The sequence below is a fragment of the Formosa agariphila KMM 3901 genome (assembly GCF_000723205.1).
Taxonomy (GTDB): domain Bacteria; phylum Bacteroidota; class Bacteroidia; order Flavobacteriales; family Flavobacteriaceae; genus Formosa; species Formosa agariphila.
Genome location: NZ_HG315671.1, coordinates 2,571,492 through 2,629,162, shown reverse-complemented (window position 1 = coordinate 2,629,162; position 57,671 = coordinate 2,571,492). Strand labels below are relative to the sequence as shown.

The window sequence follows — 57,671 nt, the reverse complement described above, 5'->3', positions numbered from 1 at the left end:
TTAAAAGTTTATCAGGAAGAATTCGTAATCATTTGTTGCCAGATACAAAAATTATTCCTTCTGAAGCTGTCATTCAAAAACAGGAGATAATTAACCTCACAGCGCATCTCAATGACGCAGGTATTTTAGAGTGGAAAGTCCCTAAAGGCGAATGGGTGATTTTAAGATTAGGACATACGCCTACAGGTAAAAAAAATCATCCTGCACCAAAGGGCGGCCATGGATTGGAGGTTGATAAAATGAGTACAAAAGCGGTAGATGTGTATTGGGAAGGAGGCATTCAACCCATTCTCAATAAGTTGGGCGATTTAGTAGGTACAACAGTTAATAATTGCTTAATAGATAGTTATGAGGTTGGAACCGCTAATTGGACTGCTGGGTTTGATGCTGAATTTGAAACATTAAGAGGTTACAGTTTGGTCTCTTATTTGCCAACTTTAGCAGGCTATTATGTGGAAAGTGGCGAAATTACCGAGCGTTTTCTTTGGGATTTTCGAAGAACTATAGGCGATTTAATGGCCAAAAACTATTATGCCCATTTTCGGGATCTATGTCATAAAAACGGTTTAAAATTTTCGGTAGAACCCTATTGGGGTCCTTTCGATAATATGCAAGTAGGGGCTACAGGCGATATCGTCATGTGTGAATTTTGGAGTGGTGGTTATCCGTTTTTCGATTCGCCTAAATTTGTATCTTCCATAGCACATTTAAACGGAAGTTCTATTGTAGGGGCCGAATCCTTTACGGGTATTGGCGGCTGGGACGAGCATCCTGCGGAACTCAAATCCATTGGTGATAGAGCATGGGCCGAAGGTATTACCCGATTTATTTTTCACACCTATGTACACCAACCTTGGGATGTGGCTCCAGGCTTAGCTTTAAGTTATCACGGTACCGATTTTAATCGCCTTAATACCTGGTGGCGTCAAGGCAAAGCATTTATGGATTATATCGCTCGTTCCCAGTTCATGCTTCAACAAGGTAAAAATGTTGCCGATGTGCTTGTGTTCACAGGGGAATCTTCACCAAATACAGCTTTTTTATTGCCAGAAATAAAGCAATTAGGATATGATTACGATTTAATTGGTTCAAATAAATTGTCAGACTTATTTGTTAAAAACGGAAAAATTTGCACCCCTGTGGGTGGACAATACGACGTGTTAATGTTACCAGAATCAGATTGGATCAAACCAGAAACGCTTCATAAAATTGAAGATTTAGTAAAAGATGGTGCTAAAGTAATTGGCAGTAAACCCAAAAAATCGCCAAGTTTAGAACATTATTCCACTTGTGATGCCGAGGTAAAAAGACTGAGTGATTTCCTTTGGGGGAAGGGTTTGGTGAAGGAGATTTCGATAGTCGATTTTTTAAAGGGTAATAATCTGTTGGCTGATTTTAAAATTGAAAGCGATGATGTTTCCGATATCAGTTTTATCCACCGAAAAACAGATGAAGCCGATATTTATTTCATCGCCAATGCCCGAAAGGAAAGTCGGGAAATTAAAGTCCGTTTTAGAGTATCCAATAAGCAACCTGAAATATGGCAGGCAGAATCAGGCACCATTAAAAAGCCTGCTGTTTGGCAAAATCATGCAGATGGCACCACGAGTTTACCACTGCAATTGGGTATGGAAGAGGCCGTGTTTGTAGTTTTTAAGAATGCTTCCAAAGAAAAGTCACAGTTGGTGTCGGCTAAAATGGAACTTGAAAACCCAAAGTCAGAGCCGCTTTCAAATTTACAAATTATTAAAGCCGAGTATGGCACGTTTCTTCAAGAAGGCTTGGTAGATATTACAGATAAAGTTGCAGCCGAGGTAAAAGATAATCAATTGCATATTCAAGCTTCAAGGGCATTTTGTGATTGCGATCCAGCCATGGGGTATATAAAGGAGTTTAGAATGGAATACCAAATTGGCGAAGACATTAAAACGATATCTGCACAAGAAAAGGAGTATGTAAATATTAATGCGGGCGATAAAAAGTTAACCGTGTTAAAAGCAGTTTTCGGAAAATTTAAACCAGAAACCAAAGGAGTACCCAAACATTACCCCGTTCATGATGTTACCGAAAAAATTAAACAGGAAATAGCATCAGGTAATTTGGTAATTCCTGTAAACAATCAATTGATAGGAGGAAAGACTCCTGAAGGTGATAACACCACGATAAAAATAACATTTACCACCGATGGCGAAGAGCAGACACTTTTTGTTCCCAAAGGGAGACCCTTAAATCTTTCAAAAGATAGGAGCAAACCAGAAATTGTTTTGAACGATGGTGAAACACAGTGGATAACCCCATATCCTGGAACACTTAGCTATAAAAATCTATCTGGAAAAGTCATGGCAACCACAGTCAAATCAGTGCCGCAACCTATCATGCTTGCGGGAACTTGGGATGTTGAATTTCCGTCAGATTTAGTTACAATAAATAAAGTGAGGTTTGATGAATTAAAATCGTGGTCAGCTGTTGAAAATGAAGGCATTAAGTATTTTTCAGGAACAGCGAGTTATCATAAAACCTTTCAGGTATCCAAAAAACTACTTAAATCCAACAACAAATTAGAACTCGATTTGGGAAGCGTTGCTGTAATCGCAGAAGTGATTTTAAATGGTAAACCGGTAGGGACACTTTGGAAAGCACCTTTCAGATTGGATGTTACAAATGATGTGAAAACTGGCGAAAACAAACTTGAAGTTAAGGTCACCAACTTATGGCCAAACCGATTAATTGGTGATGAAAAATTGCCATTGGATTTTGAACGTAAAGGTCCTAAAATAAAAAGCGTACCAGATTGGTTGCTAAATAATACAAAACGTCCTAGTGAAAGAACCACATTCCCAGCTTGGAAACATTGGGATAAGGAGGACGAATTATTAAGTTCTGGATTGTTGGGGCCGGTTAAAATAAATGTGTTAGTAGAAAAATCGTTATAATCTCTATAAATGAAAACAAGATATTTTTTGTTATTAGGTATCTGCATGCTGTCATGTCGTACCGATGAAAAGAAGCAAGTCCAGAAGGAAGTAGATAAGCCAAATGTGTTATTTATAGCGGTAGACGATTTGAATAATATGATTAGCCCCATTGCTAATTTTTCTAATATTCAAACCCCAAACTTTGATAGGTTGGCGGCTATGGGCGTTACTTTTACAGATGCCCACTGTCCAGCGCCTTTATGCGGACCATCAAGATCGGCTATAATGACGGGTTTGCGCCCTTCAACAACAGGAATTTATGGCATGACGCCCGATAATAAAATTCGTAGAGATGATAATGAGGCTACTAAGGATATTATTTTTCTTCCCGAATATTTTAAGAAGAACGGTTATCATTCTATGGGAATAGGTAAACTTTTTCATAATTATGCACCTGATGGTATGTTTGATGAAGGAGGCGGTCGTGTAAAAGGTTTTGGTCCATTTCCTGAAAAGCGATTTGTTTGGGATGGTTTTGGAACTTCTAAATCACGAAAAGGGCAGTATGGCAGAACCAATACCGATTGGGGCGCATTTCCTGAAAGTGATACGCTAATGCCAGACCATCAAGCGGTGAATTGGGTTTTAGAACGCTTCAATAAAAATTACAAACAGCCTTTCTTTTTGGCCTTGGGGTTTCAAAGACCACATGTGCCATTATATGTGCCTCAAAAATGGTTCGATTTGTATCCGCTTGAGAGCATACAAACACCACCATATCAATCAGATGATTTAAATGATATTCCACCCGTAGGCTTAAAAATTAACGATTTACCTATGATGCCTTCAACAGAATGGGCTATAAATAGCGGAGAATGGAAAAAAATAATACAAGCATATTTGGCTTGTGTCAGTTTTGTGGATTACGAATTAGGTCGTGTTTTAGATGCTTTAAAAAATAGCCCATATGCCAAAAACACCATCATAGTTTTATGGTCCGACCACGGATACCGTTTAGGAGAAAAAGGAACCTTTGCAAAACATGCTTTATGGGAAAGCGCTACAAAAGCACCATTGTTTTTTGCTGGGCCAAATTTACCAAAAGGGAAAAAGATAGATGCCCCAGTAGAAATGTTATCGATTTATCCAACACTTTTAGAGTTAAGTGGCTTGCAAGCATATGCAAGAAATGAAGCTAAGAGTTTGGTGCGCATGATGCAAAAGAATGAAGGTTTAAAAGATACCTATGCCATTACTACCTATGGGAAGAACAACCATGCCGTTAAAGTTGATGGTTACCGATACATTCAATATGAAGATGGGACAGAAGAATTTTACGACAATGCTTCAGATCCGAATGAATGGATTAATGAAGCCAATAATTTTAAATTTAAAAGTAAAATAGAAGCCTTAAAAGCTTTGTTGCCGAAAACAAATGCGACATGGGATGCGGAGTCAAACTACACTTTTCAGCCTTATTTTGTAGAACAAAAAACACGTGGAAATGTAAATGCTGCTAAGGCAGTTAAAGTTATTGGCGCAGAACGGTGATATAGTAATAAAATTATTTCATAGACGCAGCATAAATAAAATTTAAATGACATCAGAAATGAAGAAATTTTCAAAAATCGTATTATTTGGTTTGCTAATTAGTCCTTTGTTAGCTAGCTCTCAGACCAAAAAAGACGCTAACCAAAAACCTAATATCATTTTAATTATGGCCGACGATTTAGGTTGGACAGATTTAAGTTCGCCTAACACCAGTTTAGGGTATGGGTCTAAGTATTACGAAAGTCCGAATATAGACAGATTAGCTCAGCAAGGGAAGTCTTTTGCCTATGCCTATACGCAGCAAAACTGTCAACCTACTCGAGCAGCACTGCTTAGCGGCCAATATGCTACGGGGGCTCAAAATGGTGTGTATAATGTGGGAAGTCTCAAAAGAGCTTCAAAAGGTGTTGTGACACCCATTATGCCACATAATCAAAATAATTATTTACAGGAAGATTGTGTTTCTATGTTCGAAACCTTAAAAACAGCGGGCTACCATACAGCTTGGTTTGGAAAATTTCATGCTATCAAACTAGGAAAGCAAGCGGAAAGCTATATGGGTGTAGATTATAATGTGGCTTTACATAAAGAAACTAGTGCTACTGTAAATGGCGTAAAAGTAAAAAATGAGTTTTTTGCCCAAAACGATGATGCTAAAGGTTGGATGTTTGAAATCGATAATTTAAAACCCTATGCACAGCCTTATGATGCTGCTTACCTTCAGAAGGTTTTAGAACCTATAAAAAACGGAAATAATCCTTGGCTTTTAGAAGGTACACCAAAACACCTTACCGATGCTTTGGGGGATGCCGTTGTAGGTTATATAAAAGATAGGTCTAAAGCCGACAGCCCGTTTTTTGCTTATATCCCATTTCATGCTGTACATGTTAGTATACTTCCACGTCTTGACTTGGAAGCTAAATATAAAGCGAAAAAGTCTCTAGATCCTCGCCATACGCAAGCCGACTATGCTGCTTTTGTAGAACTTTTAGACCAGACGGTTGGTCGTGTTTTAAATGCACTAGAAGATCCTAATGGAGATGGAAACAAAGCAGATGGCATCGCTGAAAATACTATGGTTATTTTCTATTCGGATAATGGTGGTTTTATGGGGCCTACCAATAATTCACCATTACGTTTAAGAAAAGGTACCTATTATGAAGGTGGTGTTCGTGTGCCCTTAATTTTTAAATATCCTGGTGTTATTACGCCTAATTCGGTGAATACCACTCAGGAAGTTCACACCATTGATTTTTATCCGACACTAGCGGAAATTGCAGGGGCTAAATTACCAAGTCCTAAAGTACAAGAAATGGATGGTAAATCGATAGCGTCGGTGTTACGAGAAGAATCTCAAGTCCGTGATGATAAAAATGAATTGTTTTGGCATTTCCCTGGTTATATGGATGTGCGTAACATGCCGCAATCGGTTATTCATTATAGACATTCCGATAATCAGCATTATAAATTATTCTATCGGTATGAAGATGAGTCCTTCGAGCTATATAACCTAAGTAATGATCTAGGAGAAACGACCAATCTTTTGGCTGAAAATCCAAGTCAACAAACACTAGATTTAGCTTTAAAAATGAATAATAAACTACGTGCATGGCTAATAAAAAATAATGCCCCTACGGGAATATGGGCGAAAAACTGCGAAAAAGTACCATACCCTAAAAAAGATGCCGTGAAAAAATATATAAAATAGTTGATTATGAATAGCAAAAAAACAGGCGTTATAATTCTTGGATGTATAGCTTTTTTACATATTGCTTGTTCCGGAGATAAAAAAACACAAGCGCAGGACACATCAGATTCTATGCTCGAAAAGTCATCAGCAATAAGCGAGAAACCTAATATTATTTTCTATCTCGCCGACGATCAAGACGTATATGATTATGGATGTTATGGCAATGAAAAAGTGCACACACCCGCTGTAGATGCTCTAGCAAAAGATGGTATCTTATTTACTAATGCGTTTACAGCACAGGCTATTTGCGCACCAAGTAGATCACAACTTTTTACGGGGAAATATCCGTTAAAGAATGGTTGTTTTGCCAATCATACAGGAACTAGATCCGATATAAAAAGCGTAACCACTCACATGAAAAAATTAGGCTACGAGGTTGTATTGGCAGGAAAAAGTCATGTAAAACCAGAGAATGTGTATCAATGGGATAGGGAATGGGAGCCTGTGCCTAAACAAGGCGTGCCTAGAGATTATATTCCTTTAGATAGTATAGCGGCTTATTTAAAAAATGCTAAAAAACCGTTTTGTATGTTCATTACTTCAAAATATCCGCATGGAAAATATTTTGATGTTGAACATCCAAAGGCATCGGATATCAAATTTTATCCCTTTAATGAAAATAAAAAAACGGATAAGACCTTTATAAAAACAAAAGCAGGGTATTATAGAAGTATTGAAGAAGATAATACACAACTTGAAGAAGTTTTAAAATTGGTAGATACTTATTTAACAGATAACACCCTTTTTATTTATAGTGCAGACCATGGGGTTTCAGGGAAATTTACCGTAAAAGACATCGGGTTAAAAGTTCCTTTTGTAGCCCGTTGGCCAAAAGTCATAAAGCCAGGTTCTACATCCAATCAATTGATTCACTATACCGATGTGTTGCCTACGTTTATGGAAATAGCAGGCGGCAAGTTTCCTGAAGATATGGATGGAAATAGTTTTTTACCGTTATTACAAGGTAAGGATGTTGAGGTAAACAACTATGTGTACGGGGTTAGAACCAATCAAAATATATTAAATTCTGAAATATTTCCGTCTCGTATGATTCGCGATAAGCGCTATAAATACATTAGAAACTTTAATTCAATAGAAGTTGTTGAGCAAAACTTAACAGGAAAACCCAATGTAAATTATTTTATAGAAAGAGGAGCAAAGGCTCATAAAAATGAACCTTTTGAAGAGTTGTATGATCTACAAAACGATCCTTTCGAACAGCATAATTTAGCGAGTAATCCAGACTATAAATCGATTAAAGAAAAGTTAATCAAAGACATGTTTAGCTGGATGAAAGCGCAAGGGGATATTTTAAGTGAAAATATGATTGGCATACCTATTATCACTCCAAAAGGAAACAGGGGTTTTAAATTAGATCAAGACACACCACGACGAAAAATTCCAGAGGCTAGAAAAAACACCCTTACAAAAGATGATTATATCGTAATTGAACATTGGTAAAAATACATACTATGAAAAGATTATTTATATACACGCTGGGTTTAGTTTTAACGGTATCGGCCTGTAAAGAAAAACAACAAAAAACAACCGTTACTCAAGAGCAAAAACCAATGAATGTTTTGTTTATTGCTGTAGATGATTTACGTCCAGAACTTAATTTTTATGGTGCTTCTCATATAAAATCACCTAACCTAGATAAGTTAGCGAGTCAGAGTTTAGTGTTTAATCGTTCGTATTGTAATGTTCCTGTTTGTGGGGCATCTAGAGCAAGTTTATTAACGGGAACCCGACCTACTCGGCATCGTTTTTTCGATTATAAAGCTCGAGCCGATACAGATGCTCCAGAGGCGGTTTCTTTACCTATGACATTTAAACAAAACGGCTATACAACCATATCAAACGGAAAAATATACCATAATATAGATGATGATAGCCTAGCCTGGAATACCATATGGTTTCCAAAAGGAAATATACGTAATTATCAATTAGAGAAAAATATTCTAAAAAATGCTGATGCCAATTTAGCCATGGGAGGTGCAAGTGCCTTTGAAAATGCAGATGTAAATGACGAAGCTTACTTTGATGGTGAAATTGCAAGAAAAGGCATAGCAGATTTGCAACATCTTAAAAAGTCTAAGCAACCTTTTTTCTTAGCTATGGGTTTTATGAAACCGCATTTACCATTTAATGCACCTAAAAAGTATTGGGATTTATATGATAGAGAACAAATAAAGTTACCAGAAACCTATGTGCAACCAGAATCTACACCCAAAAAAGCCTTTCCTAATTATGGCGAGTTACGCAATTATGGAAATATTCCTAAAAAAGGAGATTTACCAGAAGATTTAGCTAAAGAATTAATACATGGCTATTATGCCTGTGTGAGTTATGTTGATGCTCAAATTGGTCTAGTTCTAGATGCATTAGAAAAAACAGGCTTAGCAGACAATACAATTGTGGTGTTATGGGGCGACCACGGATGGAATTTAGGAGATCACAAATTATGGTGTAAACATGTAAATTTTGAAACGGCACTTAGCGCGCCTTTAGTGGTAAAAGTACCGGGAAAAACGAATGGAGAACGCAGTAATGCTATTACCGAATTTATAGATATATATCCAACATTATGCGAATTAACCGGCTTAGAAGTGCCAGATACGGCTGAAGGGGTCAGTTTTCTGCCGCTTATTAATGGTGAAAAGCAGATTAAAAACTGGGCGGTTAGTAAGTTTAAAGATGGGGTTACACTCGTTAAAGACGATTTGTTTTATACCGAATGGACCGATGATGATGGGGTGGCTTACGAACGCATGTTGTTCGACCATAAAACAGATTCGTTAGAATTAGATAATTTAGCTGAAAAACCAGAGTTTCAGGAACTAGTGAAGCAATTAGCATTAGAGTTAAGACAAAAATGGGGGAAGGATTTTTTAACTCAAAATACAAAATAGATGGGAACTAGTGTAAGAAGAATAAGTGTTGTGTTAATGATGCTGTTTGGGACAAATTTTTGTTGGTCTCAATCCATGCAGCATCCTGTTATCTGGGTAACTCAAGATGAAAAACAAGATATTTTAAATCTAATAGAAAAGTATGATTGGGCTAAAAAAATGGAACATGATTTACATGCTGTAGTAGATAAAAAAGTGGAAGCCCATCAAAAAAAGCCATCAGTAATATTATCCCATATTCCAGAAATACCTGCCGATAATTCGTTAACCGAATTTGAAGCGGTAACAGTAGGAGATCATGCAGCAGTACTTACAGATGCCTCTTATGCAGCTATGTTGTATTTTTTGACTGATGACGAAAAATACGCTCAGTTTTCGGCAGATGTATTATGGCATTACGTCACTGTTTTATCTGATAGAAGTCCTAAAAATACTACCATTTGTGGGAATCATTTTTACGATCCTCGAACATCTTACGCCCAATTTGCATTAGCATATGATTTTATTTATAATTTTTTAAACAAACCGACAACCAAAGTTTATAAGGCTTCTGCAAATAAGCAGCAAACGTTCGATAGAGACCTGTTTCAAAAAGTTCTCTTAAATATGGTTGGTAGTAGTTTGCAAGAATATGGTCGCCCGGATACACATGGTAAATTTATTTCAAATCATCCTATTTTAACTGCTCCCGGGGTGCTTTATGGTATTCTATGTATTGAAGATGATAAAGAACGGGAGCGCTTGTTCGACGTTTTTTGGGAGAAAGGAACTGCACATCAAAATTCTTTTAAAAACACTATTTTACCAATGTTTGGTAAGCAAGGGATTTGGCCAGAATCAACAAGTTATAGTTTTATGCCAGCCGTCACTCTAGTTTTAAATATCATAGATCGGGTTTATCCTGAAATGCAGGTTACTCAGAATTATAAAAACATTTATAAAGGAAATTTTTTGTTCGATAATTTAAGAATGCCAGATGGTAGATTTGTAAGGTATGGTGATTCTAAAAGAAATCACGATGGTACCGAACAGTTATATAGGTACACACTAAACTTAGCACAACGCCGAGGATATTCAAATTTAGAAAATCAGGCCAAAATAGCCCTTAGTCAAGCCTATCAGAGACAGGGTGGCTACCAATCAAAAATTTCTCCTGCTACTTTTAACAGTTCAGAGCCTTTAAAATTATTCTGGGGAACACCAATCCCAAAAGGTATAGATTCTAAAATAGATTTTAAAAAACCTACAGTATTGGTTGAGCATGCTGGTATTGCCTTACAGCGAAACTATGTTGAAACAGATAACGAACTATATGGCTTATGTGGTATTATTGGTGGTGCCCATTATGTGCATTCTCATGTTACCGGAATAACTATGGAACTTTATGGTGCAGGCTATGTTATGGCTCCAAATGGTGGCTTGCCTAAAACAGTAAAAGAACGAAGAATTCCATTGCACGAAAATTATTTTAGATTATATGCCGGTAATAATACTGTAATTGTTAACGGAACTTCGCATGGTATTCAACCCGGATCTTGGAAAGATGGCGCCTATGTGTGGCAAAATACGGTAGTTAATATTGCCGCAGAACCCAAACATTTAGAAGATCCTATTAGTGAGCATTTTAATTTTGCAACACAATTTTTAAAAGACACCATTAATAATTGTGATCAGGAACGCACATTAAGCACTATTCGTACTAGTGAAAAAACAGGGTACTATTTAGATGTATTTCGTTCTAAATCATTAACTGAAAATAAGTTTCAAGATTATATTTACCATAATATAGGAGATGCTACTTTGTTAGAAACAGAAAATGGTGAAACCTTAAGAACAGAACCGACAACGCGATATAAAACAGATATTGGAGATCCGGTACAGTCTCCAGGTTGGCGCTATTTTGAAGACACCAAATCAACGAAACCTATTCATAAAGGGGTGCATGCAACGTTTAAAATAGATTATGATGAACGTTTTATGCATATGTTTGTCCCCCAAGGTGTGAATCGATCCTACACCACCGCATTGGCACCACCTACACGAGAAGCTAAAAATGGTTATGAAGAAAAACCAACTCAAGTATTGGCAATTAGACAAGACGGAGAAGCTTGGGAAAAACCTTTTATAGCTGTTTTCGAACCATCAGTCAAAGCAAGTTCAAGCGTCCAAACAGTGACGCCTTTACAAGATGCCGATAAAGTTGTAGGCGTTACAGTGATTTCAAAAGTAAATGGAAAATTAATTACAGATTATATTATTTCTTTGGATAGTAAAGATGGCGTGTATGAGAATAAGATATTAAAGATAAAGTTTGAAGGTCGTTTTGGAATTATTAGAGTTGAAGGTGAGCAAAAAACCATAAGTCTTTATATTGGGGAAGGAAAAACATTAAAGTACAATAATTATACACTAGATTCAGAAACTGCAACCACAGCATACAAGGTATTTTAAATGTGTTGTAAAGAATTAAAAAATTAAATCGGATTTAAATGATTAAAAGAGGCCTTATTATTGGTATAATATTTTTATGCAACTTTCAAATGGTACAAGGACAGGAGAGAACATTATTGTTTGTAGGTAGTTTTACAGATAAGAAACCCGGTACTGGTATTCATGTATTCGATTTTAATACAAAATCAGGGGAAGCACAATTACTGTCGGAGGTTGACAGTATCATTAATTCTTCGTTTTTAAAACTTTCCCCAAACGGAAAGTATTTATATTCGGTAATTGAAAGTCAGTTGCAAACCCATGGCAAAATAGCGGCTTTTAAAATCGATTCTAATGCAGGCGACTTAAAACTGATAAATATGCAAGATTGTGGCGGTAGAAATCCAGCGCATATAGAAATAGATAAATCCGGGAAGTTTCTTGCCGTCTCCAATTATACCGACCCGAGCTTGAGTTTTTTTGAAGTAGATGAAACAGGAAAAATTAAAAAAATTGATGAATTTTTTACGTTTACTGGAAGTGGTATTGTAAAAGGTAATCAAGACACAGCTCACATTCATTCTTCCAATTTTTCGCTAGAAAATGATTATTTGTTTTTACAGGATTTAGGTTCGGATTGCATACATAAGTTTAAAGTAAACTTAGATGCCAATCAAAACATGTCACTTCAAAAAGCAGACGCTATAAAAGTAAAGCCGGGTAGCGGACCAAGGCATTTTGTGTTTCATCAAAACGGGAAATATGGTTATGGTATAAATGAATTAAGTGGTAAAGTCTCGGCGTATGCATTATTGAACGGGAATTTAAAGTTTTTAGCCGATTATAACGCTTATAGTAAAAAGCAGGATAGTTATAGATCTGCTGATATTCATATATCACCAGATGGTAAATTCTTGTACGCCTCCAATCGAGGCCCCAATGAAGATAGTATTGTTATTTTTTCTATTAATAAAAGTAATGGAGCTTTAAAGCTAATTGGACATGAGCCAACTTATGGCGAACATCCACGAAATTTTGCCATAGATCCTTCAGGGCAATTTTTATTGGTGGCTAATCAATTTTCAAATAATATCGTAATTTTTAGAAGAGATGTTGAAACTGGTAAACTTCAAAAATTACCCCAAGAACTTGTGGTAAATGGTTCATCGAGCTTGCAAATGTTTACTTACAGCCACTAGAGGTTAAAAATGTTTTATGGGACCATCAAAGAAAGTAACTAGTTATTATAATTAGATGGTTAAGAATCTTTTGTACGATTACATCCCCATTTTTGGACTTCTATTCTAGGAGCAAATGGTAGTTTTATACTTCGTAAATAACTATAAAATTTAATGGGTTTTTGTATGAAAGATAGTAAACAATATTATAAATCTTCAATAGGTAAAAGTTTAAAAAGAAGTAATGGTTACCTAAAGTTGGTCCTTGTGTTGTATTTAATAATGGTATCCTGGAGCGGCTATTCTAAGGAAGTTTTTAATAGTAGAACTAAAGAAAATATTAATGCTAATTGGCTGTATTTAGAAAAGAATATTAAAGACATAAATTTAGCCTTAAATGATGCTAATTGGGAATCTATAAACTTACCCCACACTTGGAATGCTTTAGATGCTACCGATTTAAACCCAGGTTACAGACGTTCAGGAAGTTGGTATAAAAAAGAACTTGCAATCTCGAATATAGAAAACAATAAATTATATCAGCTTTATTTTGAAGGTGTGAATATAAATAGCGAAGTGTATGTGAACGGACAAAAAGCGGGAGGACATATTGGTGGTTATATAGGCTTTACAATTGATATCACCGAGTTTATAAAATCAGGTAAAAATGATATTGTTATACGTGTGGATAACAGTTACGACCCCGAAGTTATCCCGTCTCAAAAGAGTGATTTTTTTATATTTGGCGGTATAACAAGAGATGTTTGGTTAGAAACTATCCCAAAACAACACCTTTCAGAATTAAAAATTACAACCCCCAAAGTTTCTGAAAATGAAGCTGAGCTTTTAGCCACAGTAGCAATTAATAACTTAAATAATTCCAATTTAAAAGTACAGGCCAATTTATTAGATGCTCAAGGAGTAACTGTAGTTTCCTCAGTGTTCAAAATCAAAAATAATACAGCCAAAATTCATTTCAGGAATATTAAAAATCCGAAGTTGTGGGACACCGAACATCCTAATCTATATACCTTAAAAGTAGCCTTGTTAGAAAAGGGTGACGTTATAGATAGCGTGCAAAATAGGGTAGGTTTTAGATGGTTTGAATTTAAAGATCACGGCGCTTTTTACCTTAATGGTAAGCGTGTACTATTAAGAGGAACCCATAGGCACGAAGAACATGCTGGAGTAGGGGCAGCAATGAGTAACATGCAGCATAGAAAGGATATGGAACTAATTAAAGATATGGGGGCAAATTTTGTGCGTTTGGCTCATTATCCGCAAGATCCAGAAGTCTATAAAGCTTGCGACGAATTAGGGTTATTGATTTGGGATGAATTGCCTTGGTGCCGTGGAGGCTTAGGAAATGAAACTTGGAAGACTAATACCAAGAATATGTTAACAGAAATTATTAATCAAAATTATAACCATCCAAGTATCATTATTTGGTCTTTAGGGAATGAAATGTATTGGTTGCCAGATTTTGAAAATGGCGATGATACTGATAAAATGAATTCATTTTTAACTGAATTAAACGATTTAGCGCATCAGCTAGATCCATCGAGAAAAACAGCGATTCGAAAATATTATGAAGGATCGCATATTGTAGATGTGTTTTCGCCTTCTATTTGGTCTGGTTGGTATTCAGGAAGTTATAAAAGCTACCAAAAGGCAATAGATACCTATAAAAAGGAATACCCGCATTTTTTACATGCAGAGTATGGTGGTTCTAGTCATGTTGGACGTCATACCGAAAATCCTGTCACTGGAGAAGGAAAAATTCAATCTGATGGATGGGAAGAAGAAATTGTGCAAACCGATGTAGCTAATATAGCTCAGATTGGGGATTGGAGTGAAAACTATATTGTTGATTTATTTGATTGGCACTTGCGAATTAGTGAAAATGATGAAAATTTCGTAGGGAATGTGCAATGGGCTTTTAAAGATTTTGGTACCCCCTTACGTCCCGAAAATGCGATTCCTTATATGAATCAAAAAGGCTTAGTAGATCGTGCGGGAAATCCAAAAGACGCCTTTTATGTGTTTAAAAGTTATTGGAGTAAAGAACCTTTTACATATATAGAATCTCATACTTGGACTGAGAGACAAGGACCAAAAGATTTAGCTCGAGATATTAGTGTTTATAGTAATTGTCCAGAGGTAGAACTGTTTTTAAACGGTAAAAGTTTGGGTGTTAAGAAACGTGACCTTAAAGTGTTTCCTGCAGCTGGTTTGAATTGGAATTTAAATTTTAAGGAAGGAAAGAATACCTTAGTAGCTGTAGGAAAAACCAAAGAAAATAAGACAGTTAAAGATGAATTGGCAATCAATTATAGGTTTACTAAAAACGGAAAGGCCGTTGGATTAAAATTAGAGTCTGAACTTTTAGAAAATGGAAATTATTTGGTAACAGCAATTGCCTACGATAAAAATGGCTTAAGGTGTTTAGATTATGAAGATCAGGTGTATTTTCAGTGCCTTTCGGGAGGTGAAACCTTAAAAAGTCAAGGTACTCCAACAGGAAGTGAATCGATTGCAATGGCCAACGGAAAAGCAGCTATAGAGGTTAAAAGAGATGGAAAAAATATTCCGGTAGTAATGATGGTATTGAATCAAAATTTTAAAGGTACCTATTTAACCATAGAATAGGAGATTAGTTTTTTTTATTTGTTTGTATTGGTAAATCGGGTTTACAGCATAGTGTAAACTCGATTTTTTTTTAATCTTGTCGGTAGTGTGAACAAAAAGACTGTCTTAAAAGTTGTTGCAAGTCAATCTGAATTTATTTCAGATTCTCTTATGCTTTGAAAATAATGTAATGAGAATCTGTATAGCGTATAGACAGACAACTGTTTAAACGATTAAGACAGTCTTAAATTATGTGCTAGTGTGCTGTTATTCTAAAGTTATTGAATACTAACTTCTAACGGAGTATTTAATTTCTCCGAAAATTCTTGAATATACTTTTCCCAAGAGGCTTTCGTTGGATACTGCTTAGATTCCTTCCAAGCAAATCCGGCGTAATATACCACTTTATTATTATCTACATTAAGTTGAGCATATAAATTACTTCTATCTTTCATACTAGTAACATAATACTCTGAAGCTGTCATAACACCTTTAGGCGCTACGATTGCCGTTCCTAACTCCGAGTCAAAATATTCAGATTCCCAATAAGCAATCCATCCTTGATCTACATTCTGAGTTATCTCGCCCTTATTATCGTGTAATGTTAATCCCACCGATAATTCATCTGTACCGTCAACATGAATTTCAAACCTAGAAAAGTTATTGCCGTAATCTAGAGAAATATGCTTTTCTTCTGATATTGTTTTCTCATTGGCATCCCAATCGGCATACTTTAAAATAAAACTTGTTCGTATTGGGCCAGTAGTTATGGTTTTATAATCTGTAAAGTTTTTAGAGATGTAATAAGAGGTATCCACTTTTACAGCAGAACCACCAACACCACGACTAGAACCTACATGAAAATTATCTAACCCTTCACCGTGGTCTATATGATAGTATCCTGGATCTTTATCATTTTTTGCATACCAATTATCAATAATAGAATATTCAACTTTTTTTAACCAAGCGTCTATTCCGCTAGATAGGGTGCCGCCTGGCAATGAATCTTCTACCATCTTTTGGGCAACAGGTCCATAAGTTCTAAAGGCTACTTTGTTGTTTTCCCAAGTATAATCATCGGTGCGTTCGGGTACAAATCGTGAATAACAATACACCGTACTGTCTACTTCAACGCCACCATCAACCTTAACCAATTCAAATTGTTTTTCTGAATTAGGATTTAATTCGGGTTGAAATAGTAGTACATCGGCAGTACCATCTTGATCCTCATCTACAAATTGAGACGTTAAAATTGCTTTTGTTGCCACATCCTGAATACTAAAATCTTCAAAACGTTCTCCTGTATGTAATTGGATATCGGATTTTGAGATTTCGATAGTTTCAAATGCTCGTGGTAAATCTAAACTGTTTTTTACCGTTATCAATCTATGTTCTGAATCTTGCTTAGCGCAGCTGCTAAACAACGTTGCTGCGGCTATAAAATATAGCATGATTACATGTTTCATATTACTCTTCGTTTGAAGGCTTACCTATGGTTGCTAAAATACCACCATCGACGTATACCACATGACCGTTTACAAAATCGCTAGCTTTAGAGCTTAAAAAAATCGCTGCTCCTGCTAAATCATTTGGGTCTCCCCATTTAGCTGCCGGTGTTCTGTTAATAATAAAATCGTTAAACGGATGGCCGTCTACTCGAATAGGTGCTGTTTGCGAGGTTGCAAAGTAGCCTGGACCAATACCATTAACCTGAATGTTATATTTTGCCCATTCTGTAGCCATGTTTTGAGTTAACATTTTTAATCCACCTTTGGCCGCGGCATACGCCCCAACACTATTTCTGCCCAACTCGCTCATCATCGAGCAAATATTAATTACTTTTCCGGCTTTTCGTTCTACCATGTTTTTAACCACATGTTTAGACACTATAAACGGACTCACCAAATCGATATCTACTACCTCTTTAAAATCGGCTACTTCCATTTCTAAAAGCGGCGTACGCTTAATGATTCCGGCGTTATTAATTAGAATGTCTATAGGACCGACTTCTGCTTCAATTTTAGAAACAGCTGCTTGTACTTCGTCTTCTTTAGCTACATTAAATTTGTAACCTACAGCTTTTATACCTTCCTTTTCGTATTCTGCAATAGCGCTGTCTATTTTGTCTTGAGAAGAATTTCCATTTACAACAATAGTGGCTCCTGCCAATCCTAATCCTTTTGCCATGGCCATTCCTAATCCATGCGTACTTCCTGTTACTAAGGCTATTTTACCTTTTACATCAAATAAATCTACACTCATGGTCTTATCTTAATTCTGTTATTTTTGCAACATCCATATCGTTATAATCTAAATTTTCTCCTGCCATTCCCCAAACAAAGGTATAGTTTGAAGTTCCCGAACCAGAGTGTATAGACCAAGGTGGAGAAATAACTGCTTGATTATTTTGCATCCAAATATGACGTGTTTCTTGAGGTTCTCCCATAAAATGACATACAGCTTGATCTTGAGGAATATCTATATATAAATACACTTCCATTCTACGGTTGTGAACATGGGCCGGCATAGTGTTCCAAACACTTCCTGTCTTTAGTTCTGTCATTCCCATTTGTAATTGACATGTTGTAACAATACCACCAATTATCATTTGGTTTACCGTACGGTGATTGGCTGTTTCTAAAGTTCCTAATTCAATTTTATTGGCTTCTGCCTTACTAACTTTTTTAGTCGGATAATTAGTATGTGCCGGAGCCGAGTTTAAATAAAATTGTGCTGGGTTACTAGCATCATCACTAGCAAACACAACGTCTTTATTACCCATACCTACATATAATGCATCTTTTAAACCTAATTCGTACACTGTACCATCAACGGTAACACTTCCTGTCCCGCCAACGTTAATAATACCTAATTCTCTACGTTCTAAAAAATACTCTGATTTTAAAGGATCGATAGTCTCTAAAGTTAAAGGACTAGAGGTTGGTACCGCAGATCCTGCTATGTATCTGTCGTAATGCGTGTAGGTTAAATTAATGGTGTCATTTTGCATCAAGTTGTCAATTAAAAACTCGTTGCGTAATTCTTGGGTGTCGTATTGCTTAACTGTTTGCGGGCTTGAGGCATAACGACTCTCATACTTTGTGCTCATGTTTGTTATGTTTTCTATTATATTAATATTGAGTTTATAGTTTAAATAATTATTAGTTATAAACTTAGTTGAAAATCATGAGATCGCTTAGTATTATTGAGATATAATACTTTAAATGTACTTTTGGAACCCTATTTTTGTACGAAAAAGAACTATATACATTGTAAAATCAGTAATTTTAATCGGTTTATATTATGGGGTTAATCTTACATTCAAATAGCTATAATATTATTGTAATTTAAATAGGTTTAGTTGTTTTAATATAGATGCAAAATTTCTGTAAACAAGGCATATCTATTAAAAGGCAATAAGTCTTTTTTATGTGGTTCTAGCTTATGTTCAAATCTGGTTTTATGAATAATTATTAATATGGTGTTTAAATTTTATACATGCGTAACATTGGTGTCTTTAGTGTAATTTTATTTAGTTTTTTGGCTATAAGCTTAAAAGCTCAAAACAGTAATTTCGTTTTTAAATCGTTTACACCTATTGATGGCTTGTCACAAAGTTCAGTAATAGATATAGAACAAGATAAAATAGGTCAATTATGGGTTGGTACTAGAGATGGATTAAATAAATTTGACGGACATACTTTTAAAATTTACAGAAATAACCCAGAAGATTCTACCTCTATAAGCAATAGTGATATTTTATCGATAGCAGAAGATCGTTCAGGAATGTTATGGGTTGGCACATATAATGGTTTAAATAAATATAATCCAGAAACCAATCGCTTTCAGCGCTATTTTCATTCAAATGAGTCAACATCTTTACCGTCAAATACCATTTGGAAATTAAAGGAAATTAAGAATGAAATTTGGATTGGAACTTTAAACGGATTAGCTATATATAATAAAAAAACAGAAGGTTTCACTTCTGTATTATCAGATGAAAAAAATAAATCTAGTCTTCCTGGCCTATTTGTAACAAGCATTTTTGAATCAACAAATGGCGATATCTGGGTGGGAACAGATAATGGGCTTTGTAAATTGATATCCCGAAATGCAGAGCAAATTTCTTTTCAAACTATAAATTATAAAAAAAATAAGGACATCAGACCTTATAAATTACATGTTAAAGATATTATAGAAGATAAAAACCACAATTTATGGGTGGCTACAAAAAACAGTGGTTTATACATGATTAAAGCCAACACTACTACCTTAATATCTTATCAAAATACACCAGATTTTAAAGATGTAAATCTAGATATTAGGGCAATTAATTTTGATAAGCATAATAATTTATGGATTGGAACTTACAGTGGTATATTTATATTGAAATCTGATGGAGACGTACAACATATAGGTAAAAAATCTTCAGATTATAGTGGCTTGAATAAAATTAAAACCATATTTACAGATAAGCATGGTTCTGTTTGGGCGGGTAGTTACTATGGCGGTTTACATCTTTGGGATGAATCAAATTCTAATTTTATCAATTTCAATCAAAATTCAAAATCTTTAAGATTAAGTTACAATGTTGTTGGGTCTATTGCAGCAAGTAAAGATAGTCTCGTATTCTTTGGTACTGAAGGCGGAGGAATAACGCAATATAATTTCAAAAGTGATGAAAGTATCTATATTAATTCAGAGAATACTAAAGGATTTTTAAGTGATAATATAAAATCATTAAAAATAGTTGATGATGCGCTTTGGGTTGGTAGTTTTAATACGTTGCCATTTTTATACGATTATAACACGAAAACAGTTAGAACTAATAATTTTCCAGACGAATTAAAAAATATTTTCATAGAATCGAGTGTATATTTTACTGAAAAAGAAAACGACTCAATTATTTGGTTTGGAACTTTTGGTTCAGGCGCAATTAGATACAATACCGAAACCAAAAATTATATACAACTCACTACAGAACCTGAGGGCTTATACTCCTTAACAAATAACAGGGTGCGTACTCTGTTTATAGACTCAAAACAAAGGGTTTGGTTGGGTACGCAAAGTGGATTAAATGTAATGGCCTTGTCTAATATAGATAAAGAAAAAATACCAATAAAACAGTTTTTTTTCGATTCTGAACTGATTTCTGGAGTGGACATATTAACTGTATTTGAAGATAGTAATCGCAATATTTGGGTAGGTACTAAAGCCAGTGGATTTTATGTTTACAAAGGAGAAACTTTCGAAAAAGTAGATATTCAACACAATGGAGTAAAAGTTAATTCGGTACATTCGGTATTAGAAGATGCCTATAAGAACCTTTGGTTAAGTTCAAATCAAGGATTGGTAAAGTATAATTTAAATACCAAAAATATTACCATTTACGATCAAACCGATGGGTTAATCAGTAATGAATATAACGATAACTCCAGTTTAAATTTTAATAATGATACATTCTATTTTGGGGGTCCAGCGGGAGTGGTGTCTTTTCAACCAGACCAGATTAGTCTTAACAACTATAACCCTCAAGTAATCTTAACCGATTTCAGAATAAAAAACGAATCAGTTCCCATTGGAGGTGACCAAGCTATTCTAACAAAGGATATTGCATTTACAAAAGCTATAGACTTAGATTATAATAATGCTAATTTCTCCATTCGGTTTGCCATTCCTAATTTTATTAACGGTTCTAATAATCAGTACGCCTATAGAATGCTGGGATTGGAAGAAGCCTGGAATGTAACTAGTAACACCGAAGCAAATTATATAATCCAGCAGGCAGGTAATTATACGTTTGAAGTTAAAGGTGCAAATAATGATGATGTTTGGAATGAGCAGCCTACTATTTTAAATATAACAGTTCATCCAGCACCTTGGCGCAGTTGGTGGGCATTCTGCTTATACGCCTTGTGTATAGGGACTGCTTTAATAGCGTTAATTTCCTTTTTAAAATCGAAAGCAAAACTAAAACATAAGCTCGCCTTAGAGTCAATAGAAAAGCAAAGAAATGAAGAAATAAATCAGGCTAAACTCCAATTTTTTACTAATATTTCTCATGAATTCCGAACGCCCTTAACTTTAATTTTAGGGCCTTTACAACAAGTATTATTAGATTATAAAGGTAGTAATAAAGTCTATAAAAAATTGTTGGTTATAGAGAATAGTGCAAACCATTTATTGCAACTAATCAATAGATTAATGGATTTTAGAAAATTGGAAAACAGCCAATTTAATTTACAGGCAGCCGAGGGAAATATTGTAAAATTTTTAAAAGAAATTTATTTTTCTTTCAGTGAATACGCTAAAAACGGAAATTATACATACACATTTGAATCTGAAAGTGATGTTATTAATGTGTACTATGATCGTTCCAAATTAGAACGCGTTTTTTATAATCTTATCTCTAATGCTTTTCGCTATACGCCTGAAGGCGGAAATATAACTCTAAAAATCACTACAGATTCTAAATATATTTATATAGATATTAATGATTCTGGAGTAGGTATTTCAGACGAATTTAAGACCAAGATTTTCAATCGTTTCTTTGAAGTTCCTATACATAATCAGCCTCAAAAAAATTATAACAAAGGTTCGGGTATTGGTCTCTCTATAGCTAAAAATATTGCAGAATTACATAAAGGAACAATTCGTTTAGTGCATAAAGAGAGGCCCGGAACAATATTTAGAGTGAGTTTGCCTTTAGGAAGAGGGCATTTACAAGATTCAGAAATTATATCCGATTTTAAATTAAGTGATGATATTAGCCAATATGAAATTCAATTAGAAACTTTACCTGTTCTTGATGAAGACAGTATTGAAGATTTAATAACAGAAAAAGAGAAATCTACTATCTTAATAGTTGAAGATCATAAACCATTACGCGTTTTTATAAAAAATCTCTTAAAGCACGATTATAACATTTTAGAAGCCGAAAACGGCAAAATTGCCTTGAAATTAGCGCAGCAAAATTTACCGAGTCTTATTATTAGCGATGTAATCATGCCAGAAATGGTAGGTACGGAATTGTGTTCAAAAATTAAAGAAGATATTAAAACAAGTCATATTCCTGTAGTATTATTAACTTCTAGAAGTTCATTAATCTATAAATTTGAAGGATTAGAGAGTGGTGCCGATGAGTACATTAGTAAGCCTTTTAATGTTAAAGAATTTCGATTACGCATTAAAAATATTTTAGAAAACAGAATGCGTTTAAAAGCTAAGTTTTCAAATGCTAAACATATTACACCAAGCGAAATAACAATCTCTTCAATAGATGAACAACTCCTTAAAAAAGCTTTTAAAATTGTAGAAGATAATATGGCAAACGAACAGTTTGATGTTTTAGCTTTTAGTCAAGAATTAGGCGTTAGTAGAACTACTTTGTTTAATAAAATAAAAGCTTGGACAAATTTTACTCCTAATGAATTTATTCAAGAAATTAGACTAAAACGTGCTGCACAACTTTTAGAAACTAATAAAATTAATATCTCTCAAATCAGTTATCAGGTTGGATTTAAAAGTCCAAAATATTTCAGTAAATGTTTTCAGAAAAAGTTTAATGAAACGCCATCCCAATACCAAAATAGATATTCAGAACAATTTTAAGTAAACTAAGATTTTTATATAAAATAAGGGGTTAGAATGTGCTTTTTGAACTTTTAACCCCCTTTTTTTGAATTTTTAGGCTGTTTTAGTCCATTATATTTGGTTCATGAAATTTAAGAATTCTAAAATAGATATCGTTGAACTCGCTTTAATTATTGTAATTATCGTTCTGAGTTTAGTCGTAATCTATTTTAGTTAACTAATGAAAACCAAAGTTTATGACTACAAAAAACAACAAACAACTAAAGAGCGTTTTATTTATGTTCCTCTTATTAATAGGAGCATATGTTAAAGCGCAAGAAAAAAATGTATCGGGAACAGTAACCTCTAGCGAAGATGGTATGATGTTGCCAGGTGTAAACATTATTGTAAAAGGTACGGCAAGTGGTACAACCTCAGATTTTGATGGTAACTATAATATAGAAGTACCAGATAGTAATGCCATTTTACAATTTAACTATTTAGGTTTTGTAACTCAGGAAATAAAAGTAGGAGCTCAAACAAATATTTCTGTGGTTTTACAAGTAGACCAAAATGAATTAGAAGAAATAGTAGTAATTGGATATGGTACTGTAAAGAAAAGTGATGTGTCTGGATCTGTTTCTTCTGTAAAATCAGCCGAACTTACAGCTTATCCTACCGTTAGCGCAGAGCAAGCTCTGCAAGGTCGTGCTGCTGGTGTTCAAGTACAATCCAATAATGGAGGAGAACCAGGAGCCCCTATAAAAGTTCGTATTCGTGGAGGAACTTCCATTAATGCTAGTAGTGATGCCTTGATAGTTGTAGATGGATTTGTAGGTGCTAGTATGCCGGCCCCACAAGACATCGCATCTATGGAAGTCTTAAAAGATGCATCGGCAACTGCTATTTATGGATCTAGAGGAGCTAATGGTGTAATTATGGTAACTACTAAAAAAGGTACAAGTTCTAAACCTACTTTAGAGTTAAATACTTCGTATTCTTTGCAACATGTTAATAATACTATAGATCTTTTAGATGCAGATGAATTTGCTACTTATAGACAAGCATATTCAGAAAATTATGTGCAAGGGCCGGCAAATACCGATTGGCAAGATGAAATTTATACTACCGGAAGTATTTCTAACACCCAATTAGCATTTTCAGGAGGTTCAGACAATTCTAAATATTATATTTCAGGAAATTATTTTGCTCAAGATGGCGTAGTAATCAATAGTAATTTAGAACGGTTTACCATTCTGAGTAATGTAGATGTCGATATTACCAAACGTTTTAAAGTAGGCTTAAATGTTTTTGGTGGCCGTTCTACTAAAGATGGTGTTAGTACTCAAGCACAAACTGGAGGTACTGGTGGAGGTGACGTTATTTCTTCGGCCTATCGTTTTGCACCGGATTTAGGAATTTATAATGCAGATGGTACCTATACAATTAATTCGTTAGGAGACGATATCGATAACCCTTATGCTTTAGCTACCGAAAGTGTAGATGAGCGTAAAGCCGACACCTACAGAGCAAATTTTTATGCGGCTTACGAATTTATTGATGGATTAGAGTTTAAAACGACCTTTGGATTTAGTTCTGAAAATACTCAAATAGGAAAATTTAAACCAACTACCATTTTAGCAGGAGCCGGAGTAGGCGGAGAAGCCACTTTCGAATATAGAAATACCACAAATACGCTTTCTGAAAATTACTTGACTTATAACAAATCTTTTGGAGCGCATAATCTATCGCTTTTAGGTGGTTACTCCTATCAAAAAGTACAAAATGAGGGCGCTTTTGCTGGTGCGAGAAGTTTTGTAACGAACGAAGTGTCTTATAGAAATCTTGAAGGAGGAGCAGTAACCATGCAACCAAGTTCTTATTTAAATGAAACCGAATTGGTTTCTGTTTTCGGGCGTGTAAATTATGAATATGCAAGTAAATACATTTTTACATTTACGGCTAGACGAGATGGTTCGTCCAACTTTAGTAAAAATAACAAATATGCTTTTTTCCCTTCAGGAGCAATTGCTTGGAATATGGCAAAAGAAAATTTCCTGAAAGATAGTAATACTATAACTACTTGGAAATGGCGTGCTAGTTACGGGGCAACAGGAAATCCTTCTATTTCGCCTTACGAAACTTTAGCAAAATTTTCGTCCGTATATGCAGTGGTTGGCGATCAACAAGTAAATGGAGTTGTGTTAACCGATTTTGCAAACGACAATTTAAAATGGGAAACGTCTAAACAATTAGATTTAGGTTTAGATGTAGCTTTATTTGATAATAGACTCGAGTTGTCGTTCGATTATTATACCATAAAAACTGAAGACTTACTGTTTCCACGACCACTGCCAGAATATTCTGGAGTGTCTTCGCAAATTCAAAACATAGGAGAATTGGAAAATAAAGGTTATGAGTTTTCTATAAATTCAAGAAACATTACTAACCAAGATTTTACATGGTCTACTGCTTTTAATTTTTCAAGAAATAAAAATAAAATGGTGAAACTACCAGATGGAGACGATTTATTTATTGATTCAGCACCAGGACACTTTTTACAAAGACAAACTCAAATCTTACGAGAAGGTGAAGCTATTGGTTCTTTTTATGGCTATGAATATAAAGGTGTATATCAAGGTGGAAACTTTCCGGAAGGCACAGCGACCTTGTCTGGCGATTCAGACCCAGGAGGAGAATTGTTTGCAGATTTAGATGGAAATGGGGAAATCTCTACTGCCGATAGAAAGATTATAGGAGATCCTACTCCAGATTTTACCATGGGGTTTAATAATGATCTTAGATATAAAAATTTCGATATGAACTTGTTTTTTCAAGCCTCTGTGGGTGGTGAAATACTAAATTATACTTTATTAGAATTAGGGTCTGGTGCTGCCAATTCTACAGCCGATATGGTTAATGCATGGTCTCCAACTAATACAAATACAGATGTTCCTAGGCCAGCGGTACGAGAAAAAAGAATAACGTCTCGTTACGTTTACGATGGAAGCTATGTGCGATTAAAAAACCTTTCGTTTGGATATAATCTTCCAGAAAGCTTTTTAGGCAAAACGGGGCTACAAACGGTAAGACTTTATGTAAGCGGTCAGAATTTATTAACGTTTACAGATTACCCTGGCGCAGATCCAGAAGCAAACTACAGAAACGACAACAACCAAAGAAGTAATACCAATATAGGTTTAGATTATGGTAGCTACCCTAACGTTAGAACCTTTACTATGGGGTTAAATATGAAATTTTAAATAGAAAAACATGAAAAAATATAAAATAACATTTATTGTACTGCTACTTACATTAGTAGGTTGCTCAGATTTGGAAGAAAATCCTGTAGGAATTTTAGCCCCAGAGTCATTTTTTAAAACTACGGCCGATTTACAAGCTGCCATTAATGGTAGTTATGCAAGTATGTCTACTGAAAGTTTTTGGGGCAGAAAGTTAACATTAACTCTACTCTTAAGAGGGGATTTAGCCGATATTGGAGACCAAGGAACATCAGGACGAAGAAAAGAAGTGAATAATTTTACCATGGGAGACGATAATGGTATGGTAAGTGCTTTTTGGCCACAGGCATATGCAATAATAGGTACAGCAAACCAAGCAATTTCGAATGCAGGTTTAATTAATGACGATGAGAATAAAGTGAATGCAGTAGCTGCACAAGCGTATTTTTGTAGAGCATTTACGTACTATCATTTAGTGCGTTTGTTTGGAGATATACCGTATATTGATTTTGCCGTGTCTGATGCTTCCGAGATAGATGCGATTTCTAAAACCCCAGAAAACGAAGTGTACGAAGGTATTATTGCAGATCTTCAATATGCTAAAGAATGGTTGCCAGACACGCAATTTTCAAGAGCATTACCTTCTAAAGCTACAGCTGCAGCGTATTTAGCTTCTGTATATTTAACTCGAGGCGATTTCCAAAAAGCAGCAGAAGAAGCGCAATTCGTTATTAATAATGAAGCCCGATTTGATTTAAGGTTGGAGCCTGATTTCCAAAATTTATTTGATGCTAATCAAACAGCTGGGTTAAAGGAGCCTTTATTTACTATTGATTATATGGGCCAAATTAGTTCTAGTGGATACGGACAGGATTATGTGGCTTCTGTAACGGGTATTAGAGGTGATGCGACGCATGAATATGGAGAAGGTTGGAGTGTAGCTGTTCCTAGCCTAAAGGTATATCAAGATTGGGATGCAAAAGATTACAGACGCGCTGTAAGTCTGGATACTACAGCTACCAGCAAATCTGGAGAGGTGTATCCATATACTCAATTTGAAGAATATTCAGACCTAGCGGTTAATCGTCCACATATTGCAAAATATTATCGGTATGCAGGTCTTGCAGGTAATAATGGAAGAGAATCTAGCACCAACTATATTCCTATGCGCTATGCTGAAGTATTGTTAATTGCGGCTGAAGCATTAAATGAAATTAGTGCAGGATCCTCAGAAGCAGTTTCGTATGTTAATAGACTACGTGAACGCGCTCGATTAGGTTCAGGGTCTATGCACCCATTGAATATTTCGGAAGGTTTATTGCAAGATGAATTAAGAAATATAATAATAGAAGAACGAAAAATAGAACTTGCTTTCGAGTTTAAACGTTGGTATGATATTAAAAGACTTAAGTTAGGAAACGAAGTATTTGGTCCTAATGGATTAGAGCCACAACCTAATTTTGATGCTAATCGCGATTATCTGTTGCCGTTACCGGGTCCAGAATTAGTAAGAAACTCTAATTTGATGCCAAATAATCCAGGATATTAATTTAAAATAGACTTATGAGAAAATTAGTTTATTTGGTTTTAGTTCTAGGGCTTACATTTCTAAATGTGAGATGTAAGTCTGAAACTAAACAGAATAAAAAAGAAGAACAGAATATAGGTAAACAGTATTCGTCCTTAGAGAATAGATTTCAAAAATTAGTAAATTATCCTGTAGGAGCCAATAATTTTCCTAGAAGTATGTCGCTTGCTCCAGAGGTGGTGCATAAGGTGCCATCTAAAGATTGGACAAGCGGATTTTTTCCAGGAAACCTTTGGTTAATCCACGAGCTAACTGGAGATAGCATCTATAAAGTGAAAGCTCAGGAATGGACGGTTTTAATGGAAGATCAGAAAGAGAACGACAGAACTCACGATATGGGTTTTAAAGTATATTGCAGTTTTGGAGAAGGTTTAAAACAAGATCCCGATAATCAATATTATAAAGATGTTATTATAGAAAGTGCAAAAACCTTAATTACGCGCTATAATGATACTGTAAAATCTATTCGTTCATGGGATTTTAATAAAGATGTTTGGGATTTTCCTGTGATTATTGATAATATGATGAATTTAGAATTGTTATTTGAAGCCACAAAAATTTCAGGCGATAATATATATCACAACATTGCGGTGCAACATGCAAATACCACTTTAAAACACCAGTTTAGACCAGATTATAGTGTGTTTCATGTCATTAATTACGATACCATTTCTGGAGTTGTAAAAACCAAAGACACGCATCAAGGTTTCGATAGAAACTCTACATGGGCACGTGGTCAAGCTTGGGCAATTTACGGTTATACTATGAGTTATAGATATACTAACAATCCGAAATATTTGGCGCAAGCAGAAGCTACAACTCAATTTTATATGGAACATGAAAATCTTCCTAAAGATGGAGTACCGTATTGGGATTTTAACGATCCTGAAATTTCAGATGCACCACGAGATGCTTCGGCAGCGGCTATAGTAACATCGGCATTATTTGAATTATATACCTATACAAACAATAAAACCTATCTGGATTTTGCAACACAGGTTTTAAATACTTTAAATTCTGAAGCTTATCTTTTAAAAGATACGGTTAACGGACCATTTATCTTAAATCATAGTACAGGAAATTGGCCTAAAAATGATGAAATAGATGAGCCCATAGTGTATGGAGATTATTACTTTTTAGAAGCATTAAAAAGAAAACAAAATCTAATTTTAAAATAAAATCGAGTCTCTAATCTATAGGAGAATTATTTTAAAAAATCAAATAACTTGAGGTATGAAAACCAAAGGTTGTTTGATTTTTTTTTGGTTAAATTTATTATTAGTGTAAAGAAATTTAACAAATAGTAGGTCGTTTTTTTACTTATACAGTGTAATACAGGATAGATTTCATTTCAATCGTTTTTAGATTTACAAAACAATTAATTATTAAAATAAGAATATGGATAATCTTGTTAAACAATTTAAGCATGTAAATTACCTATGGGATGAAAATAAAGTCGAGGAAATAGGAGACGACCAAGTCGCCTTATTTTTATACCGGTCAAATATTTTAGGAGCAGATTTAAGGATTACTAATTATGGCGGCGGAAATACGAGTTGTAAAACTATAGAAAAAGACCCTTTAACAGGAGATAATGTAGAAGTAATGTGGGTAAAAGGATCTGGAGGAGATATCGGAACCTTAACACGTGCAGGAATTGCAGGTTTATATACAGATCGCTTACGTGATTTAAAAAATGTTTATGGCGGATTAGAAGATGAAGATCGTATGGTTGGACTTTTTAACCATTGTATTTACGATTTAAACAGTAAAGCACCATCTATAGATACCCCTTTACACGGTTTATTACCATTTGCACATATAGATCACTTACATCCAGATGCTTTAATAGCCGTTGCAGCAGCAGAGGATAGTGAAAAGGTGACTAAAGAAATTTGGGGCGATACTATGGGGTGGGTGCCTTGGCAGCGCCCAGGTTTCGATTTGGGTTTACAATTAGAAAAATGTTTAGCAGATAATCCTGGAATTCGAGGTATAGTATTAGGAAGCCACGGATTATTTACTTGGGGCGATACATCTTACGAATGTTATATAAATAGTTTAGAAGTTATTGAAATGGCTTCCAAGTACATCGAAAATAAGATTGCTGAAAAAGGATCGGTTTTTGGTGGACAAAAAATAGAGTCTCTACCTCAAGCAGAGCGTTTAGAAAAAGCCGCACAATTAATGCCTTTATTAAGAGGATTATGTTCTTCGGAAAACAGAATGATTGGTCATTTTTCTGATACCGATGTGGTTTTGGAATATATCAATAGTAATGATTTAGAACGTTTAGCACCAATGGGAACCTCATGCCCAGATCATTTCTTAAGAACAAAAATTCAACCTTTAGTATTGACTTTAGATAAAGATGAAGATTTATCCGATTCAGAAGCTGTTCTTAAAAAATTAGAACCAGCTTTTGAAGCTTACAGACAAGAGTATGCAAATTATTATAACACTTGTAAAAAGGATAATAGCCCGGCTATGCGTGATGCAAATCCTGTAATTATTATTTATCCAGGTGTGGGTATGTTCAGTTTTGCAAAAAATAAACAAACTACGCGTGTTGCTAGCGAATTCTATATTAACGCTATTAACGTAATGCGTGGAGCAGAAGCGATTTCGTCGTACACTTCATTACCAAGACAAGAAGCTTTTGATATAGAATATTGGTTATTAGAAGAAGCCAAATTACAACGTATGCCAAAAGAACAACCGCTGTCTCGTAAAGTAGCGTTTGTAACGGGTGCTGGCGGTGGAATAGGAAAAGCTATTGCCGATAAGTTAGCTGCTGAAGGTGCGAATGTTGTACTAACAGATATAAATGAAGAGAGTTTAGAAGAGGCTCAAGCAACCTATAAAAGAGATATTGCAACAACTGCAATTTGCGATGTAACCAATACAGATTCTATCGCTTCAGCGTACAAAAAAGCATGCTTAGAATTTGGAGGAATAGATATTGTTGTACACAGTGCAGGCTTAGCTATATCAAAAGCATTAGAAGATACAACAGATAAAGATTGGGATATTTTACAAAATATTTTAGTTAAAGGACAATTCAATCTTGCAAAGCTTTCTACAACAATTATGAGAAAGCAAAACTTAGGAGGAGATTTCATTTCTATAGCTAGTAAAAATGGTTTGGTTGCAGGTCCTAATAATGTAGCTTACGGTACAGCAAAAGCGTCGCAACAACATATGGCACGTCTTTTAGCTGCAGAATTAGCTAAAGATAAAATTAGAGTAAATACAGTAAACCCAGATGGTGTAATAGTAGGTAGTAAAATTTGGGAAGGAGCTTGGGCAGAAGGACGTGCAAAAGCAAACGGAATTACTGTAGAAGAATTACCTGCATTTTATGCTAAAAGAAATTTATTAAACGAAATTATTACCCCTGTAGATATTGCTAATGGCGTATTTGCATTAGTGGGTGTGTTAGATAAATCTACCGGTAATATAATCAATGTTGATGGCGGAATGGCTAATGCATTTGTTAGGTAAGTTTGTGTAAGACAGTGTATAGTAATTAGTTTGTTTTTTAGTTTGTTTGTTAAAAAAAACCTTTCTTAGGTTGAAATATATCAATAGAAAGGTTTATTAAAAAAATCAATTAAGATGAAATTATCAGAATCCAATATTTCAGAAATAAATAAAAAATCTAATAAAGAGCATCAAAACCAATTTGAGTTTTTAGCCAATACATTAGATAAAAAAAGTATTAAAGTAGAACAAATTATTAAAAGTCTTGCCGAATTTCAAGTCGCTATTCCTAGTTGGGCTTTAGGAGCAGGAGGCACGCGTTTTGGACGTTTTTCTTATTATGGAGAACCTTCAAATTTAACACAAAAGTTAGACGATGTGGGGCTTTTACATAGTTTAACTCAAACAGCAGGAGCGGTGTCTTTACACATTCCTTGGGATATTCCAGAGGATTATAGCGCGATTAAAGAACAAGCAAAAAGTTTGAATTTAAAATTCGATGCTGTAAATTCTAATACGTTTCAAGATCAAAAAGGTGCTAAAGAAAGTTATAAATATGGTTCGTTAAGTAACGCAAGTCAAGTTGTACGTGAACAAGCTATAGCACATAATCAAGAAGTTATAAAAATAGGAGAACAATTAGGATCTAAAAGCTTAACCGTTTGGTTGGCAGATGGTTCTAATTTTCCTGGTCAGAATAATTTTCAAACCGCACTCTCTAATACAGAAGATAGTTTAAAAGCTATTTACAATACACTTCCAGACGATTGGAAACTTTTTATAGAATACAAACCTTATGAGCCTAACTTTTATAGTACCGTAATTCAAGATTGGGGAACATCTTTTATGCTTGCTAATGCTTGCGGAGATAAAGCTTATACACTTGTAGATCTAGGACATCATTTACCAAATACAAACATCGAGCAAATTGTTTCAACATTAATGTTAAAAGGTAAATTAGGTGGATTTCATTTTAACGATAGTAAATATGGCGATGACGACGTAACTGTTGGAAGTGTAAAACCTTATGCTTTATTTTTAATTTTTAACGAATTGGTTTATGGTATGCAAAACAATCCGCAGAATCCAGATTTATCTTGGATGATAGATGCGAGTCATAATATAAAAGATCCGTTAGAAGATTTAATGCAATCGCTAGAAGCAATTCAAGAAGCATATGCTAAAGCTCTACTTGTCAATCAAACCGAATTACGTGTAGCTCAACAAGAGCATGATGTCGTTAAATGTCAAGAAATTTTACAAAATGCATATCGAACAGATGTACGTCCGTTGTTAGCACAAGCAAGACTGCAATCTGGAGGAGCTTTAAATCCGTTAGGGGTGTACCGAGAATTAAAAATTAGAGAGGCTTTAATTCAAGAGCGAGGAAAACACAGTATTGCTTCTGGATTATAATTAACTTTTGGATTGATGAATAAAAAAGTAACAGCCGTATTTGATATAGGTAAGACTAACAAGAAATTTTTCTTATTCGATAAGGATTTTAAGGAAGTACATAAAGAGTATATTTCTTTTGATGAAATAGAAGATGAAGACGGACATCCTACAGAGAACCTTCCTGCCTTACAATCTTGGCTAAAAAACGTATTTAACCGCATTCTTAAAGCTGAGGAATTTGAAGTTAAAGCCATTAATTTCTCAACCTATGGTGCAAGTTTAGTTCATATAGACGAAAACGGTAATCCGCTAACACCACTTTATAATTATACAAAGCCGTTACCGCAACAAATTGTAAATTCTTTTTTCGAAACTTACGGACCAAGAGAAGATTTTCTTAAAACTACAGGATGTTCAGATTTAAGTATGTTAAACTCAGGTTTACAGTTGTATTGGTTAAAAAAAGAGCACCCGGAGGTATATAAAAAAATAAAATACAGCTTGCATTTACCGCAATATCTTAGTTATATTTTTACAGGTATTCCATTAAGCGAATATACAAGTATTGGTTGCCATACTGCACTTTGGGATTATGTAAAAAAAGATTATCACAGTTGGGTGTACCAAGAAGGATTTAATAAAATTTTACCCCCAATAGTGTCTACAGAGACTAGTGTTAACATGAATTATAACGGCACTCGAATTAAGATAGGTGTTGGTATTCATGATAGCTCTGCCGCACTTCTACCTTATGTAAGAAGTATAAAAAAGAAATTTGTATTAGTGTCTACAGGAACGTGGAGCATAGTTTTTAATCCGTTTACAGAGCAACCTATTGCGACCGAAGTAGATGGAAACGAGGCTATTAATTACATGCGAATAAATGGGAAGCCCGTAAAAGCAACACGTTTATTCTTAGGTAATGAATACAAATTGCAAGTAAAGAAATTAGATGAAGCTTTTGGGGTTGCCGATGATTATCACCGCCATGTTAAGTTTGATTACGACTTGTATTCAAAAATTACAGACAACTTTAAACATACTTTTAAATGGGAAAGTATTGAAGCAGAAACCATGCCTTTGGAAACAATTATGAACTTTGAAAATTACCAACATGCTTATCATCAGTTAATGACAGAGTTGGTTTTACTTCAAATAGAAAGCATTAAAAAAGCAATAGGAAGCGATGCCATTTCTGGAATTTATGTCGATGGTGGTTTCAGCGATAACGATGTTTATATAAAGTTGTTAGCTCATCATTTTAGAGATAAAAAATTAAGAACTACAGATTCTTCGTTAGGATCTGCATTAGGGGCAGCAATTGCTATTTCAGACGCTAAACTGAACTCTAAATTTCTTAAAAAAAATTACGCCCTTAAAAAGCATGTGCCTTTTATAGTGAGTTAAATCATAGAGTATTTCTAATTTTCAATCAAAAAAAATAATGACTAGAAAAATAAAACTAATTCATCCAAGAGACCAAATTACTACAATAATTAGTAGAATTTATAAACGTGGAATGACCACGACTTCTGGTGGTAACATATCAGTTATAGACCAGAATGGAGATATTTGGGTTACCCCATCAGCTATTGATAAAGGTTCTTTAAGAGCGTCAGATATTATTTGTGTAAAAAAAGATGGTACAATAATAGGTAAACATAAACCATCTTCAGAATTTCCTTTTCATAAAGCCATTTATGAAGCTCGTCCAGATATAAAATCGGTTATTCATGCGCATCCTCCAGCCTTAGTTTCATTTAGTATTGTACGAAAAATTCCTAATACTAATGTTATCTCACAAGCTAAACATGTGTGTGGTCCAATAGGCTATGCAGAGTATAGACTTCCTGGAAGCGAAGATTTGGGAGAAGTCATAGCTGCCGAATTTAAAAAGGGATATAAAGCTGTAATTATGGAAAATCACGGTACCGTTTTAGGTGGAAGTGACTTAACAGATGCTTTTGAACGTTTTGAAGCTTTAGAATTTTGTGCGCGCACCATACTGTATGGTTCTCAAATAGGAACACCAAGATACTTAACAAATGAACAATTAGATGATTTTCAGGCTCAAGCTACAGGAGTTTTACCAGAAATGGAAACCACATCGTATCTTTCAGACGAAGTTGAAAAACGACTAGAAATCTGTCAAATAGTGCAACGTTCTTGTCAACAAGGATTGATGATTAGCTCTTATGGGACAGTTTCTATGCGATGGAATGAAAACGATTTTCTTATAACCCCTACAGGAATTAATAGATGGGATATAGATTTAGATGATATTGTTCAAGTAAAAGAAGGTAAACGCGAGGCCGGAAAAAAACCGAGTAGAGCAGCTTGGATTCATCAAGAAATATACAATCGTAACCCCGAGGTGAATTCAATAATCATGACACAATCTCCATATTTAATGGCTTTTGGTGTAACAGGAAGTTATTTAAATGTACGTACTATTCCAGAAAGTTGGATTTTTTTACAGGATATAAAAACTTTAAAATACGGTGCTCATTTCAGAAAAAACAACAATTCAGATCTTGTAGATAATTGTGCTACAGCATTAATTATAGAAAACGATTCGGTAATTATTACTGGCGACAAATTACTTCAAACTTTCGATTATTTAGAGGTTGCAGAATTTAGTGCTAAATCTATAGTCTTAGGAAATTCACTTGGAGAAATGGTCCCAATTAATGACAATCAAGTAGAAGATTTAAGAAAAAAGTTTTTATCGTAAAAAAAATAACATGGCTATAAAATTTGATTCACGCTATCCATCAATAGATGATTTAAGAACTAAAGCGCAAAAAAAAATACCAAAGTTTGCTTTTGAATATTTAGATGGAGGATGTAATGAGGATGTAAATTTATTAAGAAATACCTCAGAATTAAGAGATGTACAATTAAAGCCAAATTATTTAAGGGCACATGTAGGGTCTTCCTTAAAAACTAAATTATTTGGAATAGAATATGATGCCCCTTTTGGGATTGCACCTGTGGGCTTACAAGGATTAATGTGGCCTAACTCTCCAGAAATTTTAGCCAAAGCTGCTTTCGAGCATAATATTCCATTCATACTAAGCACTGTAACGACGACGAGTATTGAGCGAGCAAGTGAATTAACAGAAGGAAAAGCTTGGTTTCAATTGTATCATCCTACAGAAAATAGATTAAGAGACGATATTATTCATCGAGCCGCAGCTGCAGAATGTCCTGTGCTGGTAATTCTTTGCGATGTACCCACCTTTGGTTTTAGACCACGAGATATACGTAATGGATTAGCAATGCCTCCAAAGATGTCTATCCAAAATATTTTACAAGTTTTAGGTAAACCACATTGGGCTTTAGAAACTTTAAGATATGGTCAACCTAATTTTGAAAACTTAAAGCCTTATATGCCAAAAGGTTTAGATTTAAAACAGTTAGGGAAATTTATGGATCAAACTTTTTCTGGTCGATTAAATGCAGAAAAAATAAAACCGATTCGTGATATGTGGAAAGGAAAGTTAGTATTAAAGGGTGTAGCCTCTGAATATGATGCAGAGGAAGCTATTAGATTAGGGATAGACGGAATTATAGTCTCTAATCATGGTGGGCGGCAATTAGACGCAGGTGAATCTACCATAAAACCACTAACCACAATTGCAGAAAAATATGGTAATCAGATAGAAGTGATGATGGATAGTGGAATTCGTTCAGGACCTGATGTAGCTCGAGCATTGGCAAGTGGGGCAAAATTTACATTTATGGGACGCTCGTTTATGTACGGTGTTTCTGCACTTGGAAAAGAAGGTGGTAATCATACTATTTCATTATTGAAGACAGAATTACAGCAAGTTATGAATCAATTATGTTGTGCCACGACAAGTGATTTTCCATATCACTTAATTAAACAAACCAATAAATAATAGCAAAATAATTTTTTTAAAATGAAACATTATAAGCAATATATCAATGGACAATTTGTAGACTCTAAAGCTACAGAGGTCATTGAAATTTTAAATCCCTGTACAGAAGAAGTGTTAAGTACAATTTCTACAGGTACTGTTGAAGACGCTAACAACGCATTAGAAGCTGCTCAAGCAGCCCAGCCAGTGTGGGAAGCATTACCAGCTATACAAAGAGCCGCTTTTTTACATAAAATGGCTGATGTTATTAGAGAAAATAGAGTGTTTTTAGCAGAAACTTTGTCGAAAGAACAAGCCAAAGTTATCGGGTTAGCACAAGTAGAAATTGACGTCACAGCAGATTATTTCGATTATAACGCCGGATGGGCTAGACGTATTGAAGGCGAAATTATACAAAGTGATCGTGCTAAAGAACACATTTACCTTCATAAAGTACCAATTGGTGTAGCTGTAGGTATTTGTCCTTGGAATTTCCCATTTTTTGTAATGGCAAGAAAAGTTGCAGCGTCTTTAATTACAGGAAATACCTGTGTTATAAAACCAAGTTCTGAAGCACCAAATACTATTATGGAATTTGCCGATTTTATTCAGAATATTGATTTACCTAAAGGTGTATTAAATTTTGTATGTGGATCGGGTAGAACAGTTGGTAACGCGCTTTCAAAAAGTCCAATTACGGGGATAATTAGTTTAACAGGAAGTGTTGGTGCAGGACAAAAAATTATTGAAGCTGCAGCTGAAAATATTACCAAAGTCTCTTTAGAATTAGGAGGGAAAGCACCTGCTATTGTTTGTGCTGATGCCAATTTAGAATTAGCAGTTAATGCTGTAGTGTCTTCAAAAGTGATTTTTAGCGGTCAAGTTTGTAACTGTGCAGAACGTGTGTATGTTGAAGACAGTATTTACGATGAATTTGTCGAAAAATTGACCAAAAAGATGAGTGAAGTTACGGTTGAAGATGCTTTAACCGGAGTGAATGCCGATATGAGTAGTTTAGTTTCTAAATCACAAATCGATAAAATTTCTGAAATGGTCGAATTTGCTAAAAAGGAAGGAGCCGAAGTTCTAGTAGGAGGAAAGCGCCCGGAAAAATTTAGTAAAGGGTATTTTTATGAGCCTACTTTGTTGACCAATTGTACACAGAATATGCAGGTGGTTCAGGAAGAGGTGTTTGGCCCAGTGTTACCTGTAATGAAGTTTACTACATTAGATGAAGCCATAGCCTTGGCTAACGATTGTCAGTATGGTTTAACCTCATCTATATTTTCAGAAAATTATAATAACATCATGCATGCTACTAATAGTTTGCAATTTGGAGAAACCTATGTAAATAGAGAGCATTTTGAAGCCATACAAGGTTTTCACGCCGGATGGAAAAAGTCAGGTGTTGGTGGTGCAGATGGCAAACATGGTATGGAAGAATATTTGCACACCCGAGTGGTTTATGCCAAATATTACTAACAAATAAATGAAAGAAAACTCAGTTACTAATGTGGCTGAGTTTTTTGTTAAATATACATTACGGTACAGTACAGGATAGATAATTTATTGGTAGCATTTATTTTCGTAAGTATAATAGTCAAATAGAATTTTAAGTTAATTTATTTACAACATTGTGGTTAACCAGCACATTTGATAAAATTCAATTTTTGACTTATTAAAAACGAATAATAAGAGAATTTTAATTAAAACAAACTACAACTAAGAATGTCAGAATATAGTCAAGAACAAGATGCTATAGAACAAATAGCAGGAGGGGAATTTGAAAGAACTCCAGTACCACAATCTAAACTTAAAAGTTGGAAAAGTTTTATTGGTATGTATGCTGGAGAACATGCGGCAGGAACTGAGTTTATGATAGGTCCCTTATTTCTAACAGCAGGAGTGAGTGCCTTCGATTTAATAATAGGCTTGCTTATAGGTAATATTTTGGCTGTTTTAAGTTGGCGTTTCTTAACAGCAGAAATAGCTGTAAAAAATAGATTGACTTTATATTTTCAATTAGAGAAAATTTGTGGTAAAAAATTAGTCACAGGTTATAATTTGGCTAATGGTATTTTATTTTGTTTTTTGGCAGGATCAATGATAACGGTTTCTGCTACAGCAGTTGGTATACCTTTCGATATGCCTATGCCAAAATTAACAGATACCATGCCTAATGGTTTAACTTGGATTGTAATTGTTATACTAATAGGTGCTGTTATTTCAATAATAGCGGCTCGAGGTTACGATACAGTTACTAAAGCAGCCAATTGGATGTCTCCAGTAATTGTAGTTGCATTTATAGCTTGTGGAATTGTTGCGCTTAATCAATTAGGTGTTAGTAGTTTTTCAGACTTCTGGAATATTTGGGGAGAAGGTTCTGAGCCATTCCCTGGACAAATAAAATTTACATTTTGGCATGTAGTTATTTGGTCATGGTTCGCTAATGGGGCGATGCACATTGGTATGTCTGATTTGTCTGTATTTAGATTCGCAAAAGAAGCTAAAGCGGGATGGGCAACTGCAGCAGGGATGTACGTTGGACATTATATGGCTTGGATTGCTGCAGCCTTGTTATACGCCGTTTATTTAAAATCGCCAGAAGCTCAGGCCTTTTTAAGTAACGGAGAAGCTCCTCCTGTAGCACCAGGACCTTTAGCAAACAATGCTATTGGAATCCTAGGAATTATTGCAGTTGTTTTAGCGGGATGGACTACAGCTAACCCTACCATATACCGAGCAGGATTAGCATTTCAAGCTATTTTACCAAAATTGTCTACAGCTAAAGTAACAATATTAGCAGGAACAGTAGCAACCGTAGCAGGATTGTTTCCGGCCTTTGCCATGAAATTATTAGGTTTTGTAGCGCTCTACGGATTTATTTTAGCACCATTTGGAGCGGTAATCGTCTTTGAACATTTCTTCCATAAACGAGCAGGAATTGTAAAAAATTATGCAGAAGTAGCTCAACTTTCTTTTAATAAATCTGTGTTTTTTGCATGGGCTATAAGCTTTGGCGTGTTTTACTTTATATCGCTTCAATTTGATGTATTCTTGTCTTTTGTAACTTTACCTGCGTGGTTGTTATGTGGTGTGTTATTTTTAGTCTTTAGTAAAATGTATCAGAAGAAGATTTAAACTTTATTACTACATAATTATAATAGTTTTAGCTCCTTTTCGGGGCTGAAATTATTAATACAATTAGTTGTTTTAGTATTAGGCTAAGAATTATTTCGTTTTTATTAAATCCTTAGAAAAGTGTAAACCTAAATAAATAAGGTTAATGAAATTTAAATTATTTGCAATTTAATTCTTTTAATTAGTCCTTTAAAAATCAGTAGTAGTCCTCTTTAAAGTGGTAAAATATACATATAAGGCCTTTATTAATGATTTAACTAAGCATAACAACTGGCAAAAAAAGCTTATTCTAGAGTGCGAAAAATTATGTGTATGTAGACCTACTGATTTCAAACTTAGTATTTACATTTAGCAAGATTAAAAACCAATTTAAATTTATAGAAAGTGAATTTGGTAAACTCAAGTTTAAAGCTGATTTATAATTTTTATTTTCTGAATTGGTTAGTCTAATTGATATTAGGAAACGTTTTCTTACTACCCTCAGCCCATTCCCGCTACATGCCGCGAAAAGCTCCATTTCGGGAAAAGCACTTCCTTAAAAAAGTCTTGAACACAACGTTAAGGCTTCCGTCTTCCATTTCACTTGCTTGCTAATTCCCGAGAAAAACGGGAAGCAATCAAACTCCATTACAACCTACAGCATTAACGTCACGTTCGCTTGGCATCCTACTACAGGAAAAAGATTTGTTTTCATAACCCGGTTAGCACATTTCCACTTCATTTCACGAAAAAGTTACATTTCGGAAAAAGAGCTTACCTGCACAAGTCTTGAACACAATCCCCAATTTTAGCTTTCCATTGCGTTTAACCTTCCTGCTGCGCCAGGAAGAACACTTCATTACAGAGCGAAAATCGTGAATAGCGTTCGATAAATCAGAATTCTATTATGCATTTGGTAGCGCTTCCAATGTATTTGTATTTCACAAAAGACTTTAGACTTACACCCAGACCCTCACAATTACTTCCCGTTTTTCGATAGCAAAATACCAACATTTAGAAGTTGAACGGACTGCATAACCGGTCGTACCTCCCTTTTATAAGTCCTTATCAATTCGAAATATTGAAACTGTATAAGCAACAAAAAAAGGTAACAGTGAGGGCACTATGGGAAGTAAATCTAAAATGAATCTTATGAAATCAGACAAAAACATACAAAAGGAAGCGGCACCAAAAAAAACAAAAAAGGAAAACGCTCAGGATATAATAAGTAAATAATTTAAAAAAAAATATAGACACAAGCCGTCTGAATGGTTCGGATGGTAATTTAATTAATCTTTAAATCTTTTATTATGAGTAGTATCAAAAATCACGTACAGTTAATTGGAAACATTGGACAAGAACCAACAATCACCATTCTTGAAAACGGTAAAAAAGTAGCCCGATTTTCATTAGCCACGAATGAGCATTTTAAAAATGCTAAAGGCGAAAAGCAAACTGAAACTAATTGGCATTCTATAGTTGCTTGGGGAAGTACAGCCGAAATTATTGAAAAATTCACTTCTAAAGGTAAGGAAGTTGGTGTAACTGGAAAGCTTAAAACTAGAAGTTATACGTCTAAAGACGAGCAAACGCATTACATCACAGAGGTAGTTGCAAATGACATTTTATTATTGGGTTCTAAGCCTGATAAAGCCTAAAATTTGAAATCAAAAAAAAGAGGGTGAACCTTCCACAGTAAAACCCTCTTTTAATTTTTTAACCTTTAAAATACTTTGAAAATGAGCACTAAAGTTAACATATTAGAAGAAGGATTACAACAATTTCACGGATCGATGGAATGTTTTAAAATCCCATTGATTAATACCCGGTATACAGAAGGTATTCAATATTTAGCCGAACATGGGCAATGTCATTGGTTAATCACAGACGCATCAATTATAGGAAAACAATTGATGAAAAAATCCTATTTTATAACCATCGATTTTAAACGTTTATCTGGAGCCGATCAAAAGCAAAAAGGGTATGAAGCAGAAATTATTTACACAGATGGAAATGATACTGTTTTAGATATGCAGACCTATCGCGTTACAGATTTTCCACTTCAAAAAATACGGTTATATTTTATAGATAACATGTTAATGTTGCCTGTAGAATATTAAAATTTGTAGCCATTAATTTTATGATTTAAAAGGAACACCTCTAAAAATTTGAAGGTGTTTTTCTATGTGATTAATTTTCAATTGATAAAAAAAGTGTATCTTTAAAATGCTGAATTTCAGAACTAAATTTAGTATACGGTTATCTCAATTCTACTTTCGCCGAGAACCGTTTCATCAAAAATATTAACCTATTGGAAATTTATTTCCCTAAAAGGGCAATTGGCTTTTTTTAAGCAAATTGTAAGGAATTTTGTTCGCTTGGGGCGAACGAAAAGGAGTAGCAAGAGGGTAACACGCAGAGCGATGTTATGGACTCCTTTTCTGTTTTAAAACACTGACAATCAGTTGTTTGAAAATATTGTAATTTCTTGACTTTCAGCAATTTGCGACAAATGGCTTGCGAACGCCTAGTTTTAGGGAAGAATTTGCGACAAATCGGCGAATTATGGACTCATTTATTGGTGTTAGATTCAAAAAGGAAACAGCTAAACGTTTTCAAGAATTTTCAAGAACGCATTTCAAATCGCACACAGAGGCGATGTCTTCTATGCTTGATTTTTTCTTCTATAATGAAATCTCTCCAAAAGAAACATTTGGACCTACAGGGCGTACCATTGAAGCTTCTCTGAAGAAACGTATTAATGCGGTAATCGCCATTATGCGTGATATGGAAAAGACACAAACCAAACCTACAGTTGCGATGATGGAGTTGCTATTTCAAAACGAGGATCTTACTCAGAATCCATCGCATTCAAGTATGAATTTTAAAGAAGAAAAGAAGGAAGTACGCTTTAAAGAAAAGCTTAATCTAAACAATGAACTCTAAAACTTGAAGCTATGTATATAACCATTATACCTCAGAAATTAGGAGGAACGTATTCACAAAGTTCAGCAGATTTTGTAGGCTATTTAGAAAAAGAAAATCAAGGTTTGGAGCAAGAAGACTTGGAACATTTTTTTAATCAGTATGGAGATGAAATTTCAGTCAAGGACTAATTTGTTTTTTCAATTTTTTTTTTGACTTAGATAAAATAATGTCATAGTTTTTTATAATAATGGCGTCTTTATCGTACATTTTGAAGTCGTCACCAAAAAGTAATTTTCTTTTAGCATCCAGGTAAATCAGAATCTTATCAAAATCGTAGATTACGCTTTTGCCATCAAATCTTCCACGGGTTGTCCATAGTTCTTATTTTTAGTGGTTCGTAAGTTGTCCTTGATTTGGGACACTTGTTTTTTTGTTTGGATTGTTTCCTAGGTCGAATATCGCTGTTCTATCCATCCCGTTTATGACTTTGGCTCGCCAATCACGAATGTCGTTTCCACCACTAGTTTTCCAGTCTCGATTTTTATAATACTCGAAGAATTTTTTTCCTTCATCAGCATTAAATTTTTTTTTCAATAAAAATAATTTTACTTCCTGACAGCCCTTTGGCTGTTTTATATTGTTTACTTGTTTGTTATTGTTTATAGTAGATACCAGTGCTTGTCCACAGGTGGGACGGTACTGGTATATAGCTTGTTCTAGTATTGGACGGTTGTGATCCAGAAGCGGTACAAATTTGGGACGGTACTGTCCCGCAAGCTGTCCTAATTTGGGAATGAACTGTTCCGAAACAGTGTTATCATTTGTACCAAAAATGGGCATCTTAATTTTACTTCCTTTGTATGGATTATTGGAAGGGAAATAAGAAAGGTAATTCCATGTATTTAATTCTGTAACGCATCTATGATATGTAGATTTTGAGACTATTTTTGAAGCAAACATCAAATCCTTTTGATTTACGTAAAATTCAATTGCGAAACGACTGCTATTCCAACCCTGGAATAGTGATATTCCTACACTAACTTGTAGTAATTCCATAACTTCTGAAGATCTGAGATATCTTTTTAATTCCCCTTTAGATTGTTTTATTGATAGTTTTTTAGTGTCATCGAGTAATTCCATTTTGAACTCTCGAAGATCGTCGGTTGTAATAATACTTTTTGCCATACTAGAGCATTTTTTTTAAAAGGGACTATTGTATCTTTAAAAAAAAAATTGATAGTCCCCTAACGTGATTTGACTTTCGTTATACAAATTTGATTCGTTTTAATGGATATTTATCCATATGACGACCCTATAGGGATATATTGAAATGGGTTAATAATGCTGTTTATTATGATAGTTTTGTGTGATATTTCTTATAAAAATTATCCTTTTTTGGTTAAATTCTTTAGAAAATTAGATGAAAATAAAATCCCCTATAGGGAGGTTATAGGGATGTTTAAACAATTAAAAATTAAGGTACAGATTTTTCTTTTTTTTAATCCGTTTTATAAGCAGTTTTAATAATATCGATTAATCGTCTCTGATTAGTTTGGTTAGAGAGGGAACTAATCCATTAAGGAAGGTGTTTATAATTCGATTTAACATCGAAATAAAAGTCTATAATATTGACTTTAAATAATACAAATTATATATTTGCATTATCAGATAGTAAAGCATTTTACTTCGAGTTCATTTATAATATCGTCAACAATTCGGCTAACAGTTAAGTTTTTAATCTTGTAAATAGCTGATACGTATATGTTTGTGTGGAAAGGTTGTAATCCTGCCACCCCGACAATAGTCAATTGTAAATTGATTCAAAACCTTGTAGATCTTGTGATTTACGAGGTTTTATTGTTTTAGGACATTCATTTAAATTGATATCGTATCAATCTAATCGGTTCACAATTCGGTTAACAGTTTTTAAATCTTAAAAACGTGAACCGATTAACTTTAAAATACGTGTAAAGTAATAGTTGATTTGACTTTCGTCTTATCTCAAGTTTAACTTAAAGGATAACTATGCAAACACATTCCATGTTTTGTGTTTGTTTTGGGTAAATGCTTTCCCAAAAATATACATTCTTTTCTTGCTATATAATAGAATAATATAGCAGCGCAGACGTGATGTTCAAAATTTTATTAAGTAGTTTTTATAGTTAAAAATCTGAGAAATATATTTAGTATTTCTAATAACCCTTGATTTTAATAGATAAGTTAACGGACTAGTTTGTAAGAAAATTCACAGAACTTCATACAAATTATATTGTAGTGAATTTAGACGACAATCCCCTTTCTTTTAAAATTATAAACACTGTAATAGCCACATAGAACCATGATAATTATGTTTATGTTTTTAAGACATTTATATGTGTTGTAAAAGCAGTCTTCTTTTTTTCTTTAAACTTCACGCTTCAAACTTATTAAATTATCATTTTAAAAGTAAAGTACGTTTTTTTGTTTTCAAGTTGCATGTATTTGTTATATGAAAATGAAATAACATGAGTTGTTAGCGGAGTTATTAACTCTTCAATAAGTGGGAGAAAAAACTGCAAATCGTTAAAGTCTTCATTCAATTCTAATGAATAAGACTCACAAAGATTACTCACGGATTAATAAGTAGACTAATTCAATAGATTACATTCAGACTATTTTTTTATTATTTAAAAGAATTACTAATAAAACTTCTGTTCTATTCTATTCTGATAAAAATTGTGAGTAATTGTATTTGTTTTAATGGGTTTTAGACGTTTGTTGTTAGTGTGTTGAATTGGTTTGTTGATTGTTATAACAAATAATTGTTAATCATATGTTATAGCAATTAAGACATTTGATTCCTAATAAATCTAGAAAACAAACTTGATTTGTATCACTAACATTATTAGGCATTTGATGAATGCTTATACGAATCAATTTAATCTTTTAAACTTTATTACTAATGAAAAATGATCAATCTAAGTTATTAAAGAAAAGTGGTAGTTTATGGCTGCTTTTCATGGTGCTTTCCATATCGTCGATGTATGCGCAACAGGTGGTTACTGGGGTCGTTCTTGATGAGAACGGTTTAGGAATACCAGGTGCAAATGTAATAATACGTGGTACATCAAATGGATCTTCAACAGATTTTGACGGAAATTTTAGTCTAACTGCCACAAGCGAGGACGTTTTAGTATTTTCCTTTTTAGGTTATGTTACCAAGGAAATAACTGTAGGAAATCAAACAAACATGCAGGTAAATTTAGAGTCTGATGTTCAAAGTTTAGATGCCGTAGTTATTGTTGGATATGGTACACAAAAGAAATCAGATTTAACAGGTTCTGTAGGTGTAGTAGATGGAGATGATATTGATAAATATACTTATAATGATGCATCACAAGCATTACAAGGTCGTATGGCTGGGGTAAATGTACAATCTACTGGAGGTGCACCTGGTTCTGGTTCTATAGTAACTATTCGTGGTTCAGGTACATTATCAGATGCAGGTCCATTATATGTTATTGATGGAATGTTAACAGGTAGTATGAGTTCTATTAATCCTGCAGATATTGAAACTATATCTGTTTTAAAAGATGCTTCTGCTAGTGCAATTTATGGATCACGAGCAGCTAATGGGGTTGTAATTATTACTACTAAAAAAGGAAAAAAAGGTAGCTTAGGTATAGATACAGATTATAGCTATGGTGTACAAAAAGTAATTAACACATTAGATTGGGCCTCTGCCAGTGAGTATGCTGAAATTGTAAATAGAGCTAGAGATAATGATGGGAATCCAAGGTTTCCGGCAAACGATACAGAGTTTAATCCAAATTATACTAGTGATATTCAAAACGAATCTTTGCGTGTAGCTCCAGTTACAAACGCAAACGTTCGTTTTTATGGTGGTGGAGAAAACTCTGCGTTTAATCTTTCACTAAATCATTATGATCAAGAAGGAGTAGTTAAAGAGTCTGGTTTTGAGCGAACAACGATTCGTTCTAACGCAACATTAACCAAAGGGAAGTTTCGATTAGAAAATACCATTGGATTAACCAGAACTGTAAATAATCCGAACAATTATTTTAATAAAGAAAGAGATTTAATTCCAACGATAAGAACAAGAGATGATGATGGGAATTTTAGTGGTTCTGATATTCCTTCAGGTCCAGGTTCACCATCTTTTAGCGGATACTATGGTGTGGGTAGCGCTATTAACTCTTTAGGTTTAGCTGCTATCGAGGATAGAACTGTAACCAGAAATACCGTATTGGGAAATATTGGAGCAACTTTTGAAATTATTGATGGTTTATCCTATAAATTAAATTTAGGTTTAGAATATTATGCTGATAATAATTATAGATTTACTCCAGAATATGAGTTCAACCCTGCATCTCTTGGAAACTCACCATATGGAGAACTTAACGAGACAAACACCAATTTCTTATCTACATTAATAGAAAACACATTAAACTATAAAAAAGTTTTTAATAAACATAGTTTAGATGTGCTTTTAGGGTATACTGATCAATTAAGCAATTCAAGATCATTAGGAGCTGTGGCAAGGAATTTCCCATCGAATGATATACATGTAGCATCTGCAGCTCAAGATAGAGTACAGATGCCTTCACAGGATTTAACCAAAGGAATTCAATCCTATTTTGGAAGATTAAGCTATACTTTTGATAGCAGATATTTGTTAACTGCAACTATTCGTAGAGATGGTTCATCGTTGTTTAAAGAAGATTTACGTTGGGGAACTTTTCCATCTATCGCTTTAGGATGGAATGTTAGCAATGAAAAATTTATGGAAGATGTAGATCTTATTTCTAATTTAAAACTCCGTGTTAGTTATGGTGAAATTGGTTCTGATAACGTTTCTATCTATGCTATTGATCCTGAGTTAAATTTGAATAGTGAATATATCTTAGGAACTAATCAAGGTAGAGTGCCTGGTTATTCTATAACCAAAGGTGTTAATAGTAATATTTTTTGGGAAACTACAAAAACCACAGATATAGGTGTTGAATTTGGAGCACTAAATAACCGCTTAAACTTTACTTTAGATTATTATATTAAAAATTCAGAAGATGTTTTAGTTAGTTTACAATTACCATTATATACCGGTTTTTCAAATGCAGTACCTTTTAATACCGCGAGTATTAAAAACAAAGGTTTTGAATTCTTAACAAGTTATAATGATCAATGGGGTGATTTTAAATTTAATGCTTCTGCAAACTTCTCTGTTTTAAGTAATGAAGTGACAGCATTAGGCGATGCCACACCAATTATTGGTGGTTCATTTACTTCAAACACAATTAATAGTACCAAAACAGATGTTGGGCAACCTATATCGTCATTCTTCGGTTATGTTACGGATGGAATTTACCAAACGGATGCTGAAGCTCAAGCTGCTAATGATTCTAATAATCCACAAGCAGGAGATATCAAGTTTAAAGACTTAGACGGTGATGGTGATATTGATGATATGGATAGAAAATATTTAGGTAATCCAAACCCAGACTTTGTTTACGGAATTAATTTATCTGGAGAATATAAGAATTTTGATTTAAACTTATTCTTTAACGGGGTAACAGGGAATAAAATTTTAAACGGCTCAAAATATAGAGGTTATTTTGATACTGAAGCAAACTATTTTAAGGATGCTTTAAACGCTTGGACACCTACAAACACAAATACAAGTATTCCAAGAAATACACAAACAGACCCTGGATTTAACAGAAGAATGTCTGACTTTTATTTAGAAGATGGAGCTTATTTTAGATTACGTAATATTCAGTTAGGTTATTCTATGCCAAATGATGTTTTAGAAAAAATTAAAGTCAGTAAGATTCGTTTTTACGTATCTGCAACCAACTTATTTACCATTACAGATTATACTGGTTATTATCCAGAAGTTGGAAGAAATAATAGAGGAAATAGTGTACAAATTTTTAATTCAGGTGTCGATGAAGGTACATATCCAACACCAAGAACTTTTCAATTTGGTATTCAAGCTTCGTTTTAATTATAAAAACACATACAATGAGAAATTTAAAAATAACAACAAGATTAATTTTGACAGTGCTTGGTATTTTTGTACTAACAGTTAGCTGTAGAGATGATATTTTAGATCAAACCAATCCGAATGCAGTGACACCAGAATCGTTTTGGCAAACAGAAGAAGATGCCACTAAAGCAATTATAGGAGCTTATAGTCCATTTACCAATATTTGGTATTATTCTCGATTTGAGATTTTTACATCAGATTATAGAGACGATGTAGTGAATGGTTTTGGAACTTCAGAACGTACAAATATTGGATCTTTTAATGGTACCTCAGACAGTAATGGTACATTTTGGGTTTGGAGTGCTATGTTTCAAGGAGTTACCAGAGCTAACGAAGTTATAGCTAATGTGCCAATTATAGATATGGATCAAACTGTAAGAGATAATATTGTTGGGGAAGCTTATTTTATAAGAGCTTATAATTATTTTGGACTGGTAAACAATTGGTTAAACGTTCCGCTAATTACAACACCAATTAGTGAAATAGAAAATCCTAAATTGATTCCGCAAGCCAACCCTGAAGATGTTTGGGAACAAATTGAATCCGATTTAAAAATGGCACAACAAATGTTACCAACAACGTGGCCATCAGAGCAAATAGGTAGAGCAACATCTGGAGCAGCGACAGGTCTTTTAGGAAAAGTTTTTTTATATAGAAAAAAGTATGACGAAGCAGTAACCGAATTTGAGAAAGTGATGGATGGTAGATACCATTTAATGGATGATTACGCAGCAAATTTTACAGAAGAATATGAAAACAATGCCGAGTCTTTGTTTGAAATTCAATTAATTGCAGATGGAAATCAAGGTTGGGGAGGTGATAACCCAGGTTTAGGAAAAGGAGCCGCCTATCATCCAGATTTAGCTCCTAGAGGCTATACAGGTCAAGATGGGATGCGTATTAATAATTGGGTTCTAGATTTATTTTTAGACGAAAAAACCGTAAATGGTGAAATAGATCCTAGAGCTTATACAACACTGTTTTTTAACAGTAATGAAACAACCACTTATGAAGGTAAATTGTTATCTTCAAAAACATATGAAGGTAAAAGCTATCAAGAAGTATATGGTAACGATAGTAATTTAGTTTGGGCAAATAAATTTTTAGATATAGAGTATGGTGGTTATGTTAGCTCCCAAAAAGATGGATGGCATCAATCTGGAAATAATTTAAGAATTTTAAGATATGCAGATATTCTTTTAATGTATGCAGAGGCTCAATTTATGTTAGGTGGTTCTTCAGCTCCAGCTTTAGATGCTATTAATCAAGTGAGAGCAAGAGTTGACATGCCACCCTTAAATTCTATTACTATGCAGGATATAAGCGATGAAAGAGTAAAAGAGTTAAGTTTAGAGCGTACTAGATATTTTGATTTATTACGTTGGGATAAAGTTGTAGAAAGAATTGTAAATAATCCAGAATTTAAATCGGAAAGTGCAGGTACAAGTGCTTACAAGCCAGGAAGAGAGTATATTGATATTCCACAAAATGAAATTGATTCAAATCCAAATTTCGAGCATAATCCTGGTTATTAATGATTTGTAATTCAAAGAGTAAGTAAACTATATTTAAAAGGAATCATAATTACATGGTTCCTTTTTTTCTAATTTTGAATAAAAAGCAGTATGAATCGTATCTTTATTTTACTATCGATTGTCTTATTATCTTCATGTGTGTCAAAAAAAGATGATACTAGAAAAACCAATTTTGTAAATGTAAAACCAGATCGAACAGGCGTAGCTTTTGCAAATAATATAATAGAAAATGATACCCTGAATTATTTTCAATTTCCATTTCTGTATATGGGAGGTGGGGTGTCTATTGGTGATATTAATAATGATGGATTATCAGATATCTATTTTACTGGTAATATGACATCTAATAAGTTGTATCTCAATAAAGGTAACATGCAATTTGAAGATATTACAGAAAAAGCAAATGTTATGGGAGATAATCGTTGGTATACTGGTACAACGATGGTAGATATTAATAATGATGGATGGTTAGATATTTATGTTTCTGTTTCTGCCAAATTCGGGAATACAGAGAATCAACTTTTTATTAATAATGGAGATAATACATTTACTGAAAAAGCAGAATCTTATGGTATTGCCGATAAAACAGCTTCTATTCAGTCTACTTTTTTCGATTATGATAATGATGGTCTTCTAGATTTATTCGTTGGAAACTACCCTTTGGTTCCTGTGAGTCAGGGTAATGAATTCTATCATGAGAAGATGGAAATAAACACATTAGAAGATTCAGGACATTTATATAAAAATAATGGTGACAATACCTTTACAGATGTAACAGAGGTTTCTGGAGTGAAAAATTTTGGCTTAACACTAGGTGTTGTAGCTGCAGATTTTAACCAAGATGACTGGCAAGATTTATATGTTTCTAATGATTTTAATGTACCAGACTATTTATACTTAAATAATGGAGATGGAACTTTTAAAGAGGTTGTTAAACAAGCCACTAATAATATTTCTATGTTTGGAATGGGTGCTGATGTTGCCGATTTTAATAATGATGGGTTACTAGATATCATGCAAGTTGATATGACTCCTAATGACTATAAACGCTCTAAAACAAATATGGCAAGTATGAATCCTACATCTTTTTATCAGGCTGTAGATTTAGGTTTACACTATCAATATATGCAGAATAGTTTACAGCTCAATAATGGTGTTTATAACAAAATGCCAGTTTTTAGCAATATCGCAAGAAGGGCAGGAGTAGCGACAACAGATTGGAGTTGGGGTACATTATTTGCCGACTTTGATAATGACGGATTTAAGGATATTATCATTACAAATGGGATGAAGAGAGATGTAAACAATAATGATGTGAACATGCAATACCAAAATGAAACATTCTTTGGAGAAACAAAAAACTTAGATTATAAAAAATATCCAAGTCACCCTATCGATAATTTTGTGTTTAAAAATAATAAAGATTATACGTTCTCAAAAGTCAATGAAGATTGGGGTATAAGTTATGAAGGTTTTTCTAATGGACTTTCCTATGCTGATTTGGATAATGATGGTGATTTAGATATTGTTATGAATAACTTAGATGATGTTGCTTCTGTTTTTGAAAATAAGACAAATAATAGCAATTACATCAATGTTACTTTAAAAGGAGATTCTACAAATACGCTTGGCTTAGGAACTAAAATAAAAATCACTACAAAGCAAGGAGAACAATTACAAGAATTAACCCTTACACGAGGATTTCAGTCTAGTGTTGCACCAAATTTACATTTTGGATTAGGAGACGAAACCACTATTCAAAAGATGGAAGTGATTTGGCCAGATAATAAACAACAAATTTTAGAGGATATAAAAGCAAATCAAATTTTAGAAGTTTCTTATGCAGATGCAAGTAAAATGGAAAATCCAATTTCTGAAACACAACACATGTTAGATATCACCAAGCAATCTCAAGTTGATTTTAAACACATAGAAAATTCATATAATGATTTTGATGACGAACCTCTGTTGCCTCATAAAAACTCACAATTTGGTGCTGGTGTTGCAGTTGGAGATGTAAATGGTGATGGGCTAGAGGATTTCTTTGTTGGAAATGCTACAAGCAGTTCTGCTGTAATGTACATTCAAAATACGGATGGAAAATTTGATGTATTGGATGGACCTTGGCAAAAAGATGCACTTTATGAAGATATGGAATCGTTACTATTTGATGCAGATGGAGATGGCGATTTAGATTTATATGTTGTAAATGGTGGTAATGATAAAAATCGGAACGAAGATTTTTACCAAGATAGAATTTATATAAATACACCGAACGGATTTGTAAAGGGTGAAAAGGTCTTGCCAAAAATTACAAGTAGTGGTTTGACTGTAAAAGCAGGAGATTATAATCAAGATGGTAAACCAGACCTTTTTGTTGGAGGCAGAATTATACCAGGTAAGTATCCTTTTGCTGCAAAAAGTTATATCATAAAGAATAATGGTGGTATAGATACAGATTTAAGATTTGAAGATGTAACCGAAAAAGTTGCTCCATCATTAAGCGATGCTGGTTTAGTAACATCTGCAATCTGGGATGATTTTGATAGGGATGGAAATTTAGATTTGTTAATAGCGGGAGAATGGATGCCTATTCGTTTTTTTAGAAACAATGGAAATACCTTTCAAGAAGTAACTAAAAAGTTAGGCTTTGAAAAGTCTAATGGATGGTGGTATAGTCTAGAGAAAGCAGATGTTGATGGCGATGGGGATTTGGATTATTTAGCAGGGAATTTAGGACTGAATTATAAATACAAAGCTAGTTTAGAAACTCCATTTGAAGTATATGTTAACGATTTTGATGAGAATAATAGTATGGATATTGTGTTAACCTATAAAAAACAGGGTACACAATTGCCGCTTAGGGGTAGAGAATGTTCTTCGCAACAAGTACCTGCAATAAAGAGCAGGTTTAAAACTTTTGAATCTTTTGCAAATGCCAATCTTCAAGAAATCTACGGTGAAAACATGTTAGAAAAAGCCTTGCATTATCAAGCTTATACCTTTGCCAGCTGCTGGATAGAGAATAAAGGTAACGGTACTTTTAAAATGCATGAATTACCAATGGAAGCACAATTTACTTCTATAAACAAATTCTTAGTATTTGATTATAATAAGGATGAATTTCCAGATATTTTAATAGCAGGAAATTTATATGGGTCTGAAGTAGAAACTCCTAGGAATGATGCAGGTGTCGGTTTAATTCTTACAGGCAATGCACAACACACTTTTGATGTAGTAGCTCCGAGTAAAAGTAACCTTTTTGTAAAAGGAGATGTTAGAGGTTTAAAGTCTATTCAAATTAAGGAAGATCAAGCATTTTTATTTTCTAGAAATAATGAAAATTTACAACTTATTAAAGTGAAATAGTTAATAAGAAGTACTTCTAATTTAATTATTGAAATCGTTTATAAAATTCATGTCTATGTATGGATTACAAATATGTAAACTCTCTTCATATCTACTATAAATTTTGAATTCTGTATGATTTTATTCTAAAAGAAAAACCTGAAGTGAAAATTGCTAAATTCTAAATGAAAAATCTATTTTTATTTAACTAAAAAGGAAGACTTGTATAGTTTAAGTCTAGTGGCTTAGCTCCTTAATTCAATGATGTTTATATAAGTTTGATAATTATAAAATGAAAAATTGAGAAAAATCTTAATTATAGTTTTTTGATTAAAAACAGATATAAAATGATTAAAAACAAAATGATTCAATTCGTATTCTCGGCATTTTTATGTATTTGCCTTAGTTATTGTAGTAATTCAGATTCTGATAATGATTCTGAGATTAAAAATTTTAAGCCAACTGCTATTGATGATATTCTTATTGTAGATGAAGACAGTAAAGCCGGAGAAGCTAATCAAATAAAGGTCTCTGCTAATGATAATATTGGAGAAGATGGCGGAGATGGAGATGATTATAGCTTGTTAACTAATGCGAATAATGGTTCTGTTTCAGAAATTGCTGATGGTGTTTTTGAGTACATTCCCAATGTCGATTTTAATGGGCAAGATAGTTTCTCGTACTTATTAAAAGACAAGGATGGAGATTCAGATTCAGCAATAGTTACTGTTACAATAAATGCAATAGATAAAGGGCCAACAGCGGAAGATTTTAATAATATAGACCCCAACTTTCCTTCTTTTGTTTCTATTAATAATACCACGCCAGAAGATATGAATTGGGTAAAATTCGAAAGCATGTCAGACGAATTTGAAACTTGGGATAGTAACAAATGGTTTAAATCGACATGGAATTATGGAGTTCCTGTATATATGTCGACGTCAAATATTAATTCTGGTGTTTCAGAAGGTAATTTATGGATTAAAGCAACTCTTAACGAAAATAATCCTGAAGAGCGTTGGTTTCAAACAGCTAGAATTCATTCAAGAGAAAAAGTAAGCTATCCAATGTATACCGAAGCACGAATTAAAGCGGCACATATTTCTGCATATAATACCTATTGGTTAAATAATGGAGATTCTTACAATCGTGATGAAATTGATATTATAGAAAATAATTCTAAACCATCTTGTGATTGTCAACCAGATTTTCCATTGCAAATGAATTCTCAGTATTTTCAAGCTGATTCAAGTAAAACTCCAGGAGTTATAAGAGATGAAGATAATTTTAATCAAAGTAATTTACTAGATGTTAATCCGAATAAAGGAATAAAGTGGAACGAAGGCTATCACACGTTTGGTGTATGGTGGAAAGATTCTAAACACATTCAGTTTTATTTAGATGGAGAACCAGCTGGAAGTGTTGAAGTTGGTCACGATAGGTCCGGAAACGTGTATGCAGAACGCGAATTTACAAGAGATTTAGAAATTATTTTTGATTTATGGACATCATCAGATAATTGGTTGGGTGGACTTCCTCCTAAATCCGATTTAAATGATAATACTATTAATACGATGCAAATTGATTGGGTACGAACTTGGAAATTAGAACAAAAATAATTAGTCTAACTTCCAAGTTGCCATTAGGTTTAGAATTCATTGATAAAATCGGTAAGATTGTCATTACGTTCTAAACCTAATTTTTTTCGTAATCGATATCTTGATGTGTGAACACTTTCTACACTAATTCCTAAAATAGAAGCCATTTCTTTACTTGAAAAATTAAGCTTTATTAGAGCACATAGTTTCTGGTCTGTTTGACTTAACTTAGGAAATTTATCAGTAAGATTAGCATAAAAACTTTGATTGATATTAGTAAAACGTGCCTCGAACTCTTTCCAGTTACTTGCGGTATTTCCTTGAATACTTTTCACCATCCGTTTAATAACGTTGGTGTCTATTTGACTATTTTGTTTTGATAATTTTATGTTTATACTTTCTAAGAATTCATCCTTTTCAATAAGTTGTAATGCAGAAGAAGCTAGTTGTTTATTTTTTAATTCTAAAATATCATGTTGTCTTTTACGTTCAATTTCTTGCTGTTTTTTTAAGTTTAATTTTTCAGATTTATGTTTAATCCTTAAGTTTCTTACAAATAGACCAGCAAAGAGTGATACAAATAAGACAACAACAATTAATAAGATGGTTTTAAGTAGCCAGATTCTGTCTTCATGCTCTAGTTCTGCTAAACGCTTTTCTTTTATTAGTGCTTCTTGTTTCTGTTTTTCTACTCTAAAATCATCCTTAATTTCTAGTAAATGTTGATTGGTCTCACTACGGCTTCCAAAAATATTATTATTAAGTTCGTTGGCCTCTAGTAATGCTTCATACGCTTCTTTAGGTTTATTGTTCTTATAATACAGTTCCGAAAGGGATAGATAATTTCTAGGAGCATAATTACTATGAGTATGGTATTTCTCGCCAAATTCTAATGATTTTTTTAAATAATTTTCACTCAATTCAAAATTATTTAAATCTTGATATACTTCACCTAACAAATAATATATCATTGTTAAATACGAAGGGTCTGCCTTTTCGAAATAAGATTCAGAAACTTTAAGCAACTCTAATCCTTCAGAAAATTTTCCTTCTTTACATAATATATATCCCAGTTCTGAATTTGCAAAATACGGAGTAGTGTTTGTCATTTTCTTGTGATAAATGTTACTACTATCAAGATATTTTCGAGCCAATTCAAATTGTGCATTGTCTCTGTGAAAAACAGCTATTGAAAAATAATCACTTCTTAATTTAGTATTGTAGTCTAAGGGGGCAATTTTTAGTTTTTTATTGATAACTAAAGATTTGTTAAAGTATTTTAGTGCTTCTGTATCTCTTTTATAAAAGCTATATAGCCATCCCAACTGATTATAAATACTAGCTATAGAAACAGAATCTTTAGATTTATCAGCTAACAACAGTGCGTCCCAATATCCATCATATGATTTTCCATAATTAACATTGTGTGCATATAAGAATGATAACTCTTTTAAACTATTAATTGCGGCTAATGTGTCTTTTTTTTGAAGTTGAAAATTTACACTTTTTTGAAAATAAAATGCAGCAGTATCAGGCTTATCAAATTTCAATATTTCTGCTTTCTTATAAAACGAATCTCGTTCTATATGCTCTTGACTTAATACATATTGTGATTGAAAATAGGTGCATAAAAAAATAGCTAAAAGTTTAAATAGTTTCATTTGGTTTAATGAATTGAATGTTAGTTTCTTTTGTACAGTAAGACATGTACTAAAGTTTGGTTTGCTTGTTTTTCAAATGTAAATAAAATAAATAGTGATTTTTAGGTTTTGGTTTAGTAGATAAGATATGTTTTGTCTAGTTTTAATACGGTTTTGTTGTTATTTAGGTTGGTATTTGTGGTGTTAAGTTGTTGTATTGTAGGTTGTTATGTTTTATGGGTGTAGTGTGGTTGTTATGTTGTTAAGCTGTTAAATAGTTTATAATGTTCAGTTATTGTCTAGTGTTAAATTATTAAAAAATATAATAAATACTAAGAATTTAGTAAAATATCATTGTGTAAATAGATGAATTAATAATTTTTATATTTTCTGTAGCTCGTATTGATGATAAGTTAATTAGAGAGAGTAGTGATTGGTATCTTTTATTTGTCTAGATAATTTTTTGAAGGAATAGGAGGTTTTACTTGTTATTACTGCACTACTTTCAGTTTTTATCCATGTAATTTTATGTTTTTGAATAGTTAATTTATGTTCTTCAAGCTAACAATAAACATGACTTATTATTGATTTAAAATGCAATCTATTGCATAATACTTACGAGAATTCTATATGAACTAGCGTAAAAATATTTCCAAATACTTAGCTTTTAAATTTCCCATAAAAGAGCAAGGTTTAATGAATTGTTCAGTGTATTTGTAGTTAAATAGAGAGCTAAACAGGTATTGTATAGTTCTAGTCTAGTTTGAAAAAGACTTATTATTAATAATATCAACCAATTTTGTATTCTAATAATTTGTTAAAAATGAGGAATATAATTTGTGTTGTTTTTATTGGTTTGATTCAATTTTTGTCTTTTTCGCAAAATACAAGTGAATTAAATAGGGAATTAGATTTTAATCTAGAT

The 57,671-nt window shown here is 33.7% G+C and carries 31 protein-coding genes and 2 pseudogenes (2 of these 33 cut by a window edge); 28 read left to right on the top strand and 5 right to left on the bottom strand.

Going from position 1 to position 57,671, the window contains the following annotated elements:
* The 8 genes from BN863_RS10985 to BN863_RS10950 form a co-directional block, all read left to right on the top strand.
* Window positions 1-2,933, top strand: the 3' portion of a protein-coding gene (locus BN863_RS10985) for a glycosyl hydrolase (RefSeq protein WP_084817526.1). 559 nt of this gene lie to the left of the window's left edge; only the last 2,933 of its 3,492 coding nucleotides appear in the window; the start codon falls outside the window, past its left edge; the stop codon is at window positions 2,931-2,933.
* Between the two features lie 9 nt (window positions 2,934-2,942).
* A complete protein-coding gene (locus tag BN863_RS10980; protein WP_051774709.1) occupies window positions 2,943-4,466 on the top strand; it encodes a sulfatase in 1,524 nt (507 codons plus the stop codon).
* 58 nt (window positions 4,467-4,524) lie between these two features.
* Window positions 4,525-6,174: a sulfatase gene (locus BN863_RS10975; protein ID WP_038530506.1), complete on the top strand. Its 1,650-nt coding sequence runs from the start codon at window positions 4,525-4,527 to the stop codon at window positions 6,172-6,174.
* A gap of 6 nt (window positions 6,175-6,180) precedes the next feature.
* A complete protein-coding gene (locus BN863_RS10970) occupies window positions 6,181-7,677 on the top strand; it encodes a sulfatase family protein (RefSeq protein ID WP_038530503.1) in 1,497 nt (498 codons plus the stop codon).
* 11 nt (window positions 7,678-7,688) lie between these two features.
* Window positions 7,689-9,128: a sulfatase gene (locus BN863_RS10965; RefSeq protein WP_038530501.1), complete on the top strand. Its 1,440-nt coding sequence runs from the start codon at window positions 7,689-7,691 to the stop codon at window positions 9,126-9,128.
* Window positions 9,129-11,579, top strand: a complete 2,451-nt coding sequence (locus BN863_RS10960) for a hypothetical protein (protein WP_038530499.1) — start codon at window positions 9,129-9,131, stop codon at window positions 11,577-11,579.
* Between the two features lie 38 nt (window positions 11,580-11,617).
* Window positions 11,618-12,757 carry a lactonase family protein gene (locus tag BN863_RS10955; protein ID WP_038530498.1) on the top strand — a complete coding sequence of 380 codons (1,140 nt, stop codon included), beginning with the start codon at window positions 11,618-11,620 and terminating at the stop codon, window positions 12,755-12,757.
* 165 nt (window positions 12,758-12,922) lie between these two features.
* Window positions 12,923-15,385 carry a glycoside hydrolase family 2 protein gene (locus BN863_RS10950; protein WP_242404022.1) on the top strand — a complete coding sequence of 821 codons (2,463 nt, stop codon included), beginning with the start codon at window positions 12,923-12,925 and terminating at the stop codon, window positions 15,383-15,385.
* A gap of 257 nt (window positions 15,386-15,642) precedes the next feature.
* On the opposite strand, the gene BN863_RS10945 is transcribed toward BN863_RS10950, so the two are convergent.
* From BN863_RS10945 to kduI, 3 genes are read right to left on the bottom strand one after another with little or no spacing between them, the layout of a single operon-like run.
* The gene (locus BN863_RS10945) at window positions 15,643-16,830 is read right to left on the bottom strand and encodes a DUF4861 domain-containing protein (RefSeq protein WP_051774705.1); all 1,188 of its coding nucleotides are present in this window, start codon (window positions 16,828-16,830) and stop codon (window positions 15,643-15,645) included.
* A 1-nt stretch (window position 16,831) separates the two neighbouring features.
* Complete coding sequence (locus tag BN863_RS10940; protein ID WP_038530495.1) at window positions 16,832-17,626, bottom strand: gluconate 5-dehydrogenase; 795 nt, start codon at window positions 17,624-17,626, stop codon at window positions 16,832-16,834.
* A gap of 4 nt (window positions 17,627-17,630) precedes the next feature.
* Window positions 17,631-18,473, bottom strand: a complete 843-nt coding sequence (gene kduI / locus BN863_RS10935) for a 5-dehydro-4-deoxy-D-glucuronate isomerase (protein WP_038530484.1) — start codon at window positions 18,471-18,473, stop codon at window positions 17,631-17,633.
* Between the two features lie 389 nt (window positions 18,474-18,862).
* On the opposite strand from kduI, the gene BN863_RS10930 reads away from it, so the two are divergent.
* From BN863_RS10930 to BN863_RS18410, 15 genes and pseudogenes are all read left to right on the top strand, one after another.
* Window positions 18,863-22,975, top strand: coding sequence for a hybrid sensor histidine kinase/response regulator transcription factor (locus tag BN863_RS10930; RefSeq protein WP_038530482.1), 4,113 nt, complete (start codon window positions 18,863-18,865; stop codon window positions 22,973-22,975).
* Window positions 22,976-23,235: 260 nt separating this feature from the next.
* Window positions 23,236-26,199 (top strand): SusC/RagA family TonB-linked outer membrane protein, encoded by a 2,964-nt coding sequence (locus BN863_RS10925; RefSeq protein WP_197539157.1) that lies wholly within the window; start codon window positions 23,236-23,238, stop codon window positions 26,197-26,199.
* A gap of 10 nt (window positions 26,200-26,209) precedes the next feature.
* Window positions 26,210-27,727 (top strand): RagB/SusD family nutrient uptake outer membrane protein, encoded by a 1,518-nt coding sequence (locus tag BN863_RS10920; protein WP_038530477.1) that lies wholly within the window; start codon window positions 26,210-26,212, stop codon window positions 27,725-27,727.
* A gap of 14 nt (window positions 27,728-27,741) precedes the next feature.
* Window positions 27,742-28,944 carry a glycoside hydrolase family 88 protein gene (locus BN863_RS10915; protein ID WP_038530475.1) on the top strand — a complete coding sequence of 401 codons (1,203 nt, stop codon included), beginning with the start codon at window positions 27,742-27,744 and terminating at the stop codon, window positions 28,942-28,944.
* A 220-nt stretch (window positions 28,945-29,164) separates the two neighbouring features.
* The gene (locus BN863_RS10910; RefSeq protein WP_038530473.1) at window positions 29,165-31,270 is read left to right on the top strand and encodes a bifunctional rhamnulose-1-phosphate aldolase/short-chain dehydrogenase; all 2,106 of its coding nucleotides are present in this window, start codon (window positions 29,165-29,167) and stop codon (window positions 31,268-31,270) included.
* A gap of 114 nt (window positions 31,271-31,384) precedes the next feature.
* A complete protein-coding gene (locus tag BN863_RS10905) occupies window positions 31,385-32,665 on the top strand; it encodes a sugar isomerase (protein ID WP_038530470.1) in 1,281 nt (426 codons plus the stop codon).
* A 15-nt stretch (window positions 32,666-32,680) separates the two neighbouring features.
* The gene (locus BN863_RS10900) at window positions 32,681-34,054 is read left to right on the top strand and encodes an FGGY-family carbohydrate kinase (RefSeq protein ID WP_038530468.1); all 1,374 of its coding nucleotides are present in this window, start codon (window positions 32,681-32,683) and stop codon (window positions 34,052-34,054) included.
* Between the two features lie 37 nt (window positions 34,055-34,091).
* A complete protein-coding gene (locus BN863_RS10895; RefSeq protein WP_038530466.1) occupies window positions 34,092-35,381 on the top strand; it encodes a class II aldolase/adducin family protein in 1,290 nt (429 codons plus the stop codon).
* A gap of 10 nt (window positions 35,382-35,391) precedes the next feature.
* Window positions 35,392-36,552, top strand: coding sequence for an alpha-hydroxy acid oxidase (locus BN863_RS10890; protein WP_038530463.1), 1,161 nt, complete (start codon window positions 35,392-35,394; stop codon window positions 36,550-36,552).
* Window positions 36,553-36,573: 21 nt separating this feature from the next.
* On the top strand, window positions 36,574-38,013 hold the full coding sequence (aldA, locus tag BN863_RS10885) for an aldehyde dehydrogenase (protein WP_038530461.1): 1,440 nt from the start codon (window positions 36,574-36,576) through the stop codon (window positions 38,011-38,013).
* 246 nt (window positions 38,014-38,259) lie between these two features.
* Window positions 38,260-39,672, top strand: coding sequence for a purine-cytosine permease family protein (locus tag BN863_RS10880; RefSeq protein ID WP_038530459.1), 1,413 nt, complete (start codon window positions 38,260-38,262; stop codon window positions 39,670-39,672).
* 1,289 nt (window positions 39,673-40,961) lie between these two features.
* Window positions 40,962-41,309, top strand: a complete 348-nt coding sequence (locus BN863_RS10875; protein ID WP_038530457.1) for a single-stranded DNA-binding protein — start codon at window positions 40,962-40,964, stop codon at window positions 41,307-41,309.
* Window positions 41,310-41,390: 81 nt separating this feature from the next.
* A complete protein-coding gene (locus tag BN863_RS10870) occupies window positions 41,391-41,771 on the top strand; it encodes a DUF6876 family protein (protein WP_038530456.1) in 381 nt (126 codons plus the stop codon).
* A gap of 445 nt (window positions 41,772-42,216) precedes the next feature.
* Window positions 42,217-42,597 (top strand): BfmA/BtgA family mobilization protein, encoded by a 381-nt coding sequence (locus BN863_RS10865; RefSeq protein WP_038530454.1) that lies wholly within the window; start codon window positions 42,217-42,219, stop codon window positions 42,595-42,597.
* Between the two features lie 11 nt (window positions 42,598-42,608).
* Window positions 42,609-42,764, top strand: a pseudogene (locus BN863_RS18410) (DUF5712 family protein); the annotation flags it as partial.
* 844 nt (window positions 42,765-43,608) lie between these two features.
* Here BN863_RS18410 and BN863_RS18400 read toward each other — a convergent pair.
* A pseudogene (locus BN863_RS18400) lies at window positions 43,609-43,764 on the bottom strand (helix-turn-helix domain-containing protein); the annotation flags it as partial.
* Between the two features lie 1,756 nt (window positions 43,765-45,520).
* On the opposite strand from BN863_RS18400, the gene BN863_RS10855 reads away from it, so the two are divergent.
* The 4 genes from BN863_RS10855 to BN863_RS18050 all read left to right on the top strand — a co-directional run bounded on the left by BN863_RS10855 (window position 45,521) and on the right by BN863_RS18050 (window position 55,127).
* Entirely contained in the window at window positions 45,521-48,583 is a 3,063-nt protein-coding gene (locus BN863_RS10855; RefSeq protein WP_038530450.1) for a SusC/RagA family TonB-linked outer membrane protein, read from the top strand.
* Window positions 48,584-48,600: 17 nt separating this feature from the next.
* Entirely contained in the window at window positions 48,601-50,160 is a 1,560-nt protein-coding gene (locus tag BN863_RS10850) for a RagB/SusD family nutrient uptake outer membrane protein (protein WP_038530448.1), read from the top strand.
* Window positions 50,161-50,250: 90 nt separating this feature from the next.
* Window positions 50,251-53,529: an FG-GAP-like repeat-containing protein gene (locus BN863_RS10845; RefSeq protein WP_038530446.1), complete on the top strand. Its 3,279-nt coding sequence runs from the start codon at window positions 50,251-50,253 to the stop codon at window positions 53,527-53,529.
* Window positions 53,530-53,855: 326 nt separating this feature from the next.
* Window positions 53,856-55,127: an Ig-like domain-containing protein gene (locus BN863_RS18050; RefSeq protein ID WP_051774703.1), complete on the top strand. Its 1,272-nt coding sequence runs from the start codon at window positions 53,856-53,858 to the stop codon at window positions 55,125-55,127.
* 29 nt (window positions 55,128-55,156) lie between these two features.
* Here BN863_RS18050 and BN863_RS10835 read toward each other — a convergent pair whose 3' ends face one another.
* On the bottom strand, window positions 55,157-56,767 hold the full coding sequence (locus BN863_RS10835) for a tetratricopeptide repeat protein (protein ID WP_038530444.1): 1,611 nt from the start codon (window positions 56,765-56,767) through the stop codon (window positions 55,157-55,159).
* A gap of 802 nt (window positions 56,768-57,569) precedes the next feature.
* On the opposite strand from BN863_RS10835, the gene BN863_RS10830 reads away from it, so the two are divergent.
* Window positions 57,570-57,671 carry the start of a glycoside hydrolase family 2 TIM barrel-domain containing protein gene (locus BN863_RS10830; RefSeq protein ID WP_038530442.1) on the top strand. It continues 2,436 nt past the right edge of the window, so only the first 102 of its 2,538 coding nucleotides appear in the window; its start codon is at window positions 57,570-57,572; its stop codon lies beyond the right edge, outside the window.

Excerpts from the sequence above, each read along its gene's own strand:
- BN863_RS10865 (WP_038530454.1), top strand. The coding sequence starts at position 42,217 with ATGGACTCATTTATTGGTGTTAGATTCAAAAAGGAAACAGCTAAACGT.
- BN863_RS10875 (WP_038530457.1), top strand. The coding sequence starts at position 40,962 with ATGAGTAGTATCAAAAATCACGTACAGTTAATTGGAAACATTGGACAA.
- BN863_RS18050 (WP_051774703.1), top strand. The coding sequence starts at position 53,856 with ATGATTAAAAACAAAATGATTCAATTCGTATTCTCGGCATTTTTATGT.
- BN863_RS10980 (WP_051774709.1), top strand. The coding sequence starts at position 2,943 with ATGAAAACAAGATATTTTTTGTTATTAGGTATCTGCATGCTGTCATGT.
- BN863_RS10950 (WP_242404022.1), top strand. The coding sequence starts at position 12,923 with ATGAAAGATAGTAAACAATATTATAAATCTTCAATAGGTAAAAGTTTA.
- BN863_RS10930 (WP_038530482.1), top strand. The coding sequence starts at position 18,863 with ATGCGTAACATTGGTGTCTTTAGTGTAATTTTATTTAGTTTTTTGGCT.
- BN863_RS10890 (WP_038530463.1), top strand. The coding sequence starts at position 35,392 with ATGGCTATAAAATTTGATTCACGCTATCCATCAATAGATGATTTAAGA.
- BN863_RS10940 (WP_038530495.1), bottom strand. The coding sequence starts at position 17,626 with ATGAGTGTAGATTTATTTGATGTAAAAGGTAAAATAGCCTTAGTAACA.
- kduI (WP_038530484.1), bottom strand. The coding sequence starts at position 18,473 with ATGAGCACAAAGTATGAGAGTCGTTATGCCTCAAGCCCGCAAACAGTT.
- BN863_RS10970 (WP_038530503.1), top strand. The coding sequence starts at position 6,181 with ATGAATAGCAAAAAAACAGGCGTTATAATTCTTGGATGTATAGCTTTT.
- BN863_RS10960 (WP_038530499.1), top strand. The coding sequence starts at position 9,129 with ATGGGAACTAGTGTAAGAAGAATAAGTGTTGTGTTAATGATGCTGTTT.
- aldA (WP_038530461.1), top strand. The coding sequence starts at position 36,574 with ATGAAACATTATAAGCAATATATCAATGGACAATTTGTAGACTCTAAA.
- BN863_RS10880 (WP_038530459.1), top strand. The coding sequence starts at position 38,260 with ATGTCAGAATATAGTCAAGAACAAGATGCTATAGAACAAATAGCAGGA.
- BN863_RS10845 (WP_038530446.1), top strand. The coding sequence starts at position 50,251 with ATGAATCGTATCTTTATTTTACTATCGATTGTCTTATTATCTTCATGT.
- BN863_RS10915 (WP_038530475.1), top strand. The coding sequence starts at position 27,742 with ATGAGAAAATTAGTTTATTTGGTTTTAGTTCTAGGGCTTACATTTCTA.
- BN863_RS10975 (WP_038530506.1), top strand. The coding sequence starts at position 4,525 with ATGAAGAAATTTTCAAAAATCGTATTATTTGGTTTGCTAATTAGTCCT.
- BN863_RS10945 (WP_051774705.1), bottom strand. The coding sequence starts at position 16,830 with ATGAAACATGTAATCATGCTATATTTTATAGCCGCAGCAACGTTGTTT.
- BN863_RS10920 (WP_038530477.1), top strand. The coding sequence starts at position 26,210 with ATGAAAAAATATAAAATAACATTTATTGTACTGCTACTTACATTAGTA.
- BN863_RS10870 (WP_038530456.1), top strand. The coding sequence starts at position 41,391 with ATGAGCACTAAAGTTAACATATTAGAAGAAGGATTACAACAATTTCAC.
- BN863_RS10850 (WP_038530448.1), top strand. The coding sequence starts at position 48,601 with ATGAGAAATTTAAAAATAACAACAAGATTAATTTTGACAGTGCTTGGT.
- BN863_RS10855 (WP_038530450.1), top strand. The coding sequence starts at position 45,521 with ATGAAAAATGATCAATCTAAGTTATTAAAGAAAAGTGGTAGTTTATGG.
- BN863_RS10955 (WP_038530498.1), top strand. The coding sequence starts at position 11,618 with ATGATTAAAAGAGGCCTTATTATTGGTATAATATTTTTATGCAACTTT.
- BN863_RS10895 (WP_038530466.1), top strand. The coding sequence starts at position 34,092 with ATGACTAGAAAAATAAAACTAATTCATCCAAGAGACCAAATTACTACA.
- BN863_RS10900 (WP_038530468.1), top strand. The coding sequence starts at position 32,681 with ATGAATAAAAAAGTAACAGCCGTATTTGATATAGGTAAGACTAACAAG.
- BN863_RS10905 (WP_038530470.1), top strand. The coding sequence starts at position 31,385 with ATGAAATTATCAGAATCCAATATTTCAGAAATAAATAAAAAATCTAAT.
- BN863_RS10965 (WP_038530501.1), top strand. The coding sequence starts at position 7,689 with ATGAAAAGATTATTTATATACACGCTGGGTTTAGTTTTAACGGTATCG.
- BN863_RS10925 (WP_197539157.1), top strand. The coding sequence starts at position 23,236 with ATGTTCCTCTTATTAATAGGAGCATATGTTAAAGCGCAAGAAAAAAAT.
- BN863_RS10910 (WP_038530473.1), top strand. The coding sequence starts at position 29,165 with ATGGATAATCTTGTTAAACAATTTAAGCATGTAAATTACCTATGGGAT.
- BN863_RS10835 (WP_038530444.1), bottom strand. The coding sequence starts at position 56,767 with ATGAAACTATTTAAACTTTTAGCTATTTTTTTATGCACCTATTTTCAA.